Below are 56,282 nucleotides of genomic sequence, written 5' to 3'. Positions count from 1 at the left end.
TCGCCGTCGCCGAGCGCGAACACCTGACCCATGCCGCGGAAGCCATTCACCTCACGCCTTCGGCTGTGAGTTCGGCGATCAAGAACCTGGAAGCCTATTACGGGGTTGAGCTGTTCCACCGTGTCGGCCGGCGGATCGAGCTGACGGAGACCGGACGTTCCTTCTTAGGGGAGGCGAAAGCCACGCTTGCCCGTGTGCGTTCGGCCGAGCTCATGCTGTCCGAACTTGCTGGATTGCAGCGCGGCCGGCTCAGCCTCTATGCGAGCCAGACCATCGCCAGCTACTGGTTGCCGCCGCTGCTGATGCGGTTTCATCGCGATTATCCCGGCATCGAGCTGGACCTGACGATCGGCAACACGCGCACTGTCACCGAAGCCGTCATTGATGGCGCAGCGGAACTCGGTTTCATCGAGGGGGAAGTGGACGCGCCGGCACTGTCGATGAAGATCGTCGCGCAGGATGCGCTTGTTATCGTCGTCCCGCCGAACCATCCCTGGGCGGATGGGCGGCAATTAACCGGGGCCGAACTCGCCGCCGGCACATCCTGGGTGATGCGCGAGGAAGGCTCGGGCACCCGCTCCGAATTCGAGAATGCGATCGCCAAGCTTGGTGCTCCACCAGCCGATCTCGATGTTGCGCTGGTGCTGCCGTCGAACGAAGCCGTTCTCTCGGCGGTTTGCCTGGGCCAGAGCGCAGCCGCCATTTCCAGCGCGGCGGCGAAAGCCTATCTCGGGCAGGGATTGCTGGTTCAGGCGTCCTTCGATCTGCCGGCGCGCAGCTTCCGCCTGCTGCGCCACAAGGAGCGCCATGCGAGCAAGGCGGCGCTGACCTTGGAGGCCATGTGCAAGAGCTATCGCAAATTCACCAGTTTCGATCCGGATGAGCGGAACGAACCGGCTGGTGCCGAGAATGCCGGATAACACCGATCTCCGATGAATAAGCCTAGCGCCGCTCGGCCCGCTGCCGGTTGGCGACGACGAGTTCGATCGCGTTGCGCTCCAGCATGGCGTTGATGTCGGCGGGTGGGGCCTCGTCGGTGACGAGGACGTCGAAGGTTTCCGGCTCGCTCAGAATGATCGGGGCGCTGCGCCCGAACTTGGCACTGTCGGCAACGATGATGCAGCGTTCAGCCCGGCTCACCGCTTCCCGCGAATATTCCGCCTCTTCGAGATCATGTAGCATGAAGCCCGAGGTGGCGTTGATCGCGCCGACCGAGAGGATGGCATGGCGTATGTTGAAGCGGCGCAGAAAATTGGCCGCTTCCATTCCGAAGGCGCCACCATCATGACCGCGCAGTTCACCGCCGGCGAAGAAGATGCGGTTGCCGTTGCGGGTGGCGAGCGCATGGGCCACCGATAGTGCATTGGTGACGACGAAAAGGTTCTGGTGTTTCTGCAGCGCGACGGCGATGAAGGCGGTGGTAGAACCCACATCGAGGAAGAGGGTATCGCCGTCTTCGATCATCGAGGCGACGGATGCGGCGATCATCCGCTTGGCCTCGGCATTCTCGTTCATGCGCAAATGCAACGGCGGCTCGATCATCGAGTCCTTGATATGAACGCCGCCATGGACCTTGGTGACGAGACCATTGGTTTCCAGGCTGCGGATATTACGGCGGATCGTCTCTTCCGAAACGCCGAGACGCTCGGCAAGAAACTGGATGCGGCTTGCGCCGCCGGCCAGCCGGAGTTCTTCCAGAATCTCGCGTTCGCGATGATTGGAGTGAAGCGGTGGCTGGGATATGCCCGACATGGTGCTGATCCTATTGAGGGTATCGATCCCAAGATATGCAAATGGCTTCCGGATCGAGCAGGCGCCTGTGCCAAGGGGGCAGCAAGCTCTCTGCGAGATGAATCCGATCGCCTCACGCTGGAGTTTTTAAGACAAATCTCACCTACGGTGAAGCGCCGTGTTAGACTATCCATAGCTCATTCAATTGGGAATTATTCGCAAATCCAACAAAAAGCCAAGAATCTGTTTGATTTTGTGGATCGGTTCTTGACAGCTTTGCCATTGTAAGGAACCTTTCTCGTCCAAAGGATGCTCGCTAGAGGCGCCGGAGGGGGAATGATCGTAACGCCGGAAGACAGGATACAGTCTCTCGATATTTGGCGCGGGCCGATCGACATCGCCCCGCTGGTGGGTGGCATTACCAATCGCAATTATCTGGTCAGCAATGGCGGACGACGCTTCGTCGTAAGGCTTGGGTCTGACATTCCGGTTCATCATATCAGCCGCGGCAATGAGGTGGCGGCGAGCAGGGCTGCGCACGCGGCTGGCCTTTCTCCAGCTGTCATTCATCATCAGCCTGGTATCATGGTGCTTGACTATATCGACGCGAAGCCGCTCTCCGCCGACGACATTCGCCAGCCGGCGATGATGGCGCGCATCGTGCGCCTAGTCCGCTCCTGTCATCGCGATATTGGCAGGCATTTTCGCGGGCCGGCGGCGATTTTCTGGGTCTTTCATGTGATCAGAGACTATGCGGCCACGCTCGATGCCGGCGGCAGCCAGCACAAGCTGCTATTGGCTTCCTTTCTCGATATTGCCGAGCAGCTTGAGCGCGAAGCTGGGCCTTTCGAGATCGCCTTCGGCCACAATGATCTGCTGGCGGCGAATTTCCTCGATGACGGCAAGCGGCTCTGGCTGATCGATTGGGATTATGCCGGCTTCAACACGCCACTTTTCGACCTCGGTGGCCTCGCCTCCAACAATGAATTTTCCGTAGCGCAGGAAGCGGCGATGCTGGAGGCTTATTTCGAAGCGCCAGCAGACGACAATCTGCGCCGGCGTTATCAGGCGATGAAATGCGCGTCCCTCCTGCGCGAGACGATGTGGAGCATGGTTTCGGAAATCCATTCCGACATCGAATTCGATTATTCTTCCTATACAGCTGAAAATCTCAGGCGCTTCGAGAGCGCCTGGCAGAGCTTTCGCAATTCTTGAGGTGACGCAATGAAGGGCCTGCCTGCTACCGCAAAGACCGTCGTCATCGGCGGCGGCATCATCGGCTGCTCGACGGCCTACCATCTCGGCAAGCTCGGCTTTACCGATACGGTGCTGTTAGAGCGCAAGAAGCTGACCTCGGGCACGACGTTTCATGCTGCCGGCCTCGTCGGTCAGCTACGCACCAGCGCCAATATCACCCAGATGCTCGGCTATTCCGTCGATCTCTACAAGAAGCTCGAGGCCGAGACGGGGCTTGCCACCGGCTGGAAGATGAATGGCGGTTTACGCCTTGCCTGCAACGAAGAGCGCTGGACCGAGGTCAAGCGGCAGGCGACGACGGCGCAATCCTTCGGCCTGCAGATGCATCTGCTGACACCCAAGGAGGCTTTCGATCTCTGGCCTTTGATGGATGTCGACGACCTCGTCGGCGCCGCCTTCCTGCCGACTGACGGACAGGCCAATCCCTCTGATATCACCCAAGCGCTGGCGAAGGGCGCGCGGATGGCTGGCGTCTCGATTTTCGAGGATACCGAGGTTTTGGATCTGGAGATCGACAAGGGCCGAATCCGTGCCGTCATCACCGATAGGGGACGCATCGAATGCGAGCGGGTCGTCGTCTGCGCCGGGCAGTGGACGCGGACCTTTGCTGGGCGCTTCGGCGTCAATGTGCCGCTCGTCTCCGTCGAGCATCAATATCTAATCACCGAATCCTTCGGCGTACCTTCCAACCTGCCGACACTGCGCGATCCCGATCGGCTGACCTATTACAAGGAAGAGGTCGGTGGGCTTGTGATGGGCGGCTATGAGCCGAACCCGATCCCCTGGGCGCTCGATGGTATCCCCAAGGATTTCCACTACACGCTGCTCGACAGCAATTTCGATCATTTCGAGCAGATCATGGAACAGGCACTGGTTCGCGTGCCGGCGCTGCAGACGGCAGGCGTCAAGCAGCTACTGTGCGGCCCGGAGAGCTTTACGCCCGATGGCAACTTCATCCTCGGCGAAGCGCCGGAGCTGAAGAATTTCTTCGTCGGCGCCGGCTTCAACGCCTTCGGCATTGCGTCTGCCGGCGGGGCGGGCATGGCACTCGCCGAATGGGTCGCCAAGGGCGAGCCGCCCTACGATCTCTGGCCGGTCGACATCAGGCGCTTCGGCCGTCCGCATTTCGATACCGATTGGGTGCGCACCCGCACGCTCGAGGCCTATGGCAAGCACTACACCATGGCGTGGCCCTTTGAAGAGCATTCCAGCGGCCGGCCTTGCCGTAAATCGCCACTCTATGACCGCCTGAAAGCTCAGGGCGCTTGCTTCGGTGAAAAGCTCGGCTGGGAGCGGCCAAACTGGTTTGCCGATCTCTTTGCCGGCGAGGAGCCGAAGGATATCTACACCTATGACAGGCAAAACTGGTTCGGCGCCGTTGGCCGCGAGCACAAGGCGGTGCGCGAAGCGGCCGTCATCTTCGACCAGACCTCCTTTGCCAAATTCGTGCTGAAAGGCAGGGATGCCGAAGCGGCGATATCGTGGATCGCCGCCAACGACGTTACCAAGCCTGTGGGCGCGCTGACCTATACGCAAATGCTCAACGACCGGGGCGGCATCGAATGCGACGTCACCGTCGCCCGCATCGCCGAGAATGAGTTCTACATCACCACCGGCACGGGCTTTGCCACGCATGATTTCGACTGGATTGCCCGCAATATTCCGGCCGACCTGCATGCCGAGCTGGTGGACGTGACCTCGGCCTATTCCGTGCTGTCGCTCATGGGGCCGAAGTCGCGAGAGATATTGCGGGGGGTGACATCGGCGGATGTTTCCAATGCCGCATTCCCCTTCGGCAAAGTGCGGACCGTCGGCATTGCCGGCTGCCCCGTCAGGGCGCTGCGCATCACCTATGTCGGCGAACTGGGCTATGAGCTGCATGTGCCGGTGGAATATGCCGGCACAGTCTATGACGTGCTGATGGCGGCTGGGCGCGAGCACGGACTCATCAATGCCGGCTATCGCGCCATCGAAAGCTGCCGGCTGGAGAAGGGCTATCGCGCTTGGGGCTCTGATATCGGCCCGGATCATACGCCTGTCGAGGCCGGGCTCGCATGGGCAGTGAAGATGAAGAAGAACATTGCATTCCGTGGCCGCGAGGCGATCGAGCGGCAGCTGGCCTCCGGCGTCAAGAAGATGCTTGCCTGCTTCGTGCCGGACGACCCCGAGACCGTGCTGCTCGGCCGCGAGACGATCTATCGCGACGGCCAGCGCGTCGGCTGGCTCTCAAGCGGCGGCTACGGCTACACGATCGGCAAAGCCATCGGCTACGGCTATGTCCGCGATCCCAGCGGGGTGACCGAGGATTTTGTGCTCTCCGGCCGTTACGAACTCGATGTGGCGCAGCGGCGCGTGCCCTGCCAGGTGTCCCTGAAGCCGCTCTACGATCCGCAGATGATGCGGATCAAGGGGTGATTGCGGAGGACGATGATTTGAGAAAGGTGGCGCAGCTTGGCCAGCCGCCAATCTCATCACGGATGGATATAGTGGCCGGAGCTTTTGGCGAATAAACTGAAAAGCTGCAGCTAATGAGATCGGCGCAACGTGGGGGCCGATCGCAGAAGTCCGGTGCCATTCGCACAAAACCCCTATCGTCGGTCCGGCAAGTCCCACGCCCGATAGAGATTATTGAGCGCCTCCGCCGTATGACATTCTATGAGCGGCAGGCCGGATTCCTGGAGCATTTTTGCATATTTGAGGCCGCTATTGCGGGTCTTGACCAGTATCCATTGAATCATTTCCCATTTGACGCTGTCCTTCGCACCTTCGAGATGTCCCGCGCGGTTCGAACGGTTGATGAGCGTGCGTTTGAGATAGCGGGAAAAGCGCAGCCAATGGTTGGAGCTTATGAGGATGGCACCGGTGGCCCGGGCGAAGCGCTGCGGCATCAGGCGCGAATAGTTGCCTTCTATAACCCACTGCTCTTCAAGAATAGCCGCATCATGGAGTGCGGCGAACTCGGCTTCAGGACGTTGCTTCCAATCTGTATGGGGCAGGTGGTGAAGCTGATCGAGATGCACGGCCGGGAGGCCGAGCTTTTTCGAAAGAGCAACCGCAAGGGTTGACTTGCCGGCATTGGAGGGGCCGAGCACGACGATGCGCTCGCCAAGGGAATGCAAGGGAAGCATAGGGGCACCGGTCGGAAAATTGGGATGGCTTCTATTGGCCGAACTGAACGGGGATGTCAACGATTGGAAGACTTGCTCCGGCGATCGTTGCCATTTCCCAGATCGGCGTGGAACCAAGGGGCGCTGTTCTTCGAAAACTGTGATCTCCCCGCCGCCGCATCAGCCATTTTCTTGACACGCCGCCGCTTTCATCCTCAATCGGCATGCTGACAACAGACGGAGGCGAGAGACGATGGCGGAAGCGGGTATCAAGCTGGAAGAAAGCTGGAAAGAGGCTCTGTCTCCGGAATTCGAAAGCCCCTACATGCAGCAGCTCAAATCCTTTCTCGTCGAGGAGAAGCAGCGTGGCAAAGTGATCTTTCCGCGCGGCAGCGAATATTTCCGGGCACTGGATCTGACGCCGCTCGATGAGGTTCAGGTCGTCATCCTCGGGCAGGACCCTTATCATGGTGCCGGCCAGGCGCATGGGCTCTGCTTCAGTGTTCGCCCCGGCGTGCGCATTCCGCCGTCGCTGGTCAATATCTACAAGGAGCTGGAGACGGATCTCGGCATTCCGCCGGCCCGCCACGGTTTTCTGGAGAGCTGGGCGAAGCAGGGCGTATTGTTGCTCAACAGCGTGCTGACCGTCGAAGAGTCACAGGCCGCCTCGCATCAGGGCAAGGGCTGGGAGAAATTTACCGACGCGGTCATCCGCAAGGTCAATGACGAATGCGACGGCGTCGTCTTCATGCTCTGGGGCTCCTACGCGCAGAAGAAAGCTGCCTTCGTCGATACCGAGCGCCATCTCGTGCTGAAATCCGTGCACCCATCGCCGCTGTCGGCCCATAATGGATTCTTCGGCTCCAAGCATTTTTCTCAGGCCAATACCTATCTGGCCGAGCATGGCCGCGAGCCGATCGACTGGGCCTTGCCGAACGATCCGCGCGCTCAGTGAGGCGCCGGATCCCAAGGGTTGATCACTGATACGCCCGTATCATCGAAATCGCCGACATTGCGGGTGACGATGATCAAATCATGTACGAGTGCGGTCGCGGCAATCAGCCCGTCAGCATCGCCGCGTGGACGTTGCGCCGCAATTCGCCCCCATTCGACCGCGATCTGGTCGGTGATCGAAAGAATGCGGCCACTGTGATCGTGCCTGAGCTTGCGCAGCCACTCCCCCAGATGTGCCGCTGCGTGCGGATCGTTCTTTCGCTTCAAGGCGATCCCGCGCATGACTTCCCCGAGTGTGATAACGCTGAGATAGAGCGTGGAAGGGTCAACCGAGCGTAGCCATGCTATTGCTTCGCGGTTGCCGCGACGGGCCTCTGAAATAACATTCGTATCGAGCAGATACATTAGAAAGCGATGCCCCGGCTCGGCGCCTTTTCTCGCGCCGTAACTGCATCGGCCATTTCATCGTCCCAGGCCGGCCCGGATAGCAGGTCGTCGACGAGGCTCGGCTTTCCAGCCAGAAGGGCGTCGTAGTCCTCGGCGGAGAGGACGACGGCCGCCCGTTCGCCACGCAAAGTCACCGTTTGCGGACCTTCGCTCCGAGCTTTCTGCACGACTTTGGAGAATTGATTTTTCGCGTCCTGTAGCGGCCAATTCATGAGTTTTCCATCTGGCTAGACTGTCTAGGTTAATCTAATGCCAATCACGTCCCAAATCAATATTGCCATGCCAAATTGAACTGATGACACCTTCATTGAACGACATCCTCTCATCGTTCAACAATTGAAGACAATCCGTTTGGCACTTGAGGGCTATCGAAACGACGCGTCGCGGACCATCTTCTGCCCATGAGAAACGCCTGCCGTCGCGGGCGAAACAAAGGGGTTAGAGATGCTCAACCAGATCAAGGGTCTTCACCACGTTACCTCGATGGCGGAAGACGCCCGTACCAACAACAAGTTCTTCACCGACACGCTCGGCCTGCGCCGCGTCAAGAAGACGGTCAATTTCGACGCACCCGATGTCTATCACCTTTACTATGGGGACGAGATCGGCACGCCCGGCACGATCATGACCTATTTCCCGTTCCCGAAGATGGCTCGCGGCCGTCCCGGCACTGGCGAAGTCGGCAATACCGTCTACTCCGTTCCGGAAGGTGCGATCGGCTACTGGGCCGAGCGGCTCAGCAAGCAGGGCGTTGAAGGTTTGAAGGCCGACGAATCCTTCGGCCAGAAGCGCCTGCATTTCGCCGGCCCGGATGGTGACGGCTTCGCTCTCGTCGAGGTCAAGGATGACAAGCGTCAGCCCTGGACGCATGGCGGTGTGGATGCCGAGCATGCCATTAGGGGCTTTCATTCCGTCGCCATGCGGCTGCGGGACGAGGGCGCCACGGCCGAACTGCTGAAATACATGGGCTATGAGGTTGTCGATACGCATGAAGGCGTCAAGCGGCTCGCCATTCCCGGTGGCAACGGTGCCGACTATGTCGACCTCGAAACCATGCCGAACATCAACCGCGCGCTTCCGGGCGCCGGCTCCGTCCACCATGTCGCCTTTGCCGTCGAGAACCGCGCCACGCAGCTTGAAGTGCGCAAGGCGCTGATGGACACGGGATACCAGGTAACGCCGGTCATCGACCGTGATTACTTCTGGGCGATCTATTTCCGCACGCCGGGCGGCGTGCTGTTCGAAGTTGCCACCAACGAACCGGGCTTCAACCGCGATGAGGACACGGCGCATCTCGGCGAAGCGCTGAAACTGCCCGGCCAGCATGCGCATCTGCGCGAGTTGATCGAGCGGAACCTCGAGCCGCTGGAAGGCTAATCGGGAGAGGGATCATGATGGATACGAATTATGTGCACCGGCTGAAGGCCGGTGCACCCGGAAAACCCATTCTCTTCACCTTCCATGGCACCGGTGGTGACGAGAACCAGTTCTTCGATTTCGCGGCGCGGCTCTTGCCCGAGGCGACCATTGTGTCACCGCGCGGCGATGTGTCGGAACACGGTGCGGCGCGATTCTTCCGCCGCACGGGTGAGGGTGTCTACGATATGGCCGATCTCGCCCGGGCGACGGATAAGATGGCGGCCTATGTCTCGGGGCTTGCGGCCGAGCACGGCGCATCGCAGGTGCTTGGCCTCGGCTTTTCCAATGGGGCCAATATTCTTGCCAATGTGCTGATCGAACATGGCGATATCTTCGATGCAGCGGTGCTCATGCATCCGTTGATCCCGTTCCAGCCCAAAGACAATTCAAGGCTGGAGGGGAGGCGTGTGCTGATTACGGCGGGCGAGCGGGATCCGATCTCGCCGGCTCCCGTCACCCAGGCGCTCGCCGATTACTTCGCTCAGCAGGGGGCGCAGGTGACGCTCGAATGGCATCCGGGCGGCCACGACATCAGGCCGAACGAGATCGAAGCGATCCGTACGTTCCTCGCGCCCTACGCCTGAATTTGAACAGGGCATGGCCGCAGGGCAGTCATTGCTGTTCTGCGGCCGGCTATTTGCCGATCAGGCGCAGCATGGCCTTCGCCTGTGATGCGGCCGCAAGCTTTGCGTTGTCGTCGACATAATCATTCCCGCAGAAGCGGCTGAGATTGGTTGTATCCGTGCTGTCGGACTGAACGTGTTTCGCATCGGCAATGACGATGCGCCATGCGCAGCCGAGCATCTTGTCGGGCTGGATCGCCATGTCGCAGCCAGTGCTGAGGCACAGGGCGACATGTTTCTGGGCGCGATACCCGCCCGCGATGGCCTCCTCATACTCAGCCTTCCATGTTTCGCGGTTATGCTGGCAACGGGATGGATTGCTGCTCTGGCTGCATTGCACCGTCGCGTCGACATAGGTTTGCGCCGGCGGCCACAGAGGCCCATCCACCAGGCTGACGCAGCCGCATGCGAACAAGGTGGCCGACAGCAGGCGCAACTGATTCTCCCTTAACCGAAATTCACGCGAACCGTAGAGCCGCGGAGAATATCTGCAAGACGAATGTCGCAGGAACTGCTTTCGGGGTGACTTCGATCATCCTTTGCTCAACCGCGGGGCCTGGGGCGTGGCCTTCCTGCAACCCTCGGCATCTTCCGACGTCCACGACATGAGAGGGCGCAAGCTTTGCTTGTGGGTGGCATGGCCGCTCGCTATGGATCTGCCACAACAGGACGGGGGGAGTTGATGGTAACGCTGGCGGAACAGCAGCAATACAGGCTGGGCGTCACCTATGTGGCGCTTTCGGCGCTGGCCTGGTCGACCTCGGGCCTCTTCGTGCGGGCGATCCACGCCGACCTCATGACCATTCTCTTCTGCCGCGGGATCGTTTCCGGCCTCGGCGTCTTCACGCTGTTTTTCTACATCGAACGCCGCAATGCCTGGCGCATCCTGCGCTCCATGCGCGGGCCTTCGCTGGCGGCGACGGTCTTTTCGACGGCCTCGATGATCAGCGGCATCGGCTCGATCTATTATACGTCGGTTGCCGACGCCATGGTCATCTATGCGACAGTGCCGTTCGTTACCGCCGGCGTTGCCTTTCTCTTCATCGGCGAGCGTCCGAATATGAGGACGCTGATCGCCAGCGGCATCGCTTTCATCGGCGTGCTCGTCATGCTCTCCGGCCATTCAGGCGATGGCGGCAGCTGGCTCGGCAAAGGGCTGGCGGCGATCATGACGCTGACGGTGGCCGCGCTCGCCGTCGTCATGCGCCAGCATCGCAATGTACCGATGCTGCCGGCGATGGCGCTGTCGGCGTGGCTCTGCTCCTTCATTACCTTCTGGTTTGCCTCGCCGCTTGCGATATCCGGCCAGGATCTTGGTCTGATCATCGCCTTCGGCATCATCCAGAATGCGATGGGTCTCAGCCTCTATACATTCGGCTCGCGGCTCGTTCCCGCCTCCGATGCAGCCCTGCTGACGGCGCTCGAAGTGCCGCTGACGCCATTATGGGTATGGATGGTTTTTGCCGAGCGGCCGTCGACGGCGACGCTGATCGGCGGACCGATCGTGCTTGCAGCACTTTTCGGGCACATCCTGTTGGAGGTGCGTCGAAATAGGGTGGTTACTTCAGCAAGAACGCATTGAACGGCTTGTGGGCTTCGCCTCAAAATGTTGAAATCGCTCCGATCACGAGGAGTCGATATTGATGAAGAAGGTATTCAATCCACCGTCTGTCCGACGCCCCTTCGGCAATTACAATCACGGCCTGCTGGCGCCGCCCGGCGCCAGTCTTCTGGTCACGTCGGGCCAGCTCGGCATCGGCCTCGATGACCGTATCCCGCATGATGTGACTGCCCAGGCAGAGATGTGTTTCCAGGCGATCAACGCCATTCTCGATGATGCCGGCATGAGCTTCGCCGATGTCATCCGTATCGCCGGCTTCGTCACCACGCGTGAGGATTTTCCTGCCTATATGGCGGTGCGCGACCGCTATACGCTTGATCCCAAACCGGTTTCGACGCTGCTGATCGTCAGCGGGTTTACCCGGGCTGAGTTTCTGGTGGAGGTCGAGGTCACGGCCGCGAAGGTGGTGTGATGATGACGGGCAGCCCGGTGCAATCAGTCGATCCGAAAATGCCCGACATAACGGGGCTTTACGAAACGCATCTGACGGTGTCCGATCTTCAGCGCTCCATCGGATTTTACCGTGATATTCTGAAGCTCGAGGTTGCGACCATTATCGAAAGCAGGAATGTCGGCTTCCTTTGGATCGGGGACAAGCGCACGAGTATGCTGGGCCTCTGGGAAACGGGCAGCGCGCCTCTTCGCATGCGTCTTCATATCGCGTTGAGAACCTCTCTCGACGATGTTGTTCGCTCGGCTGCCGCCTTGAAGGCTAACGGCGTTCAGCCGAAGGGCTTTTATGGAGAGCCGCTCGATGAGCCGGTCGTTGTCGGCTGGATGCCGGCGGTTTCGCAGTATTTTTCCGATCCAGACGGGCATTCGATAGAGTTCATCCATGTGCTTGAGGAGGCCGCCGATCCGGGTTTTGGCATCAAGCCCTATTCGCAATGGTTGGCGCGGCCGAAGACGGCGGTTTGACAGCCGCCCGCCGCCTCACCTCCCTTCCTCCGACTTTGCGCCGGCTTCGTTATGGTCTATGCGGGGGAGGTTCGACTGATATTTGCCGATGCGGCCAATCGCTCGCCGCGGAGAGCATAGGAGACTGCGATGACCCAGAACATCTACGACGATCCAGGCTTTTTCGAAGGCTATAGCCGGCTTCAGCGGTCTGTCGAAGGGTTGGCGGGGGCAGCGGAATGGCCGGCGATACGGGCGTTGCTGCCGGATCTGCATGGTCTCGATGTCGTCGATCTTGGCTGTGGCTTCGGCTGGTTCTGCCGCTGGGCGGCGGAGCAGGGTGCCGCCAATGTGCTGGGGCTCGATGTGTCCGACAAGATGCTGGATCGCGCCCGCGTCGAGACGAAGGATGAGCGCATCCGCTACGGCAGGGCGGATCTGGAGAAGCTGGAGCTTCCCAAGGCGAGCTTCGATCTGGTCTACAGCTCCCTGGCTTTCCATTACATCGAGGACTTTGCCGGGCTTCTGGCAAATATCCGCCAGTCGTTGAAGCCCGGCGGCCGGCTGATCTTTTCGATCGAACATCCGATCTACATGGCGCCGCGTCAGCCGGAGTGGTTGACCGACGCGGATGGCGGCAAGACCTGGCCGCTCAATGCCTATCAGATCGAGGGGAAACGGCTGACCAACTGGCTCGCCGAAGGCGTCGTCAAGCAGCATCGCACCATGGGCACGACGCTCAATCTGCTGATAAAATCGGGCTTTGCGATCGCCCATGTCGAGGAGTGGTCGCCGAGCGACGAAGATCTGGCCCTTCATCCGGATTGGGTGATCGAGCGCGAACGCCCGATGTTTCTGCTGATCTCGACGCGGACCTAACGGCGGAAGCAGCCTAAGGAACCGCGCATCTCGTGCCGATGCCGTCAAGGAAACGTCCCGTCGTCTCGCCGATGGGACGCCAGCTTGATGCTTCGGATTCGGTCGGCAGTAATAGGCGCAAATACCCCAGATACTGGCGGCCGGGATAGCTTTTCCTATTGTTGATAGATTTTATAGAAAACTAATTGCTCTCGGGATGCGGCTTTCGGGAAATGCCGTTGCTTGAGATCGTCGCTTCGACCCGATACGTTGGGTCATCCGGCTGAGCTTGTAGGGATAGTGGGAATGAATATGAAAACGTCCGTGGCGATGGAGAAGGCGGTGCCCGTCGCCGATCCCGATGCTGTGCGAACCGAATTTCGCAACGCCATGGCGCGTATGGCGGCAGCCGTGAATATCGTCACGACCAACGGTCCGGCAGGGCTTGCTGGTTTTGCCGCGACTGCTGTCTGCAGCGTCACCGACAACCCTCCGACACTGCTCGTCTGTCTCAATCGCGGTGCTTCGGTTCATCCTGCCGTGACCGAGAATGGCGTACTCTGCGTCAACGTGCTGTCCGAAGGCCACCAGGACCTTTCACGTCTCTTCGGTGGCAAGACGCCTGTCGCCGAGCGCTTCGCCGCGGCCGCATGGTCGGAACTGTCGACCGGTTCGCCTGCGCTCGAGGATGCACTTGTTTCGTTCGACTGCCGCATCGTGCGCCAGGCCGATGGCGGGACTCATGACATTCTTATGTGCGAAGTCGATGCCATCCGGCTGCGCGATGGCGGGCAAGGGCTCATCTATTTCGACCGGGCCTATCACCCGGCCGGATAGTCCTTTTCCTCAGTAGTTTTCCTGATACCACTCGACGAAGCGGCGCACGCCGACATCGACGTCGATCTGCGGCTTGAAGCCGGTGAGCGCCACCAAGAGGTCCGGCACGGCATAGGTATTGTGAACATCGCCGGGCTGCATCGGCAGCATATGGCGGATCGCCTTCTTGCCGAGCATCGTCTCGATGGTTTCGACGAAGGTCATCAGCCCCACGGGCTGGCCGCCGCCGATATTGACGACGCGGAAGGGCGCGTTCTTCGACAGCGTATCGGTAATGGTCTCCCATACCACCCGGTTTTCCTCTGACGGAACAACGCCGATCAGCCGGATGATGCCTTCGACGAGATCGTCGATATAGGTGAAATCGCGGCTCATCTTGCCTTCGCCGTAGATCTCGATCGGCCTGTCGTTCCTGATGGCATCGACGAATTTGAACAGCGCCATGTCCGGGCGGCCCCAGGGGCCGTAAACGGTGAAGAAGCGGAAGGCGGTCGTCGGGATATTGAATAGATGGGCGTAGCTATGCGCCATCAGCTCCATGCTCTTCTTCGTCGCCGCATAGATCGTCATCTGCTCGTCGGCCTTGTCGCTTTCGGCGAAAGGGATCTTTTCGTTGGCGCCATAGACGGAGGAGGTGGAAGCCAGCAGCAGGTGCTTCGGCTGCAGGTTTCTCGCCAGTTCCAGGATATTGAATGAACCAATGAGGTTGGAATCGACGTAGGAGCGTGGGTTTTCGAGGCTGTAGCGAACGCCGGCCTGGGCTGCGAGATGGACGATCACGTCAGGCTCGGCAAGCTCGGCGGCATGATCGAGAGCGGCCTTGTCTTCGAGCATCCCGGTGACAGCCTTGAAGCCGTTGGAACGCGCGAGAATGGCCGTGCGCTTCTCCTTGAGCCTGACGTCGTAATAGGGCGTCATGCCGTCGAAGCCGACGACGAAATGGCCCTCGTCGAGCAGGCGTCTTGCGAGATGGAACCCGATGAAGCCGGCGGTGCCGGTGATGAGATAACGCAATGGATCGGCCTTTGCTTGAAGCATTTCCAGAAAAAGTGCGCGGCGGTTTTCCGCCCGGAAATACGTAGACGTTCTAGAGTTCGGCGCCGTTCATCGGTCTGCCGATACTGGTATAGGCAAAGCCGTGCTTTGTGACCTCGTCATGGCGATAGATGTTTCTGAGGTCGACAAGGACGGGCGATTTCATGACGGATTTCAGTCGCGCGAAATCCAGCGCGCGGAACTGGTTCCATTCGGTGACGATGACGAGCGCATCGGCGCCGCGAGCGGCACCATAGGCGTCATCGGCATAGGTGATATCGTTCAGGACAAGCCGGGCATTATCCATGCCCTCGGGATCATAGCCGCTGACGGTCGCGCCGGCGTCCTGCAGCGTCTGGATGACCGAGATCGCCGGACTATCGCGCATGTCATCGGTGTTCGGCTTGAAGGTCAGGCCCAGGACCGCAATCGACTTGCCCCTGATATCGCCGCCCATCGCCGCGATCACCTTGCGGCCCATGGCGCGCTTGCGGTTGTCGTTGATGGAGATCGTGGTCTCGATCAGGCGCACGGGGGCGTCGAAATCCTGCGCGGTCTTTGCCAGCGCCAACGTATCCTTCGGAAAACAGGAGCCGCCATAGCCGGGGCCGGCATGCAGGAATTTCGAGCCGATGCGGCCGTCAAGGCCGATGCCGCGCGATACTTCCTGCACATTGGCGCCGACCTTCTCGCAAAGATCGGCCATCTCGTTGATGAAGGTGATCTTCATGGCGAGGAAGGCGTTGGCGGCGTATTTGATCAGTTCCGAGGTGCGGCGGGCGGTGAAGAGCAGCGGCGCCTGGTTGAGGTAGAGCGGGCGGTAGACTTCGGTCATGACGCCGCGGGCGCGGTCGTCATTGAGGCCGATGACGATGCGGTCCGGACGCTTGAAGTCCTCGATGGCAGCGCCTTCGCGTAGGAATTCCGGATTGGAAACGATGGCGACATCGGCCTGCGGATTGGTTTCGCGCACGATGCGCTCGACTTCGTCGCCGGTGCCGACCGGCACGGTCGATTTCGTGACGATGACGGTGAAGCCCTTGACGTGTTCGGCGATTTCGCGGGCAGCGGCATAGACATAGGAGAGGTCGGCATGGCCGTCGCCGCGTCTTGACGGCGTGCCAACGGCGATGAAGACGACATCGCTGTCGGCGACGCTCGTCTCGACATTCGTCGTGAAGGAGAGGCGGCCGGCGCGGACATTGTCTGCGACAAGCTGCTCCAGGCCGGGTTCGAAGATCGGGATCTCGCCGCGCTGCAGCGCCTCGATCTTGCTTGCGTCCTTGTCGACGCAGATGACGTCATGGCCGAAATCGGCAAAACAGACGCCGGACACGAGCCCCACATATCCCGAGCCGATCATCGTGATGCGCATGAAACTTCAATCCTCTTGCTGGCGCGGGCTCCGGCGTCGGGGCGCGGAGCCTGCATGGGCGATCGCCTGCGCTTATACACAGGATCAATGGGCACGCCTATATCCGATGCTCCCGCCAAAGGAATTGCGACAGAAGTGTCATAAAGGGCTGATTGCGGTCACGTCGTTCTACTACGCCTTTACCTGTGCCCCAAATGAAACGAAGCCTTTGTACTTTAAGGCTATCATTGCCTATCGCTTGTGAATGACATCATGTTGCCGCATGATGAATTGGGCGCAATCGTTCCTTCCGGAACGAATATACAATGGGCGGTTCGGGACTATTGCATGAAGTCGACTTTTGCCGTGCGTACAATGCGGGCCGGGGAATTGGAGCTCGCTCTCGAATGGGCTCGGCAGGAGGGGTGGAATCCAGGCATCGATGATGCCCCGGCATTCTGGGAGGCGGATCCGTCCGGTTTCCTCGTCGCCGCAATCGGTGAGGTGCCCGTGGGATGCATTTCCGTCGTGCGCTATGGCGAACGTTTTGCCTTTATCGGCCTTTACATGCTGCACCCGGAATTTCGCGGCAAAGGCTATGGCAAGCAGCTCTGGAACAAGGGCATGGCGCTGGCCGGCAATCGTACCGTCGGGTTGGACGGTGTGGTCGCGCAGCAGGAATATTATCGCAAGCACGGCTTCGAGACGGCCTATCGTACCCTGCGCTTCGGGGGCTCTGCCCAAATACCCGATGTGGGGGATCAGGCAGCGCAGGTCACGCCGGTTACGCATGGCAAGCTTGAGGGGCTGGTGCGCTACGACGAGGGTGTGTTCCCCGGCCTGCGGCATTCTTTCATCAGAGCCTGGTGCGGTTCGCCGGAAAGGCGCAAATCCTTCATGGTCGGCGGCGGCAGCAGAATTCGTGGTTATGGCACCATCCGGCGCTGTTTTGACGGCTACAAGATCGGTCCATTGTTCGCCAACAAGCCGGAGGTAGCGCGGGCTTTGCTGGCGCGTCTGGCCGGTGAGGCCAAGGGAGCTCCGATCTATCTGGATGTCCCGGCAGATAATCTTCACGCCGTAACGCTTGCCCAGGAATTTGGCCTGTCGCCGGTGTTTGAGACGGCGCGCATGTATCGCGGCCAGGCGCCGGCAATACCGCTTGATCGCGTGTTCGGCGTCACCACGCTGGAACTCGGCTAGGCGGGACCGTGTCGCGTCAGCCACCGGCGCGATTTTAACCTTAACAAACGATTAATCGCCAGATCGGGCCTTAACCGGCCTCGGGATGCTGCATGTTCGACGCCGCCGTTATATAGATTATCCGGGGCGCCAAGGGGGAATTGAGCATTGAGATGCTCACTTTCTGTATTGGAGTCGGGTTATGCATGTAATGGAAACTATTAACCGCCAGACCTGGCGTAATCCTTGGGCTTTGCGGGATTATCGTCGCAGTAGCGGCCATCTTAACGAAGGCGAGCGTGCCGCCTTTGCTATCGCTGCTCCGCAAATGGGCAGGGGACGCATTCTCGATATTGGCGTCGGCGGGGGCCGTACAGCCGGTCTCTTGCGTGCGATTGCGAGTGACTATGTCGGTGTGGACTACACACCCGAGATGGTCGAGCTTTGCCGTCATAACCATCCGGATCTCCGTTTCGAGGTGATGGATGCGCGCGATTTGTCGGCTTTCGGGGATGCCAGCTTCGATCTGGTCGTCTTCAGCTATAACGGCATCGATTCCGTCGACGCATCCGGCCGGCTTGCCGTTCTGCGTGAAGCAGCGCGTGTTCTTGCCTCCGGCGGCGCCTTCGTCTTCTCGACATTTCATCGCGGCTGGCATGGTTTTGAACATCAGGTCGATTATCGTCGCCTGGAGTGGACACCGAATCCGGTGCGGCTCGGCCTCAGGACGCTCCGCTACGTCGAGGGCCGTATCTCCGGCACCTTGCGTCAGCGCCGCCTGAAACCCTTCGAGCAGCGTGATGGTGAGCATGCCGTTCTGTTGCACGGTGCACATGATTTCGGTGTCATGGTCTATGCGACGACGCCGTCACAGGTGCAGTCGCAGCTGGCCGAGGCCGGCTTCGCCATGCCGGCACTGCTTCTCGATCTGGATGGAAACGCGATCGGCGATGTCGCATCGCCCGAGCATGAATATTTCCATGTCGTCGCGCACAAGCCCGGTCCTTGAGAGGCGATCGATCCTGGCCGGGCAAAGCCAGTCCTTGGGCTTGTCCGGCCCCCTTACGGGAAAAATCCTGTTGGAGGCGCTGATTCGTCATGCAAAAAGCCGATTCTCCTGAGACAACAGGGTCGCTTTCCCAAAAACAAAGCTTTATAGATGCGCGGGTTTGAGCAAGGCGCGCCTCCGTGCGCAGGAAGCGGGAATCGAGAAATGACGAATGTGGTAGTGATCGGCTCGCAATGGGGCGATGAAGGCAAGGGCAAGATTGTCGACTGGCTTTCGGAACGCGCCGATGTGATTGTACGCTTTCAGGGCGGCCATAATGCCGGTCATACGCTTGTCGTTGATGGCGTCAGCTACAAGCTCGCGCTGCTGCCGTCCGGTCTGGTGCGCGGCAAGCTGAGCGTCATCGGCAATGGCGTCGTGGTCGATCCGCATCATTTCGTTGCCGAGGTCGAGAAGCTGCGCGCACAGGGCATCGCGGTTACGCCTGACGTACTGCGCATCGCCGAGAACGCGCCGCTGATCCTGTCGCTGCACCGCGATCTCGACGCCTTGCGCGAAGATGCGGCCTCCAATAGCGGCACGAAGATCGGCACGACGCGCCGCGGGATCGGCCCGGCCTACGAGGACAAGGTCGGCCGCCGCGCCATCCGCGTCGTCGATCTGACCGAGCCGGAAACGCTGCCTGCCAAGATCGACCGCCTTCTGACCCACCACAATGCCCTGCGTCGCGGCATGGGTCTCGATGAAATTTCTTTCGATGCTCTGCACGACGAGCTGACCTCGGTCGCAGAGCACATTCTTCCTTACGTCGATCATGTCTGGCGGCTCCTCGACGAGCAGCGCAAGGCCGGCGCACGCATTCTGTTCGAGGGTGCACAGGGTGCATTGCTCGACAACGACCACGGCACATATCCCTACGTTACATCGTCCAACACGGTTGCCGGCCAGGCTGCCGCCGGTTCCGGCCTTGGCCCGACAGCGCTCGGCTACGTGCTCGGCATCACCAAGGCCTATACGACCCGCGTCGGCGAGGGACCGTTCCCCTGCGAACTGCATGACGAAATCGGCAAGCATCTGTCGGTCGTCGGCCGCGAAGTCGGTGTCAACACCGGCCGTCCGCGCCGCTGCGGCTGGTTCGATGCCGTGCTGGTGCGCCAGACAGTCAAGACCTCCGGCATTACCGGTATTGCACTCACCAAGCTCGACGTGCTCGATGGCCTTGACGAGCTGAAGATCTGCGTCGGCTACAAGCTCGACGGCAAGGAAATCGACTATCTTCCGTCCAGCCAGGCGGCTCAGGCGCGTGTCGAGCCGATCTACATCACGCTTGAAGGCTGGAAGGAGTCGACTGTCGGTGCGCGCAAATGGGCAGATTTGCCGGCGCAGGCGATCAAGTATGTCCGTCAGGTGGAAGAGCTGATCGGCGCGCCGGTGGCCATGCTTTCGACCAGTCCGGAGCGCGAGGACACCATACTTGTGACAGACCCCTTTGAGGGCTAAAGTCCCGAACCTATGACGAATCCCGGCCCGGCTGCCCGCCGGGCATCATGAGAAAGTACTGATGGCGGATTTTGTAGCAGTCATTCGACGGGCCGTTGACGGCCTGACGGAAAATAATCCCGAGATGCGGGTCAAGGTTTACGATCGAGCTCGTGGTGCCGTTCAGCGGCAGCTCGAGAGCATGAAGCCGCGCCCGCCCGAGGAAATGCTGCGCCGCCAGCTCGACAAGCTTGAAGCCGCGATCATCGAGGTTGAAGCCGAACATGCCGAAGCGCTGCCAGCCGCTGAGGAGCCGGTGGCCGAAGCGCCCGTCGTGCATGAGGAGATTGCTCCCGAGCCTGTGCAGGAAGTTCATGTCGTCGAGGAGCATCATTCAGCACCACATGCGGAAGAGCCGGAGCCGGTTGCGGCTGAAGTTCATGCCCATGACGAGCCGGCCGTCGCGGAGAGCGCACCGTATGAGCATGCTCCCGTGGAGCAGTGGAGCGAGCCCTACCAGGAAGAGCAGCACGCTCCGGTAGAGCATCATGCCGTTACCGAACCACATGTCGAGGTTCACGAGGCTGCAGCTTCCGAGCCCGCCTATCACGACGAGCCGCAACACCATCCGGAAGAACCGCAACATTATGTGGAGGAGACGCCGGAGGTTGCCGCCGAGCCGGTCCATGCCGCGCCTGCACCCCAAACTGTAAGAGCGCCGGTTGACGATGTCATAAACCAGGTCGAACAGATCTGGGCCGAGGTTGACGCACCGGCTCGCCAGGCCGTGCCGGAGCCGGCGGTTTCATATCCCAACGAGCCGACAATGCCGGCCGCAGCCTTTGCCGAAACACCCTTCGGGCATGCCATCGAGACGCCTGAAACCACGAAGGCGCCGGCACCGGCCGTCAATAAGGGTTTCGTCTGGGATGCGGATGTCTTCGAAGAGATCCAGCCGGCGCCTGCTGTCTCGCAAACGGTGCAGCCCACGGGCCGGCAGATGCCGGACAATGCCTTTGAGGACGTCGATCTCTTCGCCGATGTCCATTCGTCGCGCAAGGCGGCGGCGACATCCGAGGCCGATACCTCCAATGACGGCTGGCGCGAGCTGAAGGAGCTTGCCGGTTTCGACAAGCGCGCCGACGATGGACGAGGCGGTGGGTCTTCCATTCCGCCCGATCTCGATCAGGCCATGGCCGCGAAGCTGCAGGGCAAGAGCTTCCGCATGGAGCCGAAGCGACGCCGCGTCAATGTTGCCGGTATCGTCATTACGCTTGTGGTCCTGGCTATAGCCGGCGGTGGTGGCTATGCGGCATGGCTGAACCGCGAAGCGCTCAACAACATGGTGACGAAGCTCGTCAGCTCTGCGCCGAAGAGTGCCGCGACGCCTTCTGCTTCGGATACGGCAAGCAACGGCGCGGCGAAGACGGCCCCTGCCGCTGCTCCCGCCCAATCTTCGACTGCGCCGACGCAGAACAACACGGCTGCCGCCCAGCCGCCGGGATCTGGCAATACGGATGTCGCCTCGCTGAATAGCGATCCGAATACGGTCAATACGAAGTTCACCCAGCGGCTTCGCGCGGATGGCACGGAAGAGGACGAAGGTCCCGCCGCAAACGGCCAGCCGGGTGTTGTCGAAGGCAAGTCCATAGCCGAACAGAATGTGGCTTCCACGGCCCCCGCAGCTGCGGCCGCGACGTCTCCGGCAACCGCAACTCCGCCTGCGAACAATGCAGCTGTCCCACCTCAGGCCCAGACGCCTGCCGCGACGGAGCAACAGGCTCCCGCCGCCAATCAACAGCAGACTGCTGCCAATCAGCCGCCGCCCGTGACACAGCAGACAGCTCCGGTTACCGACGGCCAGAAGGTTTTCCTCTATGAGGAGCGCCTTGGCCAGACGTCGCCGACCGCCTTCCAGGGCACGGTCAGCTGGTCGATACAGGAAGGCAAGGCGGCTGATGGCCGGCCCGAGCCCTCCGTTCAAGGTCTGATCAGCGTTCCCGAACGCGGTTTGACAGCAACGATCACCGTTTCCAGAAACGGAGACCCCTCGCTTCCGGCGAGCCATTTGATCGAACTCGCTTTCCAGGTGCCTCCGAATTTCGAGGGCGGCGCCATCGACAATGTCCAGCGTGTTGCGCTGAAGGCGACGGAGCAGGATCGCGGCGATGCCCTTATTGCCGTCCCGGCCAAGGTCACCGACGATGTCTACATGGTCGCGCTCAACGATTTCCCGGATGCGCGCAAGACCAACCTAGACCTCTTGAAGACCCGCAACTGGATCGACATTCCGGTCGTCTATCGCAATGGCCGTCGCGCCTTGCTGACGATGGAGAAGGGTCAGACCGGCACGGATGCTTTCAACAAGGCCATCACCGAATGGCAGGCGCTGGGCGGCGGGGTTGCCTCGAGCGGGCAGTAAGATTTCCCTTACAGAGATACGAAAAAGGCGGGCTTGCGGCCCGCCTTTTTATTTGTTCTGAATTTTCGAAATCGGGAGGTTATGCCGTCGCTTCAACGACGCGGAGCGCCTTGGCGCGCTCCAGGGCGTCCTTCTGCACGGCTTCCTGAACCTTTTCGAAGGCACGGACCTCAATCTGGCGAACGCGTTCGCGGCTGATATCGAATTCGGACGACAGATCTTCCAGCGTGACCGGGTCTTCGGCGAGGCGACGAGCCTCGAAGATGCGGCGTTCGCGGTCGTTCAGCACGCCCAGCGCGCGGGAAAGCATTCGGCGGCGCGTGTCGAGCTCGTCCTGTTCGATCAGTACGTCTTCCTGGCTGTCGTGATCGTCGACGAGCCAATCCTGCCACTGGCCGGAATCGCCTTCGGAAGCCTTGATCGGCGCGTTCAGCGAAGCGTCGCCGGAGAGGCGGCGGTTCATCGAAACGACTTCCTCCTCCGAGACGTTCAGCTTGGTGGCGATCTCGGTGACATGTTCCGGCTTCAGGTCGCCGTCATCGATGGCCTGGATACGGCCCTTCAGCCGGCGCAGGTTGAAGAACAGGCGTTTCTGATTGGCGGTCGTACCCATTTTCACCAGCGACCAGGACCGCAGGATATATTCCTGGATCGAGGCCTTGATCCACCACATGGCATAGGTTGCCAGGCGGAAGCCGCGTTCCGGGTCGAACTTCTTGACAGCCTGCATCAGGCCGACATTGCCTTCGGATACGACTTCGCCGATCGGCAGGCCGTAGCCGCGATAGCCCATGGCAATCTTCGCCACGAGGCGCAGATGGCTTGTGACGAGCCGGTGCGCGGCCTGACGGTCGGCATGTTCCGCATAACGCTTGGCGAGCATGTACTCTTCCTGCGGTTCCAGCATCGGGAACTTGCGGATCTCGTCCAGATAACGATTGAGGCCGGCTTCTCCGGCAGCGATGGACGGTAAGGTATTACGGGCCATGAATGTGCACCCTCCTATTCGAGATTTGGTACCTTCTGGGGGCGTATTGCGCCTTCTGCGAAGCGGACCAAGGCGTGCGAGCCACAAGGACCCCGCACTGAACCTATGTAAAGATAAGTACGGCGAAACGGTGATTCAAGGATATGGTCACGCAAGTGTTATAGCGGCGTGACCTGATTGGCCCCGTCGTGAAATCGCCCTTGGGATTCTCCTCCCGAATAACCCCGTCCCATAAAGTCTGGCCATATCAGCCTCCAAAACGAATAAGCGTTTCGACAACTGAGGGCGCGCCGGGGGTTCGGACCTCTGGACGACACTATAGGGCGATAAGGTGCGGGCGTCCAGCAACCTTTGCCGGGCGGCGGCCGCCTATGCTCTCAAGGCTGCCGCCAGTTCTTCCATATCATCCGGCAATGGCGCCTCGAAGTGCATGACCTCGCCGGTGCGCGGATGCTCGAATTGCAGCATGTAGGCATGCAAGGCCTGGCGAGTGAAGCCATTGAGAACTTGCCTGGCCGCCTCCGGCAGGAGATTGGCCTTGGTCTTGAATCCGCCGCCATAGACGGCGTCGCCGAGCAGTGGGTGACCGATATGCGCCATATGCACGCGGATCTGATGTGTACGCCCGGTCTCGAGATGGCAGTCGACCAGCGAGGCGAGCGCGAGTGCGTCCTGCCCTTCGTGGAAACGCTCCAGCACCTCGTAATGCGTAATGGCCTCATCGGCATCCTGTGAGTCGGGACGCTTGACGGCGCGGCGCGTTCGGTCGGTGTTCGAGCGGCCAAGCGGTGCGTCGACAGTGCCGATGAGCTGGCGGGGACGGCCCCAAACGATCGCCTGATAGGCGCGCTCCAGCGATGTCGTTCTGCCGTGATCGGCAAATTGCAGAGACAGGTGACGGTGCGCGGCATCATTCTTGGCAACGACCATGACCCCGGTCGTATCCTTGTCCAGCCGATGCACGATGCCCGGCCGGCGAACGCCGCCGATGCCGGAAAGGCTGTCGCCGCAATGGTAGATCAGCGCATTGACCAGCGTGCCCGTCCAATTGCCGGCCGCGGGATGGACGACGAGCCCGGCGGGCTTGTCGATGACGATCACGTCCTCGTCCTCGTAGAGCACGTCGAGCGGAATATCCTCGCCCTGTGGCGTCGGGTCTTCGGGCTCAGGCAGCGCGATCTCATAGACATCGCCCGGACGCACCTTTTTCTTGGCGTCGGTCACCGGCACGCCATTCAACAGCACGGCCTCGGCCTTGATCAGCGCCTGAATGCGGCTGCGGGAAAATTCGGCCCCGAACTGTGCGGTCAGCCATGCATCGAGCCGGCCTTCGGCGCTTTCGTCAGCGGTTAGGACTTTTCTATTGCTCTCGGCTTCTTTAAAGGGGTCGCTCAAACGTATTTCTCCGGCGCCTCTGGGCGCGCTCAATCAGCAAGGACGCATCGATGACAAATCTCGAGCCAGACGATCAAGAGGAAAAGCCCCTCGATCCGGCCCTGGAGAAAGTCCGACGCAAGATGATCCGCCTGCAGATCGTCTCCGCGGCCGTCATGGTGGTGAGCCTTATGGCCGTCTTCGGTGCCGTTGTCTACAAGACGATGAAACCATCGGCAAAGCCTGTGGGCCAGGCGACCACCAACATTCCTTCGGATGCCCCGGTCGCCGTGACGGCTCTGCTGCCGGCGGGCTTTACCGTTCAGTCCACCGCCCTGTCGGGAAATCAGGTGCTGTTCTACGGCACGCTCGCCAGCGGTCAGCGGCAGGCCATCGTCTTCGACTACGGTATCGGCCGCATCGTGGCGACCATATCGCTGCCGAACTGACGCCTGACGATGACGAGCGATCGGCTCATCGAGATCACGCATCCCGACGATCCCCGCATCGCCGAGTTTCGTGATATCCGCGAACGCGACCTGACGGGCCGCGAGAGCCGTTTCATCGCCGAAGGCACCGTCGTGTTGCGGCTTCTTGCCGGGGCACATGCGGTGGGGGGCGATTTCGTCGCCGAGAAAGTGCTGTTGCTGCAGAACCGCGTCGCCGGACTGAGGGATATCGTGGACGCGTTCCCGGCCGGTGTTCCGATCTATGTCGCGACATCGCAGGTGCTTGACGGCATCGTCGGGTTTCATCTGCATCGCGGCGTTCTGGCGCTTGGCCACCGGAAGGCGGAGATCGATCTGAGTGCCTTTCTCGACTGCCTGCCGCGACAGGCGCTCGTGCTTGTTGGCTGCGGCATCTCCAATCATGACAATATGGGATCGATGTTCCGCAACGCGGCCGCCTTCGGAGCCGATGCGGTGCTGCTCGATGAGAGCTGCTGCGATCCGCTCTATCGAAAATCGCTGCGCGTTTCAGTCGGTTCGGTCCTGACCATGCCCTATTGCCGGCAGTCGAGTGATGTTGATCTGCTTGCGGCGCTCGCCGATCGCGGTTTTGCGATCTGGAGCCTGTCACCGCGTGGAAAGGTAGATATTCGCGAGGTCGAGGCATCGGACCGCATGGCGCTGGTCGTGGGCACGGAGGGAGACGGACTGCCGCAAACTATCCTGTCCGCCTTCAACAGCGTTCGGATCCCGCAGGCTCCAGGCCTCGACAGCCTGAACGTCGCAACCGCCAGCGGCGTTGCGCTTTTCGAGATGGCTGCAAGGATCAAGCGCATCTGAACGACGCGCTTGCGGCGCTAATCAGGGATGCTTCGGCAGCAATGACGCCACCCGGTCGGCAAGGCTGATACGGGCCGCTTGCCCGGCGGGATCGTTATTCCCCAGCAGATGATCGGGTATGGGCGAGGCATTGCCTTCCTTGAGCGCCGTCAGCGCCACCATGTTGGCAGCAATCGTCGCGATCTCTTCCCGCATTGCCTCATCATGTGCGGGCGAGCGGGCCTTCAGAAGGCGATCCGAAAGGGCCGCGGCCCGATTGCGGACCTCTTCCGTCATTTTTGCAATGTCATCTTCCACTGTGCGTTCCGGTTTGGCTGCGTTCGTCTGATCATCGGCGGCAGCCGGAATCATGGATACCGCGGAGAGTTTCGGCGTCTTGGCCGGTTTCTTCGGTGGCGCGATGCCGGCGGCGCGCAGCGCCTTGCTGGCCTCTCTTGATTCCTTGACGGCGGCTTCCAGCCGTTCCCTCAGGCGGACAACATCCTGAGCGTGCCGTTCTATCGCGGTTTCCTTGTCTGCGTTGCCGGCGATCTCGCGATCCAGCCGCTCTTCCAGCCGCTTGTTCTTGTCGCTTTCCTGTCGATGAGACTGCTCTGCATCCGCCGCCCGCAGGCTCGCGGCATTGAAGTCTTCACGAAGCGTCTCGCGCTCGTCCCGCAATGTGTTGATGCGCAGCTTAAGGCTCTCGATCTCCGTCTCGCGGGTCGCAAGGTCGATCTTGAGGTTGTCGGCATCGGCGGCCATCTTGGTCATGCGCTTGCGCAGGCCGTCGATATCGGCTTCCTTCTCCAAGCTAGCCTGTTCGGCAGCGTGGATGCTGGATTTGAGCTGGCTTATATAGCTTTCCTCACACCGCAAGCGCGAACGCAGCTCTCCCGCTTCGACTTCGAGATCGTCGATGCGCGTCTGCTGCTCGGTATTGCCGGCAACAAGCCGGCTGGCCTCCTGCTGAAGCTTGCCGTTGTGGATCTGCAGCGCCACGGTCTTGTCGCGCTCCTGGGTCAGAGCCTGCTCGGCCCTGGCGTTTTCCGCGGCAAACAGCGCGCGTGCCATATCCTTCTGTGCCCGCACTTCCTGCGGGCTCAGCGGCATGGTCGCCCTCAGGCGTTTCTCGGTGAACCAGACGATACGGCGATGGATTGCCGGCGCTATCAGAAAGACCAGAAGTGCGGCAGTCAGAAAGCCCAATCCGAACAATAGAGCAAATTGAATCACGACGCGGCCAGTATCCTGGGGTTATTTTCGATCTCGATGAAATGAATAATCATGGGTCGGGCATGCGAGCAAGCGTTTAAATTGGATATGGTTTACCGGCGCGGGCCGGATTTACTGAAAGAAAAGGCCCGCAATCTGCGCGGGCCAAGTCAGAAGCTGCCTGGGAGGCGATAGGAACAGCAGGTTTAGAAGGGATTCCAGGTCGCGTTGGGCGTGACCTTCAAATAACCCATGTTGACGCCGAGGCGTGCGCCAAGGCCGGTGCGGATCGGAACAAGGACGATATTGTTGTTCTTAAGCACCGTCATGCCGAAACCGGCAACGACGAAAGCCTGACCGCTGACACCGCCAAAGCGGGTGTAGACGCTATCGATGCTCGGCAGATCGTAGACCAGCATCATGACGCGCGTGCCTTGGCCGCCATAGTCGAAGCCGAGCGACGGGCCCTGCCAATAGAGCGGGTGCTCGCCGGCATTCTTGGTGTTCAGCTGCCCTTCGCCATAGGTGAGGCCGGCGAGAAAGGCGCCTGAGCCTTCCTGGCCGAGAATGTAGCCGTTCGGCAGGCCATATTGCTGGAAGGCGCGCTCGATAACCTTGGCAAGGCCGCCACTGGCGGAGCCGAAGAAGGAATGGCCGGCATCGACGATTTCCTGCGCGGAATATTGATTGTTCGGCGCAGCGGCAGCCTGGCGGACCGGCAATATGAAGCTTGCGAATGCAACAATGGCCAGGATCAGGCCGAGGCCAAGCGTTCTGGTGCCGGGGCTTGGCATTCTCTTCAGGAATTCATAGCGCATCAAAGTCATCCGTTCATCATGGTCGGCGCGACAGGGGAGCGGATGTGCAACACATTCGTCTGAACGCGCCACACTCGGCTCGCCCCCTTTTTCAGACCGTTTTGCCCATCCATCGCAGCACGATTCGCGTGCGAAAAGGTCTGATGGTGATGAATGCATTTTGCGTCGATGGTCTTAACAATCGGTTTACCAAATATGGTGTCTTTATGGCGTGCGGTACACCGCCTGAGACAATCCTCGGGCAACCTTGCCGTGGCAACGTGGAATCTACTGCGTTTCGCCTTGTCAGCATTCAGGAGACAATGAATGTCGAAGAATCCGAACCTCACTCTAACCGGGCCTGATCTGGCCGCGCTGCTATGCAGCCGCGTCTGCCATGATGTGATCTCGCCGGTCGGAGCGATCAATAACGGCCTGGAGCTGCTCGACGAGGGCGGCGCCGACGCCGACGCCATGGATCTGATCCGCACCAGCGCGCTCAATGCGTCCGTCCGCCTGAAATTCGCCCGTCTTGCCTTCGGTGCTTCCGGCTCAGTCGGTGCATCGATCGATACGGGCGAGGCCGAGCGGGCAGCGAAGGATTTCGCCGCTGCCGAGAAGAAGACCGAGGTCAGCTGGGTCGGACCGCGCGCCATCATCGCGAAGAACCGGGTGAAGCTGCTACTCAACCTTTTCCTGGTCGCCTACGGGGCCATTCCACGCGGCGGCAATATCGAGGTGACGCTGGAAAATCCCGAACTCGACGCCAAGTTCACAATCGCCGTCAAGGGGCGGCTGATGCGCGTGCCGCCGAAATTCGCCGAGATTTGCTCCGGTGCCCTGGAAGAGGCGATCGACGCCCATACGATCCAGCCCTATTACACCGTTCTTCTTGCTGAAGAGAGCGGCATGGAGCTCTCCTACAATGTGACGCCGGAAGAGCTGACCTTCGTCGCAGAGATACCGACCAAATAGACGGATTGAGCTTTTTGTGTCTTTCAGCCCGCGGTCACCCCATGGCCGCGGGATTATTTTTTCGTGTGTGTCGATAATTTGCAATCTTATGGTTGTCCGCTCAATTGATAATGTAGCGGTAACGAATCCTTAGCATGCTGGTCCTATCGTTCCAATTTGATGTCGCCGTTGCAATACGGGCGGCGGGTGCCAGGGAGTTCGCGGATGCAGCGGTTCATGATTACGGATAGTTCGGATGTCGTGCGCAAGGTCGGCAAGCGAATCCTGTCCGAGCTGGATTTCCTCGTAAGCGAAGCCGGTGATGCCCAGGAAGCGCTGGTGCGCTGCCAGGCGGAAATCCCGGACTATCTGATCGTCGATGCCGGCATGGAAGGGGCACTCGAACTGATTTCCAATATCCGCGCGCTGCCGAACGGTAAGGACGTGAAGATCTATTATTGCGTCGTGGAGGCCGATCTCCGCAAGCTGATGGCCGGAAAGCGGGCTGGCGCCACCGACTTTCTGCTGAAGCCCTTCGATCGCAAGATCCTGACGGCCATCTTCGGCAATCGCGCCGTCGCCGCCTGATTTCATTAGAGCATTTTCGCTTTTCCTCGAATTGCGAAAGCGCTCTATCTCCTTGTTCTTACGCATTCCGGACGGAAAACCGCCGCGCACTTTTCCTGGAAATGCTCTAGGAGCTCTCGAAACGACAACAGCCGCCCTTTTGGAGCGGCTGTTATTTTTTGCGGTTTATTCAATAGAAAATCCCGCCGGAGAGGGCGGGATTTCAATGCATGGCGGTAATGGCGGGGAGGCGGCGTTAAGCGCTTTCGGCGAACTCGTTGTTGTCGGGTTCGCGCAGCACGTAGCCACGGCCCCAAACGGTCTCGATGTAGTTCGCGCCGCCGGCGGCATTGGCCAGCTTCTTGCGCAGCTTGCAGATGAAGACGTCGATGATCTTCAGTTCAGGTTCGTCCATGCCACCATAAAGATGGTTCAGGAACATTTCCTTGGTGAGGGTCGTACCCTTGCGGAGCGAAAGCAGCTCTAGCATCTGGTATTCCTTGCCGGTCAGGTGCACGCGCTGGCCGCCGACTTCGACTGTCTTGGCGTCGAGGTTGACGATGAGCTCGCCGGTCATGATCACCGACTGGGCATGGCCCTTGGAGCGGCGGACGATGGCGTGGATACGGGCAACCAGCTCATCCTTGTGGAACGGCTTGGTCATGTAGTCGTCGGCACCGAAGCCGAGGCCGCGAACCTTGTCCTCGATGCCGGCCATGCCGGAGAGGATGAGGATCGGCGTCTTGACCTTCGAAAGGCGCAGCGTGCGCAGCACTTCGTAGCCCGACATATCCGGAAGGTTGAGATCCAGAAGGATGATATCGTAGTCGTAAAGCTTTCCGAGATCGACGCCTTCTTCACCGAGGTCGGTGGTATAGACGTTGAAACTTTCGGACTTGAGCATCAATTCGATGCTCTGCGCTGTCGCGCTGTCGTCTTCAATTAATAGAACCCGCATAATTGTCCCCTTTACCGCCGCCGAAAGGTCGTCAGCCCCCTTACGCGATACCGATCAAATCACTGCTTGATTTGGAAGCTGCCATGTAATGGTTAACAAATTCTGATTCACTCTGGCAAGTCGTATCGAATTTATTAAATAATTTTTCCATTGCACTGTTTTCCAACGACAATCAGTAAAATCGACTCCTAAAGTATCGCGTTAAGAACTCACGCCAAGTGATTCATCTGACTCATCAATGCAAACATGTCGAATTCCGACCGAAACATTTACTGAGCCTTAAATCATTGCGCCTATCATTAACGATGCCCGTAAACGAAAGGTTACCAGCGGTAGGCTTTTATTAAGATCGCTGTAATTTTTTTTAACCAAGCCGTGTCAAAGCGGCTCGGCGGGCGGAAATATCGAGAGCCGGGGTCTCGCATCACGGGAGTAATGCGTATGAAGTCACGTGAGAGCCTAGTTCGCCTGAAAGAGTTTCAGGTGAACGAAAAACGCCGTCAGCTGCAGCAATTGCAGATGATGATGGCGGAATTTGACCGTATGACAAAAGATCTGGAAAGCCAGATCGTGCTGGAAGAGAAAAAGTCCGGCATTGCCGACCCTAACCACTTCGCTTACCCGACCTTTGCCAAGGCCGCGCGCCAGCGTGCGGACAACTTGCAGGTGTCGATCCGCGAACTGCAGGTTCAGGAAGAGGCGTTGGAACACTCGCTTGAAGACATGCAGGCGGAATATGCCAAGGCCGCAGCGCTCGAAGAGCGTGATGGTTCTGGCCCTGCAAGGGCGCGCGCCTGAGGTCGTAAACGCGTCGTCTTGTTTCGATCCGCGTCATTCCATTCCGACACAAAGCTCAGCTTCGGAATGTATGGGATGACGAAAACGACACGAAAGCCGCGCATGACTGGCCGTGACAGGGCCGGTCATGCGGGGCTTTTGCGCAATCCACTGGATCGAAAGAACCGGCGCCACCGCGCCGGTGGAACTCGTACGTACGCGATGTCGCGTTCGCGGTCAGCGCTTACGAGTTGATGACGTCGCGCCAGTCATCGTGACGTTGCGCCTGGGCCTTGAAAAACGGGCAGAGCGGAATGATTTTCCAGCCGCCGCGCCGCGCCTCTTCGACGGCGTGAGCGGCCAGCGCCTGGCCGACTCCCTTGCCGCGCAAAGCGTCAGGCACTCCGGTATGATCGATGATAATCAGCTTCGGGGAGGTGCGGGAAAATGTCATTTCCGCCTCATGACCCTCGACGGTTGCGACATAGCGGCCGCCGGATGCGTTGTTTTCGTTGCGAATATCCATGATCTCGCTCCCTGATCCTGTTGCAGGTGCCGAGGATTGCATTTGCTCCGCGGCCTGCCAACTCCTCAATTTCACGCCATGAAGCACAATGCCGGCGAATTTCGGGGAGGGGATAGTCGTTCCAGACCTGCGCTTCGATGACGGTATTTGGCCGCGGCGTTCTCTCGGCAGGGCTGGATCGGGAATGCCATTCGGCAAGCAGTGGATGTTTCGCAGCAGACCCGATCGACCCGCCTTGGAACTGTCTGATAAAACAATTCGGGCCTCTGTCCCGTATGGGGAGAAGAGGCCCGAATACAAGTTCAAACAAAATGGAGTGCTGTTGCTACTGTCAGTGGCGATACTGCTGTATGCGGGTCGTCCGCAGCCCGGCCAGGCCATGGCTGCTGATGGACGACTGCCAGGAGAGGAACTCTTCGACGGTCAACGTATAACGTTCGCAGGCTTCTTCCAAGCTGAGCAAACCACCACGCACGGCGGCGACAACCTCTGCCTTACGACGAATGACCCAGCGGCGCGTATTCGGCGGCGGAAGGTCTGCTATCGTCAGCGGGCTGCCATCGGGGCCGATGACATACTTCACTCGGGGACGTATCATTTCGGTCATTGGACTCTCTACACACACTCAAGACCACGAGAGGCACTCTATCTTGCCACATTTAAAAATTGCCTAAGCACATAGTAAGACTTTGCTAAGAATTTTAAGGAGTGTGGCCGGCAACTGATTTGCTTTTGATGCAACCGGATAAAATGCCGGCTAATCGCCACAATTTCAGGGGGATGCGGCAGCCGTCCTATAAGTTTTTGTCAGTGAAAACTTACGCTTTCGGGGCGAGAATCCCGATGTCTTTCCCGCCAGACGAGAAGATTATCCCGCTTCTCGACAGTCGTTTCTATGCGGGAAGGCCGATTTTCTTTCCGCCCCAACAGATGAAATGCGGGTTGGCGAAGTCGCTATCCCCGGTCTGGTCGATCTTGCCATAAGCGAGCGGCGCGCCGTCGACGGTCACGGTAGCGCCACCGGCGGCGCGCAACACGGCATCACCGGCTGCCGTGTCCCATTCCATGGTGCGGGCGAAACGCGGATAGACATCGGCCTTGCCTTCGGCAAGCAGACAGAATTTCAATGAGGAGCCGATAGAGGTGCAGGCGGAGACTGCGTTATCGCTCAGAAAACTCTCCGTCTTCGCGTTGCTGTTGCAACGGCTGGCAAGTGCGGTCAGATTGACCGGCCGCTCGCGCACGGCAATGGTGGTGCGGTCGGTCACGACAAAACGGTCGTCCACGACGAGCTTGCGGGCTCTGCCCGGCTCGCCGGTAAAGGCTATTCCGAGGGCCGGGGCATAGACGATGCCGGCGACGGGAATGCCATTCTCGATATAGGCGATGTTGACGGTGAATTCGTCACGATGTTCGATGAATTCGCGCGTGCCATCGACGGGGTCGACCAGGAAAAAGGAGTGGCCGCGAACATCCGGTACCCTGCCGGCGGACACAGATTCCTCGGCGATAACCGGAATATTCGGGAAATCCCGCGCAAGGTGTTCGAGAATGATATGTTCGGCGCGCTCGTCAGCGAGGGTGACGGGGCTCATGTCCTGCTTCACGGCAACAGCGTAGCCAGCACGGTAGACCTCCAATATGGCCTTCCCTGCTTCGAGCGCCGCCTTTTCAAATGTCGCAAGCATTGCCTGTTCGTCTTCCGCGCCACATTCGCGCTTCAAGTCTCCGGACACTATAGATAGGAAGTCGCGAGGGTAGAGTTTAGAGCTCAAATAATCCGGCTGCTTCCGGCTTAGCGCCAGAACAGAAATTTCGCAACCAGGCTCTGCATCCTCGCCTTGTCCTGGACGCCTTCCACGGGCATGCGTGTCGTTTGAGAGACAATCTTCAGGCCTGTGAGGTCTGCGCATTCGGAAAAGAACATGTTCTGTTTGCGAAGCTTTTTCGTCCTTAAAGGGCTTGTCGTTTTTATTGCATATGCGAATGTGCGGCCGGGTAGTATCGGGATGAATGCATGCGATATTCGGCATATCAGCTTCTAAAACAGGCGTTTTCGGGCAACCGCAATTGGCAGCCGGTATGGCGGACGCCGGAGCCGAAATCGCATTACGACGTGATCATCGTCGGCGCCGGCGGACACGGGTTGGCGACGGCCTATTATCTCGCCAAGGAATTCGGCATCACCAACGTTGCCGTGCTGGAAAAGAACTATATCGGCTCCGGCAATGTCGGGCGCAACACCACGATTATCCGCTCCAACTATCTCCTGCCGGGCAACGAGCCGTTCTACGAATTCTCGATGAAGCTCTGGGAAGGGTTGGAGCAGGATTTCAACTATAATGCCATGGTTTCGCAGCGCGGCATCGTCAACCTGTTCCATTCGGACGGACAGCGCGATGCCTATGCGCGGCGCGGCAATGCCATGCGCATGCACGGCGTCGATGCGGAGCTTTTGAACCGTGAACAGGTGCGTCGGATGATGCCGTACCTCAATTTCGACCATGCCCGCTTTCCGATCCTCGGCGGCCTCCTCCAGCGGCGCGGCGGCACGGCCCGCCATGATGCTGTCGCCTGGGGCTATGCGCGCGGCGCCGATAGTCGCGGCGTCGATCTCATCCAGCAATGCGAGGTAATCGGCATCCGCCGCGAAAACGGCGTCGTCACCGGCGTCGAGACCAACCGCGGCTTCATCGGCTGCAACAAGCTGGCGCTGGCGGCAGCCGGCCACACTTCGATCCTGGGCAATATGGCCGATCTGGAGCTGCCGATCGAAACGCATGTGCTGCAAGCCTTCGTCTCCGAGGGGCTGAAGCCTATCATCGACAACGTTATCACCTACGGCGCGGGACACTTCTATATCTCGCAGTCGGACAAGGGTGGCTTGGTCTTCGGGGCCGATATCGACTACTACAGCTCCTATGCCCAGCGCGGAAACCTCGCCACCGTCGAGCATACGATGGAGGAGGGCGTATCGCTCATTCCCGGCCTGTCGCGGACGCGCGTGCTGCGCACCTGGGGCGGCGTCATGGATATGAGCATGGATGGCTCGCCGATTATCGACCGCACGCCGATCGACAATCTCTATCTGAATTGCGGCTGGAACTATGGTGGCTTCAAAGCGACGCCGGCCTCGGGCTTCTGCTTCGCGCATCTGATCGCCAAGGGCGAAAGCCATGAAGTCAGCCGCCTTCTGCGCCTTGACCGTTTCGAGCGCGGTTTCGCGATTGACGAAAGCGGCAAGGGTCCGCAGCCGAACCTGCATTGAGGGCACGATACCAATGGCAAGCTTGATCAACTGCCCGCATTGCGGCGTGCGACCGAAGGAAGAATTCTCCATTCGCGGCGCCTCCGTCACCCGTCCGGCTCCGTCGGCTCCGGATGAGGATTGGCATCGCTATGTCCATATCCGCGATAACGAGCGCGGCCGGATTCTGGAATATTGGCACCACGCGGCCGGCTGCCGCCGCTGGCTGGTGGTCGATCGCAGCAATATCACCCACGAGATCTTTTCCGTCACCGATGCGGAAGACAGGGCGAAGGAGGCGGCGCAATGACGGCCTATCGTCTTTCGACCGGCGGCCTGGTCAATCGCAGCCGCCCGCTTTCCTTCAAATTCGACGGCAAGGATATGAAGGGCCTGGAGGGCGATACGCTCGCCGCCGCTCTTCTTGCCAACGACCAGCTGCTCGTCGGCCGCAGCTTCAAATATCACCGGCCACGAGGCATCCTGACAGCAGGTTCGGCCGAGCCCAACGCGCTTGTCACCATCGGCAAGGATGGCCGCACCGAGCCGAATACGCGCGCCACCGTCGCCGAGCTCTATCAGGGCCTGAGCGCCGTCAGCCAGAACCGCTGGCCTTCGCTGAAATACGATCTTGGCTCGGTGAACAGCCTGCTGTCGCCGTTCCTCGGCGCCGGTTTCTACTACAAGACATTCATGTGGCCCGCCGCCTTCTGGGAGAAGGTCTATGAGCCGGTAATCAGGCGCGCCGCCGGTCTTGGCAAGGCCGTCATGCAGGCCGATCCCGACCGCTATGAGAAGGCCTGGGCGCATTGCGACCTGTTGGTCATCGGTTCGGGTCCGGCCGGTTTGATGGCGGCGCTGACCGCGGCGCGTGCCGGTCTGCGCGTCGTCCTCGCCGATGAGGGCTTTCGTCTTGGCGGTTCACTGCTGTCGGAAAAGGTCTCGATCGATGGCGTGGCGGCCGATGTCTTCGTGCAGGCGACGCTTGAGGAATTGCAAAGCCTCGAAAATGTGACGGTGATGCCGCGTACGACCGTCTTCGGCTGGTATGACGGCAATGTCTTCGGCGCAGTCGAGAAGGTGCAGAAGCATGTAGCGATGCCGTCGCCCGACCTGCCGGTCGAGCGTTTGTGGCGTATCGCCGCCAAGCGCGCCATTCTTGCCTCAGGTGCCGAGGAACGTCCGCTGGTTTTTGGCGGCAACGATCTGCCGGGCGTGATGATAGCCGGCGCCATGCGCAGCTATCTCAATCGCTATGGCGTCGTTGCGGGTCAGAAAGTCGCCGTCTTCACCAATGGTGGCTCGGGCTACCGCACCGCGCTCGATCTTGCCGCTGCGGGCGTCGAGATTTCCGCGATCCTGGATACGCGGCCTGCATCTTCCGATGTCGCGCCGCTGGATGTCCGCGTCGTGCACGGCGCGAGCGTTCACGCGACCAAGGGCAAATACCGCATCAGCGGCGTCCTTGCCGATCGTGGCGGCCTCGATGAACTGATTGCCTGCGATGCGCTTGCCATATCAGGCGGCTGGTCGCCGATCATTCATCTTGCCTGCCAGCGCGGTGCGAAGCCGGTCTGGTCGGACGAAAGCCAGGCATTCATGGCGCCGACCGTCGGCGGCGAACTGGAGATTGCCGGGTCGGCCGCGGGCATCGATAGCATTTCCGGCTGTCTCGCCGATGGGGCGGCAAAGGCAAAGCGGGTCGTCGAAAGCCTCGGCAAGACCGTTCATGCCGCGGATGCGCCCGAGGTCGAAGGCGATTACGATCCGTCCTTCGCTGCGATCTGGCATGTGCCCGGCGCCAAGGACAAGGCGTTCGTGGACTATCAGAACGACGTCCATACCAAGGATCTGGGCCTTGCCCTGCGCGAAGGCTTCGGCCATGTCGAGCACGCCAAGCGCTATACGACCAGCGGCATGGCGACCGACCAGGGCAAGCTCGGCAATGTGAACGCTGCCGGCATCATCGCCGGCATGCGCGGCGTCAGCCCCGCAGCCGTCGGCACGACGACATTCCGGCCGTTCTATACGCCGGTTTCCTTCGGTGCACTTGCCGGCACCGCGCGCGACAAGCACGCACAGCCGGTGCGGGAATCGCCGCTGCATGGCTGGGCGAAGAAGAATGGAGCGACCTTCGTCGAGGCTGGTCTCTGGTATCGCTCGTCCTGGTTCGCACGACCGGGCGAAAAGGGCTGGCGCGACAGCGTCGACCGCGAGGTTCTGAACGTCCGCAACAATGTCGGCCTTTGTGATGTGTCGACGCTCGGCAAGATCGAGGTCTTCGGCAAGGATGCGGCGGAGTTTCTCAATCGCCTCTATTCCAACGCCTTCCTGAAGCTGCCGATCGGCAAGGCGCGCTACGGCTTGATGTTGCGGGAGGACGGCATCGTTTTCGATGACGGCACCACCAGCAAGCTGACGCCCGATCATTTCTTCCTTACCACCACGACCGCGATGGCCGGCGAGGTGATGACGCATATGGAATTCTGCGCGCAGACGCTGTGGCCGCAGCTCGACGTTCGCTTCGTCTCCTCCTCCGATCAATGGGCGCAGATGGCGATTGCCGGGCCGAAGGCGCGACTGGTGCTGGAACAGATTATCGAGGACGACATTTCAGACGCGTTCTTCCCGTTCCTCGCTGCCGCCGAAGTCATGCTGAAGGGCGGCCTCAAGGCGCGCCTGTTCCGCATATCCTTCTCCGGCGAGCTTGCTTACGAGCTTGCGGTTCCCGCCGGCTATGGCGAGGCAGTGGCGGATGCGATCATGGAGGCCGGCAAGGCACATGGCATCTGCGCCTATGGCGTCGAAGCCCTCAACGTGCTGCGCATCGAGAAGGGTCACGTCACCCATAACGAGCTGGATGGCCGCACGACGCCCGACGATGTCGGCCTTGGAAAAATGATGTCGGCGCATAAGCCGGACTTTATCGGCAAACGGCTGTCTACGCGTTTCGGCCTCACGGCCGCCGATCGTGGGCAGCTCGTCGGCCTGAAGCCGCTCGACACGACGAAGGAAATCCACGCCGGCGCGCATCTGCTGAAGGAGGGCGCAAGGCCGTCGACAGTGAACGATCAGGGCCATGTTTCCTCGGTCTGCTTCTCGCCCACACTCGGTCATTCCATCGCGCTGGCTTTCCTCAAGTCGGGCCGCGAACGGATCGGTGAACATGTGGTCGTGTGGGACGGATTGCGCGGCGAGGAAGTCGCGGCTGAGGTTTGCAGCCCCGTCTTCATCGATCCGGACAATAAGAAGCTTCTCGGATGAGGGATTGATGAGCGTGGCATATCAAAACAGACATGTGCTGGAAGATCACATTTCCGGCTTCGAGGCTGCCGCCAATCCGAATCATCTCGCCGTCGTGCGCAAGCCGGCCATCTTTTCCGTGCTTGGGAAAGCCGGCGAGGAGGGATGGGTTCTGGCCGGCCTGAAGGCGATCGACGACGTTTCGGTTCGCAGCGTCGGGCCGCGGGAATGGCTCGTCGTGTCCGAGACGCTTGGTGCCGACAGCGTGGCGCGCGATCTCTTTCTGCTCGACGCTGCCCGTGTTTCCTTTTTCGAGCAGAGCGATGGTCGCGTGCTGCTTCGTATTTCCGGCCCCAGCGTTCGTCGTATCCTGGCGAAATGCGTGGCCGTCGACCTGCATCCTCAGGTCTTCGCCGAAGGGCAATCGGCAAGCATGTTGTGCTGCCATGTCAGCGCCAATGTTACCCGCACCGGCGCTGACAGCTTCGAAATCATCGTGCCGCGCTCCTATGCCGGCAGCGTGTTCGAGGAGATCATGGAGATGGGGCGCGAGTTTGCCCTGACGGCCGGTTTCGCCGACTGAAAGCCCTATGCTGCGGCAGTTCCAATGATTGGCCGACCGGCTTGCGTCGCCAATAGGCGATGGCGCGATCCGAACAATTGCGATGGCGCAAACAGACATATCGGTTTCGCAGTTCGGGCTATTTGGTCACCCGGATAGTCTCTAGGTTCGGTCTCAAATGCGGTCGGTCGCGCGGGAAGACACTCGGCGGCTTCGTACCGAAAACAGGGGATTCCTAGATGAAAAGCCATGCCAAGGTCGTCGTCATCGGTGGCGGTGTCGTCGGATGTTCGGTGCTCTATCACCTGACGAAATTCGGCTGGAAGGATGTCGTGTTGCTGGAGCGCTCCGAGCTGACATCCGGATCGACCTGGCACGCCGCCGGTGGCATGCATACGATCAACGGCGATCCAAACGTTGCCAAGCTGCAGAAATATACGGTCGAACTCTACAAGGAGATCGAGGAGTATTCCGGCCAGGACATCGGCCTGCACCTGACTTCCGGCCTGATGCTGGCCGCTACACCACAGCGTTTCGACTGGCTGAAATCCATTCTCGCCAAGGGCCGTTACAATGGTCTTGAGGCGACGCTGCTGACGCCGAAGGAAGCGCATGAGATGATGCCGCTTCTCGACCCCGACCAATTCGTCGGCGCTCTCTACGACCCCGTCGAAGGCCATCTCGATCCCTATGGCACCACGCATGCCTATGCCCGCTCGGCGAAGAAGAACGGCGCCGATATCTATCTGCATACCAAGGTAGAAGAGCTGGTGCAGCGCGAGGACGGCTCCTGGCGCGTCATCACCAACCAGGGCGAGATCATTGCCGAGCATGTCGTCAACGCTGCCGGCCTATGGGCGCGTGAAGTCGGCCGCATGGTCGGGCTCGAGCTTCCCGTGCTTGCCATGGAGCACATGTATCTGATCACCGAGGACATGCCCGAGGTCATCGACTTCAACAAGACGACGGGCAAGGAGCTGATGCACTGCGTCGACTTCGATGGCGAGATCTATCTGCGCCAGGAGCGGCAGGGCATGCTGATGGGCACCTATGAAAAGGCATGTCGTCCGTGGTCGCCGGTGACGACGCCGTGGGATTTCGGCCATGAGCTGCTGGCCGAGGATATTGAGCGCATCACGCCTGAGCTGGAAGTCGGCTTCCGCCATTTCCCGGCCTTCAACAATGCCGGCATCAAGAAGATCATCAACGGCCCCTTCACCTTCTCGCCGGATGGTAACCCGCTCGTCGGCCCGGTGCGCGGCTTGAGGAATTATTGGTCGGCCTGCGCGGTCATGGCCGGGTTCAGCCAGGGTGGTGGTGTCGGATTGGCGCTCGCCAACTGGATGATCTACGGCGATCCGGGCTTCGACGTCTTCGCCATGGATGTCTCGCGCTACGGCGACTATGCGACCCTTGCCTATACCAATGCCAAGGTGCGCGAAAACTATGCGCGACGCTTCTCGATCCGCTATCCGAACGAGGAATTGCCGGCCGCCCGTCCGCTGCTGACGACGCCGATCTACGACAAGCTCAAGGAGGCCGGCGGCGTGTTCGGCGCCTACTACGGTCTTGAGCAGGCCTTGTGGTTCGCTCCGAAGGGCGAAGAGGATCAATTCTCCTGGCGCCGCTCGAACGACTTCGATGTCGTTGGCGCCGAGGCGAAGGCGGTGCGCGACAGCCTGGGCCTCATGGAGACCTCGGGCTTTGCCAAATATTCGGTCAAGGGACCGGGCGCGGAAGCTTTCCTCGACAATCTGCTGACTTGCCGCATTCCCGCGATCGGTCGCATGACGCTGGCGCCGATGCTGAAGCATGATGGCAAGCTCATTGGCGATTTCACGCTGGCGAAGCTCGGCGAGGGCGATTTCCTCCTCATCGGCTCCGGCATCGCGGAAGCCTATCACATGCGCTGGTTCGAAGGCCTGCTGCCCAAGGATGGCTCGGTCGAGCTTCAGGCGCTGGGCCTTTCGCTTCTCGGCCTGTCGATTGCCGGTCCCAATGCCCGCAAGCTGATGCAGAAGCTGACGCATCAGGATCTTTCGACCGAGGCTTTCCCCTTCATGTCCATCCGGCGCATGGATCTCGGCATGGCGTCGGCGATCGTCGGGCGTGTCTCCTATACCGGTGACCTGGGATATGAGATTTGGATGAAGCCCGAACATCAGCGTTACATCTTCGACCTCCTGATGGAAGAGGGCGCCGAATTCGGCATACGGCTCTTCGGCCTCCGGGCGCTGAATGCGCTGCGGCTCGATAAATCCTATGGCAGCTGGTCTCGTGAATACCGGCCGCTCTACGGGCCGCTGGAGGCCGGGCTTGGCCGATTCGTGGCGCTGTCCAAGCCGGCCGATTTCATCGGCAAGGCAGCGGCGGCCAAGGAGAAGGCGGAAGGCGGCGCGCTACGGCTGCGTACCTTCATCCTGGCGGCCAAGGATGCCGATGTCATCGGCGATGAGCCGATCTATCACAACGGCGCGGTCTGCGGCTGGGTGACGTCGGGCGGTTATGCCCATGCCTCCGGTCTTTCAGTCGCCGTCGGCTACGTGCCGAAGGAAATCGCCGATGAGGCGCAGGGCTGGTCGATAGAGCTGCTCGGCGAAATCCTGCCGGCAAGGCCGCAGGTTGACCCGCTGTTCGATGCGGACGGGGCGCGCATGCGCGCCTGAGTGCCGTTCGAGACGAGCTGGCAGGCCCCGCAGAGGGCCTGCCACTGAGAAAAACTCTTCAATGCAAAATTCCCGCTCAATTATTTTGGCTATTTTTGAGCCAGTGGATGCCGTTTTTCTGTCATTTTTGGCCGGATTTAGGTCAGCGCACAGCGATTTGAAAAGAATTTGTCAATTTCTTGCCTTTTTGGCTTCACATTTCTTTCGAAAGCGGTATGGAATCTCGCCCACGGGCCCTCTTGAAGGAGACCCTAAAGTAATAAGAGATGTGGTCGATTGACGCCACATCCAGGGGAAATGACATATGGATTATTTCATCCAGCAGCTCCTAAACGGGCTGACTCTCGGGTCTATCTATGGCCTGATCGCCATTGGTTACACCATGGTTTACGGCATCGTCGGCATGATCAATTTTGCCCATGGTGATGTCTTCATGCTCGGTGGCTTCGCCGCTCTCATCACTTATCTGGTTCTCGTTTCGCTCTTCGCCGGCTTGCCGGTCGCGGTTTTGCTTCTGGTGATGCTCATCGTCGCAATGCTGATGACGAGCCTCTGGAACTGGGTGATCGAACGCATTGCCTATCGGCCGCTGCGTGGATCCTTCCGGCTGGCGCCGCTGATCACCGCAATCGGCATGTCGATCGTGCTGTCGAACTTCATTCAGGTCGCACAGGGCCCGCGCAACAAGCCGATCCCGACGCTGGTGGGTGATGTCTACAACTTCGGCGCAGTCTCGCTGTCCCTGAAGCAGATCATCATCTTCATCATCACCGTCGTTCTGCTGGCTGCCTTCTGGTATCTGGTCAACAAGACGGCGCTTGGTCGCGCCCAGCGTGCCACCGAGCAGGATCGCAAGATGGCGGCGCTCCTCGGCATCAATGTCGACCGCACCATTTCCGTCACCTTCATCATGGGCGCCGCACTCGCTGCCGTCGCCGGCACGATGTACCTGATGTATTATGGCGTCGCCAATTTCACGGATGGCTTCACGCCGGGTGTCAAGGCGTTCACCGCGGCCGTTCTCGGCGGCATCGGTTCGCTGCCGGGGGCCGTCCTTGGCGGCTTGATGATCGGCTTCATCGAGTCGTTCTGGTCAGGCAATTTCCCCATCGCGTATAAGGATGTCGCGACATTCGGCATCCTTGCTTTCGTTCTGATCTTCAAGCCAACCGGTATTCTCGGGCGGCCGGAAGTCGAAAAGGTATAACGCCATGGCAGATTCAAACGTCGTTGCAGGCAAGACCGCTTCCGGTCTTGTCCAGAAGGGGATTACGGACGCCCTCTGGACCGCGCTTATCGCCTTTGGCATGTTCGTTCTCTACATCGGCTTGAAGACCGATCAGAATATCGACAACAAGCTGATCATCGTTCAACGCTGGGGGCTGCTGGCCTCCATCGTCGCCATCGCAGCGGCTGGCCGCTTCGTGATGACGGTTTTCGTGCAGCCCATTCTGGATGCGAGAAAAGCCGAGAAGGCCAAGGCCGCGCCAGTCGTGGCCGAGCGGGGGTTTGTCGGTAAGAATTTCAACCTGATGGCGCTGGTTTTCCTGCTCATCTATCCGATGCTGGCGCTGGCGCTCTTCGGCCCGCAGGGATCGCTGACCTATGTCGACAACTTCGGCATCCAGATCCTCATCTACGTGATGCTGGCCTGGGGACTGAATATCGTTGTCGGTCTGGCGGGGTTGCTCGACCTCGGCTATGTCGCCTTCTATGCCGTCGGCGCCTATTCCTACGCGCTGCTGTCGACGCATTTCGGTCTGTCCTTCTGGATCCTGCTGCCGCTCTCCGGCATTTTTGCCGGTATTTGGGGCATGGTGCTCGGCTTCCCGGTGCTGCGCCTTCGCGGAGACTATCTGGCGATCGTGACGCTGGCCTTTGGTGAAATCATCCGCATCGTCCTGACGAACTGGACCGATGTGACGAGGGGCAGCTTCGGGATTTCCAACATCACGAAAGCATCGCTGTTCGGCCTCTATAGCTTCGATATGAAGGATCCGCACAACTTCGTCCGCAGCTTCGGCCTGCCGATCTCGTCGGCCTGGTACAAGATCTTCCTCTTCTACGTCATCCTGGCGCTCTGCATGCTGACGGCCTATGTGACGATCCGGCTGCGCCGCATGCCGATCGGACGTGCCTGGGAAGCACTGCGTGAAGACGAGATCGCCTGCCGCTCGCTCGGCATCAATACGGTGACGACGAAGCTGACGGCTTTCGCCACCGGCGCGATGTTCGGCGGCTTTGCCGGCTCCTTCTTCGCCGCCCGTCAGGGCTTCGTATCACCGGAATCCTTCGTCTTCCTGGAATCGGCGGTCATTCTTGCCATCGTCGTTCTCGGCGGCATGGGCTCGCTGAAGGGCATCGCCATTGCCGCGATCGCCATGGTTGGCGGCACGGAATTGCTGCGCGACATGGATTTCCTGAAAACCGGTCTGGTCTTCGGCGATACGACGATCATCCCTGGCTTCGGACCGGATTTCACGCCGGAACTCTACCGCATGCTGATCTTCGGCCTCGCCATGGTGGTCGTGATGATCATCAAGCCGCGCGGTTTCGTTGGCACGCGTGAGCCGACCGCTTTCCTCAAGGAGCGGAAAACCGTCTCCGGCAGCTTTACCAAGGAGGGCCACGGCTGATGAACGCTGTGACCACACCCCCCAGCGACACCTTGCTGAAGGTCGATCACCTGTCGATGCGGTTCGGTGGCCTGATGGCGATCAACGATCTTTCCTTTTCGGCAAAGCGCGGCGATATCACCGCATTGATCGGACCGAACGGCGCCGGCAAGACGACCGTGTTCAACTGCATCACCGGCTTCTACAAGCCGACGATGGGCATGATCACGCTCAACCAGAACAGCGGCAAGGATTATCTCCTGGAACGCCTTCCCGACTTCCGGATTACCCGCGAAGCCAAGGTTGCGCGCACCTTCCAGAACATCCGTCTGTTTTCGGGCCTCACCGTGCTCGAAAACCTGCTGGTCGCGCAGCATAACAAGCTCATGCGCGCGTCCGGCTATACGATCCTCGGGCTGCTCGGCATCGGCCGCTATCGCTCTGAGGCCAAGAATGCCATCGAACTGGCGCGCTTCTGGCTCGAAAAGGCCGATCTCATCGATCGGGCCGATGATCCGGCCGGCGATCTTTCCTACGGCGCCCAGCGCCGCCTGGAAATCGCCCGCGCCATGTGCACAGGCCCGGAGCTGCTTTGCCTGGACGAGCCGGCCGCCGGTCTCAACCCACGCGAATCTCTTGTTCTCAACGAGTTTCTGCGCAGCATCCGCAAGGATACGGGTACATCGATCCTGCTGATCGAGCATGACATGTCGGTGGTCATGGAAATCTCCGACCATGTCATCGTGCTCGAATATGGGCAGAAGATCTCCGATGGTACGCCCGATGAGGTGAAGAACGATCCGAAGGTGATCGCGGCCTATCTGGGTGTCGAGGATGAAGAAGTGGAAGAGGTGATTGCCGAAGTCGAACACCTCCAAGAGGGTGAACATTGATGGCGGGCGAACCACTTCTGAAAGTCGCGGGTGTTGAGACTTATTACGGCAATATCCGCGCGCTTGCCGGTGTCGATATCGAAGTCAACAGCGGCGAGATCGTTAGCCTGATCGGTGCGAACGGTGCCGGCAAGTCGACGCTGATGATGACGATCTGCGGCACGCCGCAGGCGCGCAGCGGCACCGTCACATTCGACGGACGCGATATTACGCGCATGCCGACACACGAAATTGCCCGGCTTCGCATCGCCCAGTCGCCTGAAGGCCGCCGCATCTTTCCGCGCATGACGGTCTATGAAAACCTGCAGATGGGCGCGAGCCTCGACAAGCTCAAATACTTCAACGAGGACGTCGAGAAGATCTTCACGCTTTTCCCGCGTCTGAAGGAGCGCCAGTCGCAGCGCGGCGGTACGCTTTCCGGCGGCGAGCAGCAGATGCTGTCGATCGGCCGTGCGCTGATGGCGCGTCCGAAGCTGCTGCTGCTGGATGAGCCGTCACTGGGTCTTGCACCGCTGATCATCAAGGGCATCTTCGAAGCCATCAAGGTCTTGAACAAGACGCAGGGGCTGACGGTGTTCCTGGTCGAGCAGAATGCCTTTGCGGCGCTGAAGCTTTCCGACCGCGCCTATGTGATGGTCAACGGCCGGGTGACGATGAGCGGCTCTGGCAGGGAATTGCTTGCCAATCCGGAAGTGCGCGCCGCCTATCTTGAAGGCGGGCATCATTGAGCCCCGTTCCGCGGAGAATTTGACATGCAGGGACTTCTCTTCGACAGCGATACCGGCGGCCGCCTGGTCATCCGCGCGATCATCGTCATCCTCGGATTCTGGACCGCCTGGCGCGCAGGGCGCGCCGTGGCGTCCAATTGGGACTCCTATCCGCTGGTTGTCATCTACAGCTTCCTGATCGGCCTCGGATTGCAATTCCTGCACCATGCGCTGTTCAACGGGCCGGTGTTCGATCTGACGATCTACATCATCGACGTCGTTCTTCTGCTCGTTTTCGCGACGGCGGCATATCGGTATCGACGTACCGATCAGATGGTGAATAATTATTACTGGCTCTATGAAAAGACCTCGGCCTTTTCGTGGAAGAAGAAGAATTGACAGTCTGCTTAAACTAGGCACAGTCTGCATTCAGAAGTGGCATGATCCTGTCTCATAAAAACAAAAAGCCTATGACATGATCGTGCCTCCAAACTTCGGAATACAAGCGTTACCGGCGTGATGATTGGTGGGTATCGCGCAGGGTAAATCAAAAGGAACCCGCTTAAAAATTGGGAGTAACAATATGAAGAAGTCTCTTCTGTCGGCAGTGGCTTTGTCGGCGATGATCGCATTCGCTGGCGTTGCGAAGGCCGACATCATTATCGGCGTTGGTGGTCCCTTGACGGGCGCGAATGCTACGTTTGGCGCCCAGCTTCAGAAGGGTGCCGAACAGGCTGCTGCCGATATCAACGCAGCCGGCGGCATCAACGGGGAAAAGATCAAGATCGAACTCGGCGACGACGTCTCCGACGCCAAGCAGGGTGTTTCCGTCGCCAACAAATTCGTCGCTGACGGCGTCAAGTTTGTTGTCGGTCACTTCAACTCGGGCGTTTCCATTCCGGCTTCGGAAGTTTACGCCGAAAACGGCATCCTGCAGGTTACCCCGGCTTCCACCAATCCGCAGTTTACCGAGCGCGGCCTCTGGAACACCTTCCGTACCTGCGGTCGTGACGACCAGCAGGGTGCAGTTGCCGGCAAGTACATCGCCGACAACTTCAAGGGCGCCAAGGTTGCCGTCGTTCACGACAAGACTCCTTACGGCCAGGGCCTTGCCGACGAAACCAAGAAGAACCTCAACGCCGCTGGCGTGACGGAAGTTCTCTATGAAGGCATCACCCCCGGCGACAAGGACTACTCGGCCCTCATCGCGAAGATGAAGCAGGCTGGCGTCGACTTCGTCTATTACGGCGGTCTGCACACTGAAGCCGGCCTGATCATGCGTCAGATGGCCGACCAGGGCGTCAAGGCTCACTTCATGTCCGGTGATGGTATCGTCTCGAACGAACTTGCTTCGATCGCTGGCGACGCTGTTGACGGCACGCTGATGACCTTCTCTCCGGATCCGCGCAAGAACCCGGCTTCCGCCGATCTGGTCGCCAAGTTCCGTGCTGCCGGCTATGAGCCGGAAGGCTACACGCTGTATTCGTACTCTGCTCTGCAGGTCATTGCCGCCGCTGCCAAGGCTGCCGGCTCCAATGATCCAATGGCAGTTGCCGATGCGATGAAGGCAAAGGGCCCGTTCAAGACCGCCATCGGCGATCTCGGCTTCGATGCAAAGGGCGACATCACCCGTCCGGACTATGTCATGTACAAGTGGTCCAAGGGTGCCGACGGCAAGTACAACTACGCCGAAATCGAAAAGTAATCATCGGGTTACCGGCTTGCCGGCAACCGCGTGATACTGGAAGCCCGGCCATCGGCCGGGCTTTTTCATATGTGCTGGCCGCGGATCGCCATTTCCTTCGCCACCGACCTGCTTTAAGTCTGCCCGGTATTCGGCAGGAGGATGAGCAGCATGACCAGACCCCGTATTCTCGTAACCCGTCGCTGGCCCGCTGCGGTGGAGGCGGCGCTTTCCGAGCGTTTCGATGTCACGCTGAACAAGGATGATATCGCGCTCGATGCGGCGCAGCTGCGGGAGGCCTTGCTCGCCTACGATGCGGTTCTGCCGACCGTCTCCGACAAGCTTCCGGCTGCGCTTTTCGAGGGGGGTGCGATCCGCACGAAGATCCTCGGCAATTTCGGCGTCGGCTTCAACCACATCGACGTTGCCGCGGCCAAGGCGAAAGGCATCGTCGTCACCAATACGCCGGGCGTACTCACCGATTGCACCGCCGATATCGCCATGCTGCTCTTGCTGTCCGTCGCGCGGCGCGGTGGCGAAGGCGAGCGGGAAGTGCGTGCCGGGGCCTGGACCGGTTGGCGGCCGACGCATCTGGTCGGCACCAAGGTCACCGGCAAGACCGTCGGCATCATCGGCTTTGGCCGGATCGGCAGGGCGTTCGCCCAGCGCTGCCACTTCGGCTTCGGCATGGATGTCGTCTTCTACAATCGCTCCGCCATCGATCCGATGGAAGCCGCGCGCTATGGCGCCATGCAGCTGCAGACCGTGGAGGAGGTGCTTGAGGTTTCCGATTTCGTCTCCCTGCATTGCCCCGGCGGCGCCGAAAACCGGCATCTGATGAATGCCGCCCGTCTATCGAGGATGAAGCCGGGTGCCTTCCTGATCAACACCGCGCGTGGCGATGTCGTGGATGAGACGGCGCTGATATCGGCGCTGGAGCAGGGCACGATCCGCGGTGCCGGTCTCGACGTCTACGAGGCGGAGCCGCATGTGCCGGAGCGGCTGCGGGCGCTGGATAATGTCGTGCTTCTGCCGCATCTCGGCAGCGCGACGGAAGAGACGCGTACGGCCATGGGGATGAAGGTGGTGGACAATATTACCGCCTTCTTTGCGGGACGAGAGCCGCCGGACCGCGTGGTCTGAATTCGGTCGTCCTTCAGCGGCTTAGACTTCATGCAGCGCATGGGCCGCTTTGACGGCGGCGGACGCGCGGTTTTCCACGCCGAGCTTCACGTAGATCTGCTCGAGATGCTTGTTCACCGTGCGGGCGGACAGGCCGAGGATTTCGCCGATATCGCGGTTGGACTTGCCCTTGGCGATCCATAGCAGCACTTCGGATTCGCGCTGCGTCAGCGAGAAATGCTGGCGCAGGATTTCGTCGTCGGCGCGTTGATTGGTTGCTGTCAGGCGAAACAGGTATTCGTCAGCACCGATGGCGCCGAGGAAGGCGAATTGCAGGGCGGCCTGGCTGCCATTGCTGATGGAGACGATGTTGTCGCGCGCCGGGCCCAGCCGTTCGCGTTCAAGCATGAAGGCCGCAATGTGCTTCGAGGCGAGGTCAAGGCCGTCGTCGCTGCCGGTAGCGGCGTTGATGAGGCGCGTTGCCTGCGGCGTCGACCAATGGATCGCACCATTACCCTTAACCGCGAGAAGATGACGGCCGGCGGCATCGAGGGCCACGCGGGCGCTCTGGGCGGAGCGGGCATTGCGCAGGTGAACGCGGATACGGGCGCGCAGCTCGTCGATGTTGATCGGCTTGGTGAGATAATCGACGCCGCCCGATTCCAGCGCATGCACGACATGCTCGGTCTCGGTCAGGCCCGTCATGAAGACGACCGGGATCTGGGCGATGCCAGCATTGGCCTTCAGACGGCGGCAAGTCTCGAAACCATCCATGGACGGCATGACGGCATCGAGCAGGATGAGGTCCGGTGTGATGCGCTCGACAATGTTCAGCGCCGCCGATCCGGACGTCGCGATCAGCACCGAGAAGCCGGATTGTTCGAGCGCATCGGTCAGGAAGCCGAGCGCTTCCGGCGAGTCGTCCACCAGCAAGACTATATCGCGGGGCAGGGTGGTCTCAACCAATCTGGTCTACCTTTTCAGTGTCGAAGGCGTGCAGCGCATTCAGGAAGCCGCCGAGATCGAAGGCCTGGACGTGAGCGCGCATGGCGTCGGTGAAGGGCTGATTTTCATCCAGCTTGGCGAGATCGGCAAGCTTGGCCTCTATGCCCCTGATATAGCCAATCTCGCCGAGCCGCATCAATTCGCGCACATGCTCTATCCCCGGGCTCTTCAACGGCGGCGGCGGTTTCGGTGCTACCGGTGCGGAAGCGTCGGCATAGGTCCATTTCAGGCCGAGATGCAGCGCAAGCTTGTCGCGAAGCTGGCGGATGTCGATCGGCTTGGAGATGGCGTCGTTGTGGCTGTCGTCGCTGTCGGTCGCGGCGGCGGCATCGCCGATATTGGCTGACAGCATCAGGATCGGTGCCTTCTGGCCGCTTTCTCTCAGCCGCGACACGAGCTGCCAACCGTTCATGCCGGGCATGGAGATATCGACCAGGAAGAGATCCGGCTTGATACCCTCGATCAAGGTCAGGCAATCGGGGCCACCGGCAGCCGTCAGCACGATGAAATCGAGTGGCGACAGCACCTCGCGCATCAGCTCGCGATGATCCTCGTTGTCGTCGACGACGACGACGGTGCGGCGCGGACCTTCATAGCCGACGACACGTTGCTCCTGCGGCGGCGGCTTCATCGGGCGAAGCACGGCCGACAGCATCAGGCGCACCTTGAAGGTGGAGCCCTTGTCCTTCTCGCTTGCGACGGAGATCTCGCCGCCGAGCGTATTCGTGAGCAGTCGTGTGATGGTCAGGCCGAGGCCGAGGCCTGGCATTGGCCTTACGCTATCGGCCTCGCCGCGCTGGAAGGGCTCGTAGATGCGGGTCAGATCCTTTTCGGCAATGCCGCGGCCGGTGTCCGAAACGGTGAAGGTCGCCACCTGATTGCGATAGCCGATCTCGAAGCGGACGCTGCCGGCATCGGTGAACTTGATGGCGTTGGAAAGCAGGTTGACGAGGATTTGCCGCAGGCGCTTCTCGTCGGTGCGGACATAGTCTGGCAGGGCGGCTGAGCGTTCGTGGATGAAGGCCAGCCCCTTCGCCTGCGCCTGCGGATTGAACATGTCGACGATCTGGTCGAGGAAATCGTGAATGTTGATCTCGTTGGAATAGACCTGCAGACGGCCGGCCTCAATCTTCGATATATCAAGCAGCCCGTCGATCAGGCCGGACAGATGCTCGGCGCTGCGGCGAATGACCTTCAAAGAGGATTGGCGCGGCACAGGAATGGTCTCGTCGCGCTCCAGGATCTGCGCATAGCCGAGCACGGCATTGAGCGGCGTGCGCAATTCGTGGCTGAGGCCGACGACATAGCGGCTCTTGGCGCGGTTTGCCGCTTCGGCCACTTCCTTGGCGCTCTGCAGGGCGGCGTCCGTCTTCTTGTGTGCGGAGATTTCCTTCAGGAGCAGCGTGTTCTGGCGCGAGGATTCCTCCTCGGCGACGACGCGGCTGTCATGGGCCAGCACATAGAACCAGCAGACGACGCCGGCGATGACAGCAAAGACGGCAAAGACGATGAAGATGGTGCGGTTGACCACCGCTGCCGTTTCAGGCGAGGCGGCACCGACCTGATGGGCGATCATTGCCAGGATTGCGCCGACTGCTGTCAACGAGATGGCGACGGCGATGCCATAGCGACCGAGCCGCGTGGCGAGCTTTGCGACAACGGTTTCGGGTAGCAGGGCCTTGGCGACGGTGCCGACCTGCGTATTGAGCCGGGCCTTCGGCTTGCACATGTCGTGGCAGCGGCTGTCGAGCGAGCAACAGAGCGAGCAGATCGGCGCAGCATAGGCCGGGCACCAGGCCATATCCTCAGGCTCGAAGGGGTGTTCGCAGATCGAGCAGGTGATGGTGGTGAGGTTCTTCCAGCTCTGGCGCGGCTTGCGGGCAAGGTAGTATTTGCCCTTCGTAGCCCAGGCGAGGGCCGGCGAGGCGATCAGCGCGACGATCAGGGTGATATAGGGCGCAAGCGAGGCGGCGAGCGCACCGAAGGCGCCGAAATGGGCGATCAGCGAGATCGTCGCCGAAAGCGCCATGGAGCCGAGGCCGACCGGATTGATGTCGTAGAGATGGGCGCGCTTGAATTCGATGCCTGGGGGTGCGAGCCCCAGCGGCTTGTTGATGAAGAGATCGGCCGAAATCGTGCAGAGCCAGGCCATGGCGATGATCGAGAAGATGCCGAGCGTCTCCTCCAGCAGCCGGTAGATGCCAAGCTCCATCAGCAGCAGAGCGATGGCGACATTGAAGACCAGCCAGATGACGCGGCCGGGGTGGCTGTGCGTCAGCCGCGAGAAGAAGTTGGACCAGGCAAGCGACCCGGCATAGGCATTCATGACGTTGATCTTCAGCTGCGAGATCATGACGAAAGCGGCCATCAAGAGCAGCGCGGCATTGTGCCAGGGGATCATGTAGCCGAAGGCGGTCAGGTACATCTGGGCGGGGTCTGCCGCGTGACCGGCGGGCACGCCTGAGGTGAGTGTCAACACGACGAGGAAGGAGCCGGCGAGCAGCTTCGGCGCGCCGATGATCACCCAGCCCGGGCCTGCCAGAAAGATCGCCAGGCGATGGCGCCATTTGCGATGCCCATCCGGTGGCAGGAAGCGCAGGAAATCGGCCTGTTCGCCGATCTGCGACATCAGCGCCAGGATGACGGCGGAAGCCGCGCCGAATTCGACGAGATCGAAGGGGGCGGCGCTGCCCGGCGCACTCGATGCGTGGTGAATACCGGCAAAGGCACGCCAGAGATCGAATTTGCCCCAGTCGGAAAAGGCGATGAAGACGAAGGGCAGGATGTTGAGAACGATCCAGAAGGGCTGCGTCAGCAGCTGGAACCGGCTGATGAGACGCACGCCGTGGGTGACCAGCGGAATGACCATGACAGCGCTGATGATGTAGCCGATCCAGACGGGTATGCCGAGCGTCAGCTCCAGCGCGCCAGACATGATCGACGCCTCGATCGCGAACAGCATGAAGGTGAAGCTGGCATAGATCAGCGAGGTGATGGTCGAGCCGATATAGCCGAAGCTCGCGCCGCGCGTCAGCAGGTCGATATCGACTCCGTGGCGGATGGCATAGCGGCTGATCGGCAGTCCGATCGCCAGCATGACGAGGCTAGCGACGATGATGGCATAGAAAGCATTGGTCGTGCCGTAGGAGAGCGTGATCGTACCGCCGATCGCCTCCAGCGCCAGGAAGGAAATGGCGCCGATCGCCGTCTGCGAGATGCGCTGCGAGGAGAATTGCCGGGCGCTCTTGGCGGTGAAACGCAGGGCATAGTCTTCCAGCGTCTGGTTCGCGACCCAGCGATTATACTCGCGTCTCACAGGAATGATGCGTTGCCGCGCGGCCATGCTTGCCCTTCAACCGTCCCGCCATAGTACTTCCGGCAGTCCGGCTATGTCGTAACATGGATCGATACGGTGCTTAAGGGCATGAAGGTGCCCAAAGCTGCACATTTCGCCCCGGCGTCTACGTCATATTACGTATGTGGTTTCCCCAAGGGCTGCCGGATAGTCGCTGCAGGCAACGGTTAATCTTCGTTTACCGGCCGTTGCAGCAGATAAAAAGAGGGGAACTACGGATGAAATTCAAGACTCTCGTCTCCAGTGCGCTGCTTGGCGCCATCATGTCCACGACCGCATTCCATGGCGCATTTGCTGCCGACGACACCATCAAGGTCGGCGTGCTTCATTCGCTTTCCGGCACCATGGCGATTTCGGAAACGACGCTCAAGGATGCCATGTTGATGCTCATCGACGAGCAGAACAAGAAGGGCGGCGTTCTCGGCAAGAAGCTCGAGCCCGTCGTCGTCGACCCCGCCTCCGACTGGCCGCTCTTTGCCGAAAAGGCGCGCGAACTGATCCAGAAGGATAAGGTTTCGGCCGTATTCGGCTGCTGGACCTCGGTGTCGCGCAAGTCGGTTCTGCCTGTGTTCAAGGAATTGAACTCGATCCTGTTCTATCCGGTGCAGTTCGAGGGTGAAGAGTCCGAGCGCAACGTCTTCTATACGGGTGCCGCTCCGAACCAGCAGGCGATCCCGGCTGTCGACTATCTGATGAAGAACGAAGGCGTGCAGCGCTGGGTGCTCGAAGGCACCGACTATGTCTATCCGCGCACGACCAACAAGATCCTCGAAGCCTATCTGAAGTCGAAGGGCGTCAAGGACGAAGACATCATCATCAACTACACGCCATTCGGTTTCTCCGACTGGCAGACGGAAGTCTCCAAGATCAAGGCCTTTGGTGCCGCCGGCAAGAAGACCGCCGTCGTCTCCACCATCAACGGCGACGCCAACGTTCCCTTCTACAAGGAACTCGGTAACCAGGGCGTCAAGGCGGAAGACATTCCGGTCGTCGCCTTCTCGGTCGGCGAAGAGGAACTGGCTGGCGTCGACACCAAGCCGCTTGTCGGCCATCTGGCCGCCTGGAACTACTTCCAGTCCGTCGACACACCCGCCAATGCCGCCTTCATCAAGGAATGGCACGCCTACACCAAGAACGACAAGCGTGTGACCAACGATCCGATGGAAGCCGCCTATATCGGCTTCAACATGTGGGTGAAGGCTGTCGAAAAAGCCGGCACCACCGATCCGGACAAGGTCATCGACGCACTCGTCGGCGTCTCTGTTCCAAACCTCACCGGCGGCACCGCTACCATGATGCCGAACCACTACATCACCAAGCCGGTTCTGATCGGCGAAGTGCAGGAAAATGGCCAGTTCGACGTTGTCTCGCAGACCCCTGCCGTGGTCGGTAAGGAATGGTCCGAATACTTGCCCGACAGCAAGGATCTGATCTCGGATTGGCGCATGCCGATGAACTGCGGCAACTTCAACGTTACCACCGGCAAGTGCGGCGGCAAGGGTTCCTGATATCAGCTGATTGAATGCAAGACCGCCGCGGGCAGGCTTTTCTGCCCGCGGCAGCTTGAGGGGACAAGCCCAATGTTCGACAAATTCACTTACCGCATAACCATGGCGCTCGTCGCCGGCTTCTGTCTCATGTTAGCGCTGACGGCCACGGGCCTGCGCGCTCAGGAAGATGCCCATGGCCTCGTCAATTCGCTCGGTCAGGCCAATTTCCAGCAGGCCGCTGCGATCGTCCAGAGCTTTGCCAAGACCGGTGACCCCAAGGTTGTGCCGGCACTGCAGGCCTTCTCCGATGGCGATCTCTACGTGCGCAAGTCCGACAACCAGGTCTTCATCGCCAAGTCCTCGGGCGATGCGATGGCCCTGGTTGACCCACTCACGGGACAGGCGGCCGGGCAGGAAGCCCAGGACAATCTCGGCAAGATCAAGATCAATAACAGTCTCCGCCGCGCCGTCCGTGCGGCTCTCGGCAGTTTGACGCTGATGAGCCCGGATCGCGGTGTACGGCTCGAGGCGGCGCAATCGGTGCTGAAATCGCCAAGCGCGGACTCGCTGGAGACCGTCGAGACGGCACTGCAGAACGAGAAAGACGGAGAAATTCGCACTGTCCTCGAACGGGCACGAGCTGTTGCCGTGCTTGGCTCCGACCGCCCCTTGGAAGACAAGAAGGCTGCGATCGAGACGATCAAGGTCGAGGGCGGTCGCGATGCCATCGGCATTCTCTCTTCGGTTTCCGTCGACGACAGCCTGAAGCCGGATGTCGCAGCCGCCATTGCCGGCATTCAGGACCAGTTGAAGTTCTGGGATGCGGTGCAGAATGTCTGGTACGGCCTGTCGCTTGGCTCGGTGCTGCTGCTGGCCGCCATCGGCCTTGCCATCACCTTCGGGGTCATGGGCATCATTAACATGGCGCATGGCGAGATGGTAATGCTCGGCGCCTATTCCACCTTCATGGTCCAGAGCGTCATCCGCAGTTCCTATCCCGAGCTTTTCGACTGGTCCTTGGCGATCGCCTTGCCTGTCGCCTTCATCGTCACCGGTGCGGTCGGCCTCGTCATCGAGCGCGGCGTCATTCGCTTTCTCTACGGTAGGCCGCTGGAGACGCTGCTTGCCACTTGGGGCATCTCGCTGATCCTGCAGCAGGCGGTGCGCTCGATCTTCGGGCCGACGAACCAGGAAGTCGGCAATCCCTCGTGGATGTCCGGTTCCTTCGATCTCGGCTACCTCTCCATCACCTGGAACCGTCTGTGGATCATCGTCTTCGCGCTTGGCGTCTTCGTGGCGCTCTTGCTGCTCCTCAAGCGCTCCGCCTTCGGCCTGCAGATGCGAGCGGTGACGCAGAACCGGCGCATGGCTTCCTCGATGGGTATCCGCACGCCCTGGGTCGATGCCTTCACCTTTGCGCTCGGATCGGGCATCGCCGGCATGGCTGGTGTCGCGCTCTCGCAGATCGATAATGTCTCGCCGAACCTCGGCCAGAGCTACATCATCGACAGCTTCATGGTCGTGGTCTTCGGTGGCGTCGGCAATCTTTGGGGCACGCTGGTCGGCGCCTTCTCGCTCGGCATTCTCAACAAGTTCCTTGAGCCCTATGCGGGAGCGGTGCTCGGCAAGATCCTCGTGCTCGTTCTCATCATCCTCTTCATCCAGAAACGTCCGCGCGGGCTCTTCGCGCTCAAGGGAAGGGCGGTGGAAGCATGATCACCGCCTTCATCCTGCGCTCGCTCGACCGCCGCATCAGCATCGCCATCGCGATATTGATCGCCGTCGCCTTCCTCGTGCCACTGTCGAACTTGGCTCTGCTAGAAACCAGCGCTCTGCATGTGCCGACCTATCTGATGTCGCTGTTCGGCAAGTACCTGACCTATGCGCTGCTCGCCTTGGCGCTCGATCTCGTCTGGGGCTATTGCGGTATTCTCTCGCTCGGCCACGGCGCCTTCTTCGCGCTCGGCGGCTATGCGATGGGCATGTATCTGATGCGGCAGATCGGTTCGCGCGGCACTTACGGCAATCCGCTCCTGC

Annotated in this window: 52 protein-coding genes (2 of these 52 only partly in view); 35 read left to right on the top strand and 17 right to left on the bottom strand. The window is 60.3% G+C overall.

Translation table 11 applies throughout. The annotated features are described in order from the left end of the window. On the top strand, positions 1 to 920 hold the 3' portion of the coding sequence (locus A6U86_RS34295) for a LysR substrate-binding domain-containing protein (protein ID WP_068401597.1). Its footprint begins 28 nt before the window's first position; the window shows 920 of its 948 coding nt (coding positions 29-948); its start codon lies off the left edge, out of view; the stop codon is at positions 918 to 920. Between the two features lie 22 nt (positions 921 to 942). On the opposite strand, the gene A6U86_RS34290 is transcribed toward A6U86_RS34295, so the two are convergent. After that, positions 943 to 1,752: a DeoR/GlpR family DNA-binding transcription regulator gene (locus tag A6U86_RS34290; protein ID WP_068401594.1), complete on the bottom strand. Its 810-nt coding sequence runs from the start codon at positions 1,750 to 1,752 to the stop codon at positions 943 to 945. Positions 1,753 to 2,067: 315 nt separating this feature from the next. On the opposite strand from A6U86_RS34290, the gene A6U86_RS34285 reads away from it, so the two are divergent. Next, on the top strand, positions 2,068 to 2,946 hold the full coding sequence (locus tag A6U86_RS34285; protein ID WP_068401591.1) for a choline/ethanolamine kinase family protein: 879 nt from the start codon (positions 2,068 to 2,070) through the stop codon (positions 2,944 to 2,946). A 9-nt stretch (positions 2,947 to 2,955) separates the two neighbouring features. Then, entirely contained in the window at positions 2,956 to 5,403 is a 2,448-nt protein-coding gene (locus A6U86_RS34280) for an FAD-dependent oxidoreductase (protein ID WP_068401588.1), read from the top strand. A 173-nt stretch (positions 5,404 to 5,576) separates the two neighbouring features. Here the strand turns inward: A6U86_RS34280 and A6U86_RS34275 are convergent, their stop codons facing one another. Next, positions 5,577 to 6,080 carry an AAA family ATPase gene (locus tag A6U86_RS34275; protein ID WP_343287093.1) on the bottom strand — a complete coding sequence of 168 codons (504 nt, stop codon included), beginning with the start codon at positions 6,078 to 6,080 and terminating at the stop codon, positions 5,577 to 5,579. 268 nt (positions 6,081 to 6,348) lie between these two features. Between A6U86_RS34275 and ung the strand changes: the two genes are divergently transcribed. Next, complete coding sequence (gene ung, locus A6U86_RS34270; protein WP_068401582.1) at positions 6,349 to 7,050, top strand: uracil-DNA glycosylase; 702 nt, start codon at positions 6,349 to 6,351, stop codon at positions 7,048 to 7,050. Here the strand turns inward: ung and A6U86_RS34265 are convergent. Together A6U86_RS34265 and A6U86_RS34260 are read right to left on the bottom strand one after the other, a co-directional pair. Next, positions 7,044 to 7,454 (bottom strand): type II toxin-antitoxin system VapC family toxin, encoded by a 411-nt coding sequence (locus tag A6U86_RS34265; RefSeq protein ID WP_068401581.1) that lies wholly within the window; start codon positions 7,452 to 7,454, stop codon positions 7,044 to 7,046. The genes ung and A6U86_RS34265 overlap by 7 nt on opposite strands. Continuing rightward, positions 7,454 to 7,708, bottom strand: coding sequence for a type II toxin-antitoxin system Phd/YefM family antitoxin (locus A6U86_RS34260; RefSeq protein WP_068401580.1), 255 nt, complete (start codon positions 7,706 to 7,708; stop codon positions 7,454 to 7,456). Before A6U86_RS34260 ends, A6U86_RS34265 begins: the two co-directional genes overlap by 1 nt. 232 nt (positions 7,709 to 7,940) lie before the next feature. On the opposite strand from A6U86_RS34260, the gene A6U86_RS34255 reads away from it, so the two are divergent. Together A6U86_RS34255 and A6U86_RS34250 are read left to right on the top strand one after the other, a co-directional pair. Continuing rightward, a complete protein-coding gene (locus tag A6U86_RS34255) occupies positions 7,941 to 8,873 on the top strand; it encodes a VOC family protein (RefSeq protein WP_068401578.1) in 933 nt (310 codons plus the stop codon). Positions 8,874 to 8,887: 14 nt separating this feature from the next. Next, positions 8,888 to 9,499 (top strand): alpha/beta hydrolase, encoded by a 612-nt coding sequence (locus A6U86_RS34250; RefSeq protein WP_068401576.1) that lies wholly within the window; start codon positions 8,888 to 8,890, stop codon positions 9,497 to 9,499. A gap of 49 nt (positions 9,500 to 9,548) precedes the next feature. Here A6U86_RS34250 and A6U86_RS34245 read toward each other — a convergent pair whose 3' ends face one another. Continuing rightward, positions 9,549 to 9,974, bottom strand: coding sequence for a hypothetical protein (locus A6U86_RS34245; RefSeq protein ID WP_068401570.1), 426 nt, complete (start codon positions 9,972 to 9,974; stop codon positions 9,549 to 9,551). A gap of 246 nt (positions 9,975 to 10,220) precedes the next feature. On the opposite strand from A6U86_RS34245, the gene A6U86_RS34240 reads away from it, so the two are divergent. The 5 genes from A6U86_RS34240 to A6U86_RS34220 all read left to right on the top strand — a co-directional run bounded on the left by A6U86_RS34240 (position 10,221) and on the right by A6U86_RS34220 (position 13,751). Continuing rightward, complete coding sequence (locus tag A6U86_RS34240; RefSeq protein ID WP_068401567.1) at positions 10,221 to 11,120, top strand: DMT family transporter; 900 nt, start codon at positions 10,221 to 10,223, stop codon at positions 11,118 to 11,120. Positions 11,121 to 11,181: 61 nt separating this feature from the next. Beyond that, entirely contained in the window at positions 11,182 to 11,571 is a 390-nt protein-coding gene (locus A6U86_RS34235; RefSeq protein ID WP_068401565.1) for a RidA family protein, read from the top strand. Continuing rightward, complete coding sequence (locus A6U86_RS34230) at positions 11,571 to 12,077, top strand: VOC family protein (protein WP_068401796.1); 507 nt, start codon at positions 11,571 to 11,573, stop codon at positions 12,075 to 12,077. Before A6U86_RS34235 ends, A6U86_RS34230 begins: the two co-directional genes overlap by 1 nt. 129 nt (positions 12,078 to 12,206) lie before the next feature. Then, positions 12,207 to 12,935, top strand: a complete 729-nt coding sequence (locus A6U86_RS34225) for a bifunctional 2-polyprenyl-6-hydroxyphenol methylase/3-demethylubiquinol 3-O-methyltransferase UbiG (RefSeq protein ID WP_068401564.1) — start codon at positions 12,207 to 12,209, stop codon at positions 12,933 to 12,935. 309 nt (positions 12,936 to 13,244) lie between these two features. Further along, complete coding sequence (locus tag A6U86_RS34220) at positions 13,245 to 13,751, top strand: flavin reductase (protein ID WP_234906253.1); 507 nt, start codon at positions 13,245 to 13,247, stop codon at positions 13,749 to 13,751. Positions 13,752 to 13,760: 9 nt separating this feature from the next. Here A6U86_RS34220 and A6U86_RS34215 read toward each other — a convergent pair whose 3' ends face one another. After that, positions 13,761 to 14,765 (bottom strand): NAD-dependent epimerase, encoded by a 1,005-nt coding sequence (locus A6U86_RS34215; RefSeq protein WP_068401790.1) that lies wholly within the window; start codon positions 14,763 to 14,765, stop codon positions 13,761 to 13,763. A 73-nt stretch (positions 14,766 to 14,838) separates the two neighbouring features. Further along, positions 14,839 to 16,161 (bottom strand): UDP-glucose/GDP-mannose dehydrogenase family protein, encoded by a 1,323-nt coding sequence (locus A6U86_RS34210; protein ID WP_068401561.1) that lies wholly within the window; start codon positions 16,159 to 16,161, stop codon positions 14,839 to 14,841. A 327-nt stretch (positions 16,162 to 16,488) separates the two neighbouring features. On the opposite strand from A6U86_RS34210, the gene A6U86_RS34205 reads away from it, so the two are divergent. The 4 genes from A6U86_RS34205 (at position 16,489) to A6U86_RS34190 (ending at position 22,232) form a co-directional block, all read left to right on the top strand. Beyond that, entirely contained in the window at positions 16,489 to 17,343 is an 855-nt protein-coding gene (locus A6U86_RS34205; RefSeq protein ID WP_068401787.1) for a GNAT family N-acetyltransferase, read from the top strand. Between the two features lie 190 nt (positions 17,344 to 17,533). Then, on the top strand, positions 17,534 to 18,331 hold the full coding sequence (locus tag A6U86_RS34200) for a class I SAM-dependent methyltransferase (RefSeq protein ID WP_244510154.1): 798 nt from the start codon (positions 17,534 to 17,536) through the stop codon (positions 18,329 to 18,331). Positions 18,332 to 18,535: 204 nt separating this feature from the next. After that, complete coding sequence (locus A6U86_RS34195; RefSeq protein WP_068401556.1) at positions 18,536 to 19,831, top strand: adenylosuccinate synthase; 1,296 nt, start codon at positions 18,536 to 18,538, stop codon at positions 19,829 to 19,831. A gap of 61 nt (positions 19,832 to 19,892) precedes the next feature. Beyond that, positions 19,893 to 22,232, top strand: coding sequence for a hypothetical protein (locus tag A6U86_RS34190; RefSeq protein ID WP_068401553.1), 2,340 nt, complete (start codon positions 19,893 to 19,895; stop codon positions 22,230 to 22,232). Between the two features lie 79 nt (positions 22,233 to 22,311). On the opposite strand, the gene rpoH is transcribed toward A6U86_RS34190, so the two are convergent. Continuing rightward, positions 22,312 to 23,220, bottom strand: coding sequence for an RNA polymerase sigma factor RpoH (gene rpoH, locus A6U86_RS34185; protein ID WP_068401550.1), 909 nt, complete (start codon positions 23,218 to 23,220; stop codon positions 22,312 to 22,314). A 369-nt stretch (positions 23,221 to 23,589) separates the two neighbouring features. Continuing rightward, positions 23,590 to 24,615, bottom strand: coding sequence for an RluA family pseudouridine synthase (locus A6U86_RS34180; RefSeq protein WP_068401547.1), 1,026 nt, complete (start codon positions 24,613 to 24,615; stop codon positions 23,590 to 23,592). Between the two features lie 50 nt (positions 24,616 to 24,665). Between A6U86_RS34180 and A6U86_RS34175 the strand changes: the two genes are divergently transcribed. Next, the gene (locus tag A6U86_RS34175; protein ID WP_068401546.1) at positions 24,666 to 25,043 is read left to right on the top strand and encodes a hypothetical protein; all 378 of its coding nucleotides are present in this window, start codon (positions 24,666 to 24,668) and stop codon (positions 25,041 to 25,043) included. A gap of 9 nt (positions 25,044 to 25,052) precedes the next feature. Next, a complete protein-coding gene (locus A6U86_RS34170; protein WP_068401544.1) occupies positions 25,053 to 25,883 on the top strand; it encodes an RNA methyltransferase in 831 nt (276 codons plus the stop codon). 21 nt (positions 25,884 to 25,904) lie between these two features. On the opposite strand, the gene A6U86_RS34165 is transcribed toward A6U86_RS34170, so the two are convergent. Beyond that, on the bottom strand, positions 25,905 to 27,098 hold the full coding sequence (locus tag A6U86_RS34165; RefSeq protein WP_068401542.1) for a hypothetical protein: 1,194 nt from the start codon (positions 27,096 to 27,098) through the stop codon (positions 25,905 to 25,907). Between the two features lie 185 nt (positions 27,099 to 27,283). After that, the gene (locus A6U86_RS34160; RefSeq protein ID WP_068401540.1) at positions 27,284 to 27,895 is read right to left on the bottom strand and encodes a DUF1134 domain-containing protein; all 612 of its coding nucleotides are present in this window, start codon (positions 27,893 to 27,895) and stop codon (positions 27,284 to 27,286) included. Positions 27,896 to 28,201: 306 nt separating this feature from the next. Between A6U86_RS34160 and chpT the strand changes: the two genes are divergently transcribed. Together chpT and A6U86_RS34150 are read left to right on the top strand one after the other, a co-directional pair. Then, complete coding sequence (gene chpT, locus A6U86_RS34155) at positions 28,202 to 28,849, top strand: histidine phosphotransferase ChpT (protein WP_068401537.1); 648 nt, start codon at positions 28,202 to 28,204, stop codon at positions 28,847 to 28,849. A gap of 204 nt (positions 28,850 to 29,053) precedes the next feature. Continuing rightward, positions 29,054 to 29,416 carry a PleD family two-component system response regulator gene (locus A6U86_RS34150; RefSeq protein ID WP_068401534.1) on the top strand — a complete coding sequence of 121 codons (363 nt, stop codon included), beginning with the start codon at positions 29,054 to 29,056 and terminating at the stop codon, positions 29,414 to 29,416. Between the two features lie 235 nt (positions 29,417 to 29,651). On the opposite strand, the gene ctrA is transcribed toward A6U86_RS34150, so the two are convergent. Further along, the gene (gene ctrA, locus A6U86_RS34145; RefSeq protein ID WP_068401532.1) at positions 29,652 to 30,353 is read right to left on the bottom strand and encodes a response regulator transcription factor CtrA; all 702 of its coding nucleotides are present in this window, start codon (positions 30,351 to 30,353) and stop codon (positions 29,652 to 29,654) included. A gap of 441 nt (positions 30,354 to 30,794) precedes the next feature. Here ctrA and A6U86_RS34140 point away from each other — a divergent pair, with 441 nt between their 5' ends. Then, positions 30,795 to 31,151 carry a flagellar export protein FliJ gene (locus A6U86_RS34140; protein ID WP_068401784.1) on the top strand — a complete coding sequence of 119 codons (357 nt, stop codon included), beginning with the start codon at positions 30,795 to 30,797 and terminating at the stop codon, positions 31,149 to 31,151. A gap of 223 nt (positions 31,152 to 31,374) precedes the next feature. Here A6U86_RS34140 and A6U86_RS34135 read toward each other — a convergent pair whose 3' ends face one another. From A6U86_RS34135 to cysQ, 3 genes are all read right to left on the bottom strand, one after another. Further along, entirely contained in the window at positions 31,375 to 31,656 is a 282-nt protein-coding gene (locus tag A6U86_RS34135) for a GNAT family N-acetyltransferase (protein ID WP_068401529.1), read from the bottom strand. A gap of 331 nt (positions 31,657 to 31,987) precedes the next feature. Beyond that, the gene (locus tag A6U86_RS34130) at positions 31,988 to 32,263 is read right to left on the bottom strand and encodes a DUF1153 domain-containing protein (RefSeq protein WP_034476390.1); all 276 of its coding nucleotides are present in this window, start codon (positions 32,261 to 32,263) and stop codon (positions 31,988 to 31,990) included. Between the two features lie 286 nt (positions 32,264 to 32,549). Then, on the bottom strand, positions 32,550 to 33,344 hold the full coding sequence (gene cysQ, locus A6U86_RS34125) for a 3'(2'),5'-bisphosphate nucleotidase CysQ (protein WP_068401781.1): 795 nt from the start codon (positions 33,342 to 33,344) through the stop codon (positions 32,550 to 32,552). 329 nt (positions 33,345 to 33,673) lie between these two features. Between cysQ and A6U86_RS34120 the strand changes: the two genes are divergently transcribed. From A6U86_RS34120 to A6U86_RS34065, 12 genes are all read left to right on the top strand, one after another. Then, positions 33,674 to 34,924: a sarcosine oxidase subunit beta family protein gene (locus A6U86_RS34120; protein WP_068401526.1), complete on the top strand. Its 1,251-nt coding sequence runs from the start codon at positions 33,674 to 33,676 to the stop codon at positions 34,922 to 34,924. A 13-nt stretch (positions 34,925 to 34,937) separates the two neighbouring features. Next, complete coding sequence (locus A6U86_RS34115) at positions 34,938 to 35,213, top strand: sarcosine oxidase subunit delta (protein WP_068401525.1); 276 nt, start codon at positions 34,938 to 34,940, stop codon at positions 35,211 to 35,213. Beyond that, on the top strand, positions 35,210 to 38,167 hold the full coding sequence (locus A6U86_RS34110; protein WP_068401524.1) for a sarcosine oxidase subunit alpha family protein: 2,958 nt from the start codon (positions 35,210 to 35,212) through the stop codon (positions 38,165 to 38,167). Before A6U86_RS34115 ends, A6U86_RS34110 begins: the two co-directional genes overlap by 4 nt. A 7-nt stretch (positions 38,168 to 38,174) precedes the next feature. Next, positions 38,175 to 38,729 (top strand): sarcosine oxidase subunit gamma, encoded by a 555-nt coding sequence (locus tag A6U86_RS34105; protein ID WP_068401522.1) that lies wholly within the window; start codon positions 38,175 to 38,177, stop codon positions 38,727 to 38,729. A gap of 218 nt (positions 38,730 to 38,947) precedes the next feature. Next, complete coding sequence (locus tag A6U86_RS34100) at positions 38,948 to 41,374, top strand: FAD-dependent oxidoreductase (protein WP_068401519.1); 2,427 nt, start codon at positions 38,948 to 38,950, stop codon at positions 41,372 to 41,374. Between the two features lie 304 nt (positions 41,375 to 41,678). After that, a complete protein-coding gene (locus A6U86_RS34095) occupies positions 41,679 to 42,581 on the top strand; it encodes a branched-chain amino acid ABC transporter permease (RefSeq protein WP_068401518.1) in 903 nt (300 codons plus the stop codon). 4 nt (positions 42,582 to 42,585) lie between these two features. Then, the gene (gene livM, locus A6U86_RS34090; RefSeq protein WP_068401516.1) at positions 42,586 to 44,010 is read left to right on the top strand and encodes a high-affinity branched-chain amino acid ABC transporter permease LivM; all 1,425 of its coding nucleotides are present in this window, start codon (positions 42,586 to 42,588) and stop codon (positions 44,008 to 44,010) included. Continuing rightward, positions 44,010 to 44,882, top strand: a complete 873-nt coding sequence (locus A6U86_RS34085; RefSeq protein ID WP_068401515.1) for an ABC transporter ATP-binding protein — start codon at positions 44,010 to 44,012, stop codon at positions 44,880 to 44,882. Before livM ends, A6U86_RS34085 begins: the two co-directional genes overlap by 1 nt. Next, positions 44,882 to 45,610 (top strand): ABC transporter ATP-binding protein, encoded by a 729-nt coding sequence (locus tag A6U86_RS34080; protein ID WP_068401508.1) that lies wholly within the window; start codon positions 44,882 to 44,884, stop codon positions 45,608 to 45,610. Before A6U86_RS34085 ends, A6U86_RS34080 begins: the two co-directional genes overlap by 1 nt. A gap of 24 nt (positions 45,611 to 45,634) precedes the next feature. Further along, positions 45,635 to 45,988 carry a DUF6867 family protein gene (locus tag A6U86_RS34075; protein WP_068401507.1) on the top strand — a complete coding sequence of 118 codons (354 nt, stop codon included), beginning with the start codon at positions 45,635 to 45,637 and terminating at the stop codon, positions 45,986 to 45,988. Positions 45,989 to 46,172: 184 nt separating this feature from the next. Beyond that, a complete protein-coding gene (locus tag A6U86_RS34070; protein ID WP_068401506.1) occupies positions 46,173 to 47,294 on the top strand; it encodes a branched-chain amino acid ABC transporter substrate-binding protein in 1,122 nt (373 codons plus the stop codon). Positions 47,295 to 47,444: 150 nt separating this feature from the next. Beyond that, positions 47,445 to 48,416, top strand: coding sequence for a D-glycerate dehydrogenase (locus A6U86_RS34065; protein WP_068401777.1), 972 nt, complete (start codon positions 47,445 to 47,447; stop codon positions 48,414 to 48,416). Positions 48,417 to 48,437: 21 nt separating this feature from the next. Here the strand turns inward: A6U86_RS34065 and A6U86_RS34060 are convergent, their stop codons facing one another. Together A6U86_RS34060 and A6U86_RS34055 are read right to left on the bottom strand one after the other, a co-directional pair. Then, the gene (locus A6U86_RS34060; RefSeq protein WP_068401500.1) at positions 48,438 to 49,361 is read right to left on the bottom strand and encodes a response regulator; all 924 of its coding nucleotides are present in this window, start codon (positions 49,359 to 49,361) and stop codon (positions 48,438 to 48,440) included. Next, positions 49,354 to 52,743 (bottom strand): ATP-binding protein, encoded by a 3,390-nt coding sequence (locus A6U86_RS34055; protein WP_068401498.1) that lies wholly within the window; start codon positions 52,741 to 52,743, stop codon positions 49,354 to 49,356. The genes A6U86_RS34060 and A6U86_RS34055 overlap by 8 nt, the downstream gene beginning before the upstream one ends. A 230-nt stretch (positions 52,744 to 52,973) precedes the next feature. On the opposite strand from A6U86_RS34055, the gene urtA reads away from it, so the two are divergent. The 3 genes from urtA to urtC form a co-directional block, all read left to right on the top strand. Then, complete coding sequence (urtA, locus tag A6U86_RS34050) at positions 52,974 to 54,263, top strand: urea ABC transporter substrate-binding protein (protein WP_068401494.1); 1,290 nt, start codon at positions 52,974 to 52,976, stop codon at positions 54,261 to 54,263. Positions 54,264 to 54,392: 129 nt separating this feature from the next. After that, positions 54,393 to 55,961, top strand: a complete 1,569-nt coding sequence (gene urtB / locus A6U86_RS34045; protein WP_244510157.1) for an urea ABC transporter permease subunit UrtB — start codon at positions 54,393 to 54,395, stop codon at positions 55,959 to 55,961. Further along, positions 55,958 to 56,282, top strand: the 5' end (the start) of a protein-coding gene (gene urtC / locus A6U86_RS34040) for an urea ABC transporter permease subunit UrtC (RefSeq protein WP_068401489.1). It continues 836 nt past the right edge of the window; only the first 325 of its 1,161 coding nucleotides appear in the window; its start codon is at positions 55,958 to 55,960; its stop codon lies beyond the right edge, outside the window. Before urtB ends, urtC begins: the two co-directional genes overlap by 4 nt.

Source organism: Rhizobium sp. AC27/96 (assembly GCF_001692325.1).
Lineage (GTDB): Bacteria > Pseudomonadota > Alphaproteobacteria > Rhizobiales > Rhizobiaceae > Rhizobium.
This window is presented reverse-complemented; position numbering and strand designations above follow the sequence as displayed.

Excerpts from the sequence above, each read along its gene's own strand:
- A6U86_RS34290 (WP_068401594.1), bottom strand. The coding sequence starts at position 1,752 with ATGTCGGGCATATCCCAGCCACCGCTTCACTCCAATCATCGCGAACGC.
- A6U86_RS34285 (WP_068401591.1), top strand. The coding sequence starts at position 2,068 with ATGATCGTAACGCCGGAAGACAGGATACAGTCTCTCGATATTTGGCGC.
- A6U86_RS34280 (WP_068401588.1), top strand. The coding sequence starts at position 2,956 with ATGAAGGGCCTGCCTGCTACCGCAAAGACCGTCGTCATCGGCGGCGGC.
- ung (WP_068401582.1), top strand. The coding sequence starts at position 6,349 with ATGGCGGAAGCGGGTATCAAGCTGGAAGAAAGCTGGAAAGAGGCTCTG.
- A6U86_RS34265 (WP_068401581.1), bottom strand. The coding sequence starts at position 7,454 with ATGTATCTGCTCGATACGAATGTTATTTCAGAGGCCCGTCGCGGCAAC.
- A6U86_RS34260 (WP_068401580.1), bottom strand. The coding sequence starts at position 7,708 with ATGAATTGGCCGCTACAGGACGCGAAAAATCAATTCTCCAAAGTCGTG.
- A6U86_RS34255 (WP_068401578.1), top strand. The coding sequence starts at position 7,941 with ATGCTCAACCAGATCAAGGGTCTTCACCACGTTACCTCGATGGCGGAA.
- A6U86_RS34250 (WP_068401576.1), top strand. The coding sequence starts at position 8,888 with ATGATGGATACGAATTATGTGCACCGGCTGAAGGCCGGTGCACCCGGA.
- A6U86_RS34240 (WP_068401567.1), top strand. The coding sequence starts at position 10,221 with ATGGTAACGCTGGCGGAACAGCAGCAATACAGGCTGGGCGTCACCTAT.
- A6U86_RS34235 (WP_068401565.1), top strand. The coding sequence starts at position 11,182 with ATGAAGAAGGTATTCAATCCACCGTCTGTCCGACGCCCCTTCGGCAAT.
- A6U86_RS34230 (WP_068401796.1), top strand. The coding sequence starts at position 11,571 with ATGATGACGGGCAGCCCGGTGCAATCAGTCGATCCGAAAATGCCCGAC.
- A6U86_RS34225 (WP_068401564.1), top strand. The coding sequence starts at position 12,207 with ATGACCCAGAACATCTACGACGATCCAGGCTTTTTCGAAGGCTATAGC.
- A6U86_RS34220 (WP_234906253.1), top strand. The coding sequence starts at position 13,245 with ATGGAGAAGGCGGTGCCCGTCGCCGATCCCGATGCTGTGCGAACCGAA.
- A6U86_RS34210 (WP_068401561.1), bottom strand. The coding sequence starts at position 16,161 with ATGCGCATCACGATGATCGGCTCGGGATATGTGGGGCTCGTGTCCGGC.
- A6U86_RS34205 (WP_068401787.1), top strand. The coding sequence starts at position 16,489 with ATGAAGTCGACTTTTGCCGTGCGTACAATGCGGGCCGGGGAATTGGAG.
- A6U86_RS34200 (WP_244510154.1), top strand. The coding sequence starts at position 17,534 with ATGGAAACTATTAACCGCCAGACCTGGCGTAATCCTTGGGCTTTGCGG.
- A6U86_RS34195 (WP_068401556.1), top strand. The coding sequence starts at position 18,536 with ATGACGAATGTGGTAGTGATCGGCTCGCAATGGGGCGATGAAGGCAAG.
- A6U86_RS34190 (WP_068401553.1), top strand. The coding sequence starts at position 19,893 with ATGGCGGATTTTGTAGCAGTCATTCGACGGGCCGTTGACGGCCTGACG.
- rpoH (WP_068401550.1), bottom strand. The coding sequence starts at position 23,220 with ATGGCCCGTAATACCTTACCGTCCATCGCTGCCGGAGAAGCCGGCCTC.
- A6U86_RS34175 (WP_068401546.1), top strand. The coding sequence starts at position 24,666 with ATGACAAATCTCGAGCCAGACGATCAAGAGGAAAAGCCCCTCGATCCG.
- A6U86_RS34170 (WP_068401544.1), top strand. The coding sequence starts at position 25,053 with ATGACGAGCGATCGGCTCATCGAGATCACGCATCCCGACGATCCCCGC.
- A6U86_RS34160 (WP_068401540.1), bottom strand. The coding sequence starts at position 27,895 with ATGCGCTATGAATTCCTGAAGAGAATGCCAAGCCCCGGCACCAGAACG.
- chpT (WP_068401537.1), top strand. The coding sequence starts at position 28,202 with ATGTCGAAGAATCCGAACCTCACTCTAACCGGGCCTGATCTGGCCGCG.
- A6U86_RS34150 (WP_068401534.1), top strand. The coding sequence starts at position 29,054 with ATGCAGCGGTTCATGATTACGGATAGTTCGGATGTCGTGCGCAAGGTC.
- ctrA (WP_068401532.1), bottom strand. The coding sequence starts at position 30,353 with ATGCGGGTTCTATTAATTGAAGACGACAGCGCGACAGCGCAGAGCATC.
- A6U86_RS34140 (WP_068401784.1), top strand. The coding sequence starts at position 30,795 with ATGAAGTCACGTGAGAGCCTAGTTCGCCTGAAAGAGTTTCAGGTGAAC.
- A6U86_RS34135 (WP_068401529.1), bottom strand. The coding sequence starts at position 31,656 with ATGGATATTCGCAACGAAAACAACGCATCCGGCGGCCGCTATGTCGCA.
- A6U86_RS34130 (WP_034476390.1), bottom strand. The coding sequence starts at position 32,263 with ATGACCGAAATGATACGTCCCCGAGTGAAGTATGTCATCGGCCCCGAT.
- cysQ (WP_068401781.1), bottom strand. The coding sequence starts at position 33,344 with ATGCTTGCGACATTTGAAAAGGCGGCGCTCGAAGCAGGGAAGGCCATA.
- A6U86_RS34120 (WP_068401526.1), top strand. The coding sequence starts at position 33,674 with ATGCGATATTCGGCATATCAGCTTCTAAAACAGGCGTTTTCGGGCAAC.
- A6U86_RS34115 (WP_068401525.1), top strand. The coding sequence starts at position 34,938 with ATGGCAAGCTTGATCAACTGCCCGCATTGCGGCGTGCGACCGAAGGAA.
- A6U86_RS34110 (WP_068401524.1), top strand. The coding sequence starts at position 35,210 with ATGACGGCCTATCGTCTTTCGACCGGCGGCCTGGTCAATCGCAGCCGC.
- A6U86_RS34105 (WP_068401522.1), top strand. The coding sequence starts at position 38,175 with ATGAGCGTGGCATATCAAAACAGACATGTGCTGGAAGATCACATTTCC.
- A6U86_RS34100 (WP_068401519.1), top strand. The coding sequence starts at position 38,948 with ATGAAAAGCCATGCCAAGGTCGTCGTCATCGGTGGCGGTGTCGTCGGA.
- A6U86_RS34095 (WP_068401518.1), top strand. The coding sequence starts at position 41,679 with ATGGATTATTTCATCCAGCAGCTCCTAAACGGGCTGACTCTCGGGTCT.
- livM (WP_068401516.1), top strand. The coding sequence starts at position 42,586 with ATGGCAGATTCAAACGTCGTTGCAGGCAAGACCGCTTCCGGTCTTGTC.
- A6U86_RS34085 (WP_068401515.1), top strand. The coding sequence starts at position 44,010 with ATGAACGCTGTGACCACACCCCCCAGCGACACCTTGCTGAAGGTCGAT.
- A6U86_RS34080 (WP_068401508.1), top strand. The coding sequence starts at position 44,882 with ATGGCGGGCGAACCACTTCTGAAAGTCGCGGGTGTTGAGACTTATTAC.
- A6U86_RS34075 (WP_068401507.1), top strand. The coding sequence starts at position 45,635 with ATGCAGGGACTTCTCTTCGACAGCGATACCGGCGGCCGCCTGGTCATC.
- A6U86_RS34070 (WP_068401506.1), top strand. The coding sequence starts at position 46,173 with ATGAAGAAGTCTCTTCTGTCGGCAGTGGCTTTGTCGGCGATGATCGCA.
- A6U86_RS34065 (WP_068401777.1), top strand. The coding sequence starts at position 47,445 with ATGACCAGACCCCGTATTCTCGTAACCCGTCGCTGGCCCGCTGCGGTG.
- A6U86_RS34055 (WP_068401498.1), bottom strand. The coding sequence starts at position 52,743 with ATGGCCGCGCGGCAACGCATCATTCCTGTGAGACGCGAGTATAATCGC.
- urtA (WP_068401494.1), top strand. The coding sequence starts at position 52,974 with ATGAAATTCAAGACTCTCGTCTCCAGTGCGCTGCTTGGCGCCATCATG.
- urtB (WP_244510157.1), top strand. The coding sequence starts at position 54,393 with ATGTTAGCGCTGACGGCCACGGGCCTGCGCGCTCAGGAAGATGCCCAT.